The organism is Novosphingobium sp. UBA6272, from assembly GCF_002440635.1.
Lineage (GTDB): Bacteria > Pseudomonadota > Alphaproteobacteria > Sphingomonadales > Sphingomonadaceae > Novosphingobium.
This window is the reverse complement of sequence record NZ_DJUW01000027.1, coordinates 1-57671: the sequence shown is the minus strand read 5'-3', so window position 1 is coordinate 57671 and position 57671 is coordinate 1. Positions and strand designations below refer to the sequence as shown.

Annotated in this window: 48 protein-coding genes and 1 riboswitch (1 of these 49 running past the window's edge); of the genes, 13 read left to right on the top strand and 35 right to left on the bottom strand. The window is 61.2% G+C overall.

What is annotated here, in order from left to right; genetic code table 11:
* From B2V17_RS12920 to B2V17_RS12850, 15 genes are all read right to left on the bottom strand, one after another.
* A protein-coding gene (locus B2V17_RS12920; RefSeq protein ID WP_292998333.1) for a metal-dependent hydrolase crosses the window boundary here: on the bottom strand, positions 1–640 show its 5' portion. The gene continues 236 nt to the left of window position 1, outside the view; 640 of the gene's 876 nt are visible here — the first part of the coding sequence; it begins with the start codon at positions 638–640; its stop codon lies off the left edge, out of view.
* An 85-nt stretch (positions 641–725) separates the two neighbouring features.
* Entirely contained in the window at positions 726–995 is a 270-nt protein-coding gene (locus B2V17_RS12915) for an acyl carrier protein (protein ID WP_292998331.1), read from the bottom strand.
* A 90-nt stretch (positions 996–1085) separates the two neighbouring features.
* Positions 1086–1916, bottom strand: coding sequence for an aldolase (locus B2V17_RS12910; protein WP_292998329.1), 831 nt, complete (start codon positions 1914–1916; stop codon positions 1086–1088).
* Positions 1917–1931: 15 nt separating this feature from the next.
* The gene (locus B2V17_RS12905; RefSeq protein WP_292998327.1) at positions 1932–2621 is read right to left on the bottom strand and encodes a TenA family transcriptional regulator; all 690 of its coding nucleotides are present in this window, start codon (positions 2619–2621) and stop codon (positions 1932–1934) included.
* A 25-nt stretch (positions 2622–2646) separates the two neighbouring features.
* Positions 2647–3324 carry a class I SAM-dependent methyltransferase gene (locus B2V17_RS12900; RefSeq protein WP_292998325.1) on the bottom strand — a complete coding sequence of 226 codons (678 nt, stop codon included), beginning with the start codon at positions 3322–3324 and terminating at the stop codon, positions 2647–2649.
* A complete protein-coding gene (locus tag B2V17_RS12895) occupies positions 3317–4924 on the bottom strand; it encodes an acyl-CoA dehydrogenase family protein (protein ID WP_292998323.1) in 1608 nt (535 codons plus the stop codon). Before B2V17_RS12895 ends, B2V17_RS12900 begins: the two co-directional genes overlap by 8 nt.
* Positions 4917–6458 (bottom strand): flavin-containing monooxygenase, encoded by a 1542-nt coding sequence (locus B2V17_RS12890; RefSeq protein WP_292998321.1) that lies wholly within the window; start codon positions 6456–6458, stop codon positions 4917–4919. Before B2V17_RS12890 ends, B2V17_RS12895 begins: the two co-directional genes overlap by 8 nt.
* Positions 6459–6466: 8 nt before the next feature.
* Entirely contained in the window at positions 6467–7714 is a 1248-nt protein-coding gene (locus B2V17_RS12885; RefSeq protein WP_292998319.1) for an acyl-CoA dehydrogenase family protein, read from the bottom strand.
* 26 nt (positions 7715–7740) lie between these two features.
* Entirely contained in the window at positions 7741–9831 is a 2091-nt protein-coding gene (locus B2V17_RS12880; protein WP_292998317.1) for an alpha/beta fold hydrolase, read from the bottom strand.
* Positions 9832–9876: 45 nt separating this feature from the next.
* The gene (locus B2V17_RS12875; RefSeq protein WP_292998315.1) at positions 9877–11733 is read right to left on the bottom strand and encodes a fatty acyl-AMP ligase; all 1857 of its coding nucleotides are present in this window, start codon (positions 11731–11733) and stop codon (positions 9877–9879) included.
* On the bottom strand, positions 11730–12182 hold the full coding sequence (locus B2V17_RS12870) for a GNAT family N-acetyltransferase (protein WP_292998313.1): 453 nt from the start codon (positions 12180–12182) through the stop codon (positions 11730–11732). Before B2V17_RS12870 ends, B2V17_RS12875 begins: the two co-directional genes overlap by 4 nt.
* Entirely contained in the window at positions 12182–12412 is a 231-nt protein-coding gene (locus B2V17_RS12865; RefSeq protein ID WP_292998311.1) for a phosphopantetheine-binding protein, read from the bottom strand. Before B2V17_RS12865 ends, B2V17_RS12870 begins: the two co-directional genes overlap by 1 nt.
* Complete coding sequence (locus B2V17_RS12860) at positions 12413–13342, bottom strand: amidohydrolase family protein (RefSeq protein WP_292998309.1); 930 nt, start codon at positions 13340–13342, stop codon at positions 12413–12415.
* Complete coding sequence (locus B2V17_RS12855) at positions 13329–14735, bottom strand: class I adenylate-forming enzyme family protein (protein ID WP_292998307.1); 1407 nt, start codon at positions 14733–14735, stop codon at positions 13329–13331. The genes B2V17_RS12860 and B2V17_RS12855 overlap by 14 nt, the downstream gene beginning before the upstream one ends.
* Entirely contained in the window at positions 14728–16524 is a 1797-nt protein-coding gene (locus B2V17_RS12850; protein ID WP_292998305.1) for a hypothetical protein, read from the bottom strand. The genes B2V17_RS12855 and B2V17_RS12850 overlap by 8 nt, the downstream gene beginning before the upstream one ends.
* 313 nt (positions 16525–16837) lie before the next feature.
* On the opposite strand from B2V17_RS12850, the gene B2V17_RS12845 reads away from it, so the two are divergent.
* The 4 genes from B2V17_RS12845 (at position 16838) to B2V17_RS12830 (ending at position 22860) form a co-directional block, all read left to right on the top strand.
* Positions 16838–17257 carry a hypothetical protein gene (locus B2V17_RS12845; protein ID WP_292998303.1) on the top strand — a complete coding sequence of 140 codons (420 nt, stop codon included), beginning with the start codon at positions 16838–16840 and terminating at the stop codon, positions 17255–17257.
* A gap of 121 nt (positions 17258–17378) precedes the next feature.
* On the top strand, positions 17379–18410 hold the full coding sequence (locus B2V17_RS12840) for an efflux RND transporter periplasmic adaptor subunit (protein WP_292998301.1): 1032 nt from the start codon (positions 17379–17381) through the stop codon (positions 18408–18410).
* Positions 18407–21472 carry an efflux RND transporter permease subunit gene (locus B2V17_RS12835; protein WP_292998299.1) on the top strand — a complete coding sequence of 1022 codons (3066 nt, stop codon included), beginning with the start codon at positions 18407–18409 and terminating at the stop codon, positions 21470–21472. The genes B2V17_RS12840 and B2V17_RS12835 overlap by 4 nt, the downstream gene beginning before the upstream one ends.
* Entirely contained in the window at positions 21469–22860 is a 1392-nt protein-coding gene (locus tag B2V17_RS12830) for an efflux transporter outer membrane subunit (protein ID WP_292998297.1), read from the top strand. The genes B2V17_RS12835 and B2V17_RS12830 overlap by 4 nt, the downstream gene beginning before the upstream one ends.
* A gap of 46 nt (positions 22861–22906) precedes the next feature.
* On the opposite strand, the gene B2V17_RS12825 is transcribed toward B2V17_RS12830, so the two are convergent.
* The 3 genes from B2V17_RS12825 to B2V17_RS12815 are packed head-to-tail and all read right to left on the bottom strand — an operon-like array spanning position 22907 to position 26042.
* Positions 22907–24517, bottom strand: coding sequence for an MDR family MFS transporter (locus B2V17_RS12825; protein ID WP_292998295.1), 1611 nt, complete (start codon positions 24515–24517; stop codon positions 22907–22909).
* A 9-nt stretch (positions 24518–24526) separates the two neighbouring features.
* Complete coding sequence (locus tag B2V17_RS12820) at positions 24527–25606, bottom strand: HlyD family secretion protein (protein ID WP_292998293.1); 1080 nt, start codon at positions 25604–25606, stop codon at positions 24527–24529.
* Positions 25599–26042 carry a MarR family winged helix-turn-helix transcriptional regulator gene (locus B2V17_RS12815; RefSeq protein WP_292998291.1) on the bottom strand — a complete coding sequence of 148 codons (444 nt, stop codon included), beginning with the start codon at positions 26040–26042 and terminating at the stop codon, positions 25599–25601. Before B2V17_RS12815 ends, B2V17_RS12820 begins: the two co-directional genes overlap by 8 nt.
* Positions 26043–26174: 132 nt before the next feature.
* On the opposite strand from B2V17_RS12815, the gene B2V17_RS12810 reads away from it, so the two are divergent.
* The 4 genes from B2V17_RS12810 (at position 26175) to B2V17_RS12795 (ending at position 30674) form a co-directional block, all read left to right on the top strand.
* Positions 26175–27152, top strand: coding sequence for an NAD(P)H-dependent flavin oxidoreductase (locus tag B2V17_RS12810; RefSeq protein WP_292998289.1), 978 nt, complete (start codon positions 26175–26177; stop codon positions 27150–27152).
* A gap of 14 nt (positions 27153–27166) precedes the next feature.
* On the top strand, positions 27167–28420 hold the full coding sequence (locus B2V17_RS12805; protein WP_292998287.1) for an acetyl-CoA C-acetyltransferase: 1254 nt from the start codon (positions 27167–27169) through the stop codon (positions 28418–28420).
* An 83-nt stretch (positions 28421–28503) separates the two neighbouring features.
* Positions 28504–29889 (top strand): FAD-binding oxidoreductase, encoded by a 1386-nt coding sequence (locus B2V17_RS12800; protein WP_292998285.1) that lies wholly within the window; start codon positions 28504–28506, stop codon positions 29887–29889.
* Positions 29886–30674, top strand: coding sequence for an enoyl-CoA hydratase/isomerase family protein (locus B2V17_RS12795; RefSeq protein ID WP_292998283.1), 789 nt, complete (start codon positions 29886–29888; stop codon positions 30672–30674). The genes B2V17_RS12800 and B2V17_RS12795 overlap by 4 nt, the downstream gene beginning before the upstream one ends.
* A 3-nt stretch (positions 30675–30677) precedes the next feature.
* Here B2V17_RS12795 and B2V17_RS12790 read toward each other — a convergent pair whose 3' ends face one another.
* Together B2V17_RS12790 and B2V17_RS12785 are read right to left on the bottom strand one after the other, a co-directional pair.
* Positions 30678–31838, bottom strand: a complete 1161-nt coding sequence (locus B2V17_RS12790) for an L-lactate dehydrogenase (protein WP_292998281.1) — start codon at positions 31836–31838, stop codon at positions 30678–30680.
* A 142-nt stretch (positions 31839–31980) separates the two neighbouring features.
* Positions 31981–33528 (bottom strand): acetolactate synthase large subunit, encoded by a 1548-nt coding sequence (locus tag B2V17_RS12785; protein WP_292998279.1) that lies wholly within the window; start codon positions 33526–33528, stop codon positions 31981–31983.
* Between the two features lie 117 nt (positions 33529–33645).
* Here B2V17_RS12785 and B2V17_RS12780 point away from each other — a divergent pair, with 117 nt between their 5' ends.
* Positions 33646–34869, top strand: a complete 1224-nt coding sequence (locus tag B2V17_RS12780) for an NAD(P)/FAD-dependent oxidoreductase (RefSeq protein WP_292998277.1) — start codon at positions 33646–33648, stop codon at positions 34867–34869.
* Here the strand turns inward: B2V17_RS12780 and B2V17_RS12775 are convergent.
* From B2V17_RS12775 to B2V17_RS12720, 12 genes are all read right to left on the bottom strand, one after another.
* Positions 34866–35489: a trimeric intracellular cation channel family protein gene (locus B2V17_RS12775; protein ID WP_292998275.1), complete on the bottom strand. Its 624-nt coding sequence runs from the start codon at positions 35487–35489 to the stop codon at positions 34866–34868. The two genes, B2V17_RS12780 and B2V17_RS12775, sit on opposite strands and share 4 nt — an antisense overlap.
* Positions 35486–36160: a PepSY domain-containing protein gene (locus B2V17_RS12770; protein WP_292998273.1), complete on the bottom strand. Its 675-nt coding sequence runs from the start codon at positions 36158–36160 to the stop codon at positions 35486–35488. The genes B2V17_RS12775 and B2V17_RS12770 overlap by 4 nt, the downstream gene beginning before the upstream one ends.
* 12 nt (positions 36161–36172) lie before the next feature.
* Positions 36173–36376: a hypothetical protein gene (locus B2V17_RS12765; RefSeq protein ID WP_292998271.1), complete on the bottom strand. Its 204-nt coding sequence runs from the start codon at positions 36374–36376 to the stop codon at positions 36173–36175.
* A gap of 56 nt (positions 36377–36432) precedes the next feature.
* On the bottom strand, positions 36433–37278 hold the full coding sequence (locus B2V17_RS12760; RefSeq protein WP_292998269.1) for a hypothetical protein: 846 nt from the start codon (positions 37276–37278) through the stop codon (positions 36433–36435).
* A 1-nt stretch (position 37279) separates the two neighbouring features.
* Positions 37280–38680, bottom strand: coding sequence for a dihydrolipoyl dehydrogenase (gene lpdA / locus B2V17_RS12755; protein WP_292998267.1), 1401 nt, complete (start codon positions 38678–38680; stop codon positions 37280–37282).
* 120 nt (positions 38681–38800) lie between these two features.
* On the bottom strand, positions 38801–40039 hold the full coding sequence (gene odhB, locus B2V17_RS12750; protein ID WP_292998265.1) for a 2-oxoglutarate dehydrogenase complex dihydrolipoyllysine-residue succinyltransferase: 1239 nt from the start codon (positions 40037–40039) through the stop codon (positions 38801–38803).
* Between the two features lie 11 nt (positions 40040–40050).
* Entirely contained in the window at positions 40051–42864 is a 2814-nt protein-coding gene (locus tag B2V17_RS12745; RefSeq protein ID WP_292998263.1) for a 2-oxoglutarate dehydrogenase E1 component, read from the bottom strand.
* A 114-nt stretch (positions 42865–42978) separates the two neighbouring features.
* Positions 42979–43869, bottom strand: a complete 891-nt coding sequence (gene sucD / locus B2V17_RS12740) for a succinate--CoA ligase subunit alpha (RefSeq protein ID WP_292998261.1) — start codon at positions 43867–43869, stop codon at positions 42979–42981.
* 66 nt (positions 43870–43935) lie between these two features.
* Positions 43936–44454 carry a hypothetical protein gene (locus tag B2V17_RS12735; RefSeq protein WP_292998259.1) on the bottom strand — a complete coding sequence of 173 codons (519 nt, stop codon included), beginning with the start codon at positions 44452–44454 and terminating at the stop codon, positions 43936–43938.
* A complete protein-coding gene (mdh, locus tag B2V17_RS12730) occupies positions 44447–45409 on the bottom strand; it encodes a malate dehydrogenase (RefSeq protein WP_292998257.1) in 963 nt (320 codons plus the stop codon). Before mdh ends, B2V17_RS12735 begins: the two co-directional genes overlap by 8 nt.
* Positions 45410–45703: 294 nt before the next feature.
* Positions 45704–46021, bottom strand: a complete 318-nt coding sequence (locus B2V17_RS12725) for a hypothetical protein (protein WP_292998255.1) — start codon at positions 46019–46021, stop codon at positions 45704–45706.
* Positions 46022–46129: 108 nt separating this feature from the next.
* Positions 46130–47290, bottom strand: a complete 1161-nt coding sequence (locus B2V17_RS12720) for a cell wall hydrolase (protein WP_292998253.1) — start codon at positions 47288–47290, stop codon at positions 46130–46132.
* Positions 47291–47471: 181 nt separating this feature from the next.
* A riboswitch (cobalamin riboswitch) is annotated at positions 47472–47658 on the top strand.
* A gap of 93 nt (positions 47659–47751) precedes the next feature.
* On the opposite strand from B2V17_RS12720, the gene B2V17_RS12715 reads away from it, so the two are divergent.
* From B2V17_RS12715 to B2V17_RS12700, 4 genes are all read left to right on the top strand, one after another.
* The gene (locus tag B2V17_RS12715; protein WP_292998251.1) at positions 47752–49620 is read left to right on the top strand and encodes a TonB-dependent receptor plug domain-containing protein; all 1869 of its coding nucleotides are present in this window, start codon (positions 47752–47754) and stop codon (positions 49618–49620) included.
* A 155-nt stretch (positions 49621–49775) separates the two neighbouring features.
* Entirely contained in the window at positions 49776–50591 is an 816-nt protein-coding gene (locus B2V17_RS12710) for an ABC transporter substrate-binding protein (RefSeq protein WP_292998249.1), read from the top strand.
* A complete protein-coding gene (locus tag B2V17_RS12705) occupies positions 50588–51547 on the top strand; it encodes a FecCD family ABC transporter permease (RefSeq protein WP_292998247.1) in 960 nt (319 codons plus the stop codon). Before B2V17_RS12710 ends, B2V17_RS12705 begins: the two co-directional genes overlap by 4 nt.
* Positions 51544–52278 carry an ABC transporter ATP-binding protein gene (locus tag B2V17_RS12700; protein WP_292998245.1) on the top strand — a complete coding sequence of 245 codons (735 nt, stop codon included), beginning with the start codon at positions 51544–51546 and terminating at the stop codon, positions 52276–52278. Before B2V17_RS12705 ends, B2V17_RS12700 begins: the two co-directional genes overlap by 4 nt.
* Positions 52279–52328: 50 nt before the next feature.
* Here B2V17_RS12700 and B2V17_RS12695 read toward each other — a convergent pair whose 3' ends face one another.
* From B2V17_RS12695 to B2V17_RS12685, 3 genes are all read right to left on the bottom strand, one after another.
* On the bottom strand, positions 52329–54506 hold the full coding sequence (locus B2V17_RS12695; protein WP_292998243.1) for a M3 family metallopeptidase: 2178 nt from the start codon (positions 54504–54506) through the stop codon (positions 52329–52331).
* Between the two features lie 82 nt (positions 54507–54588).
* On the bottom strand, positions 54589–56616 hold the full coding sequence (locus tag B2V17_RS12690) for a M13 family metallopeptidase (protein ID WP_292998241.1): 2028 nt from the start codon (positions 56614–56616) through the stop codon (positions 54589–54591).
* Positions 56617–56745: 129 nt separating this feature from the next.
* On the bottom strand, positions 56746–57671 hold a 926-nt coding region (locus B2V17_RS12685), incomplete at its 5' end, for a hypothetical protein (protein WP_292998239.1).

The window sequence follows — 57671 nt, the reverse complement described above, 5'->3', positions numbered from 1 at the left end:
TTGCGACGATCATGACTTGCGATCGAAACCTCCAGCGTTTCCAAGCGCTCCAATCGCGCGTGACATGCAGCCAAACATCAAACGCGACGGCCTTGTGTTCTATTTCCTCGATGGCATGCCAGCGCCAGATCGACGCGAATCGTGGAGCCATGCCCTCCATGTGAATTGGATTCGTTAGAAGTTCATGCGCGGCAATTGCCGTATAATGTTCAAGCGCCATAGTTGTCCCGAGCCAGACTAGCGTCGGCTCGGCCTTAATCTTGGCGATTCCCTCGGCCATAATTTCATCAATCTTCCGAAGGTCATAGCCGGAATTCTCAACCAGCCTGTTGAATATGGCGTGCTCTCTGCTGTGATTGGATTCCTGCCGCATAAACGAGCGGACCTCACCGGAAAGTTTTGGCGGCAAGTCGTCGCTAAATTCCCTTACTGCGTCGATAAAGGCGGCTTCGCCGCGCGGGAATGAGGCGGAATGAACGGTAAAGAATATTGATCCGAACGGGTCTCCGTTCAGCCACCACCGGCTGGGGGTGGATTCACGAGAGAAACGACGATTGCGGACCGTTAGATGCACTTCGTCTCCGAAATTGGCCCTGGTGCGGCGCTCCATCTTTGTGGGCGAGAGCTCTTGGCTGAACATTACGATCCCCATATTGCTGCAATTGACACTAGCCGGCGTGCTGTCCGAAGTACTAGTCGATTCGAATTGCGATTGATCAAAGCAACTAGGCTTCCTGAATTATCGAGCGGCTCTTTCTGAATAGTTCCTCGGACAATTCTGATATGCTTTGTACTTCCCAGAATATCTCGGGCTTAACAGTAAAATCGCTGAACATGTCGTCTAGACGGCAGGCCAGACTGACAGATTCAACGGAATCGAGACCCAGTGCAGCGAACGATGCCTTCGGGTCGATATCGTGAATATCAAGATCAGTTTCCTGACTGAGCATTTCGATCAAGGTTTGCTCTAGAGACTGAACGGAATCAAATTGCATAAATAAATCCAATCTTTTTTATGCGACTAAATGGTGTGCGATATGGAAAATGTTAATCTTATATTTTGAAGACATTGGGAAACTATCGATTCAATACGAATTTTCAGATCCGTGCTGATTATTTCCAACGAACCTGCTTCTTCGCTCAAAATAGTCAAAGGTTGCCGATATCCGCCTTGGATCAAGCGTCCAGTCACGTGCTTCCCGGGCCAAAGCCGGATCGAGTGCACGAATCTCGCCCCCTCCAGAGGTGGCGAGCAGCTGCATCCGCGCGGCTCGCTCGCATTGGACGGCCATCACGCATGCTTGCTCGACTGAGGCTGCGGCGACGATCAGTCCGTGATGAGCCATGATGAGGACGCGCTTGGAACCGAGCGCATCGACAATCGTGCGACCTTCTTCGTTACCGACCGGTACGCCTGGCCAATGATCGAGCGTGGCGATCTCATCATACAGCATGCAGGCATCCATTTGTGCCACCTGCAACTCCTGTCCCGTTAGCGACAGCGCACACACATGCATCGGATGGGTGTGCACGATACAGTTGACGTCATCCCGCGCCCGGTAGACCCAGCTGTGAAATCTGTTCGCCGGATTGGGGACGCCTTCGCCTTCCAGCACTGCAAGGTGTTCATCCACTAGCAGGACATTGGCCGGAGAGATTTCGTCGAGGCCTCTTCCAAGAGGCTGGGTCAAGTAGGTCCCCGCTCGTTCGCCGCGGGTTGTTATCTGCCCGGCAAGCCCTGAATCGTGTCCAAAGTGAAACAGGATTCGGCAAGCCGCAGCCACTCTCTCTCGGGCAGACATGCGCGCAGGCTCGAACGCAGCATTGAAGGTTGCTTGCGCGCCTGCCTTCAAATCATCCTTCCCAGCCTGGAAACTGTCGACTTGTCCGATAGAAGTAATTGCCGTTTCTCGCATGAGATCCTCGATGCTCTAGCCGACGTTCGCAAGCTGCTGCCCTGCATGGGTCAGGATGCCATCAAAGAAGCTGTATCGGGCCTCCACAATCCTGCGTCCGGCAGTTGTCAGGATCGGAATTCGGTGCGGACTTTTTGTCACTATCTCGATCATGATCTGTTCCATGGTTTCGGCGTGTCCATCGTCACAATCGACGTGAATCTGGAAGAAGACGCAGTCCTCATCGCGATATCCAAGGGCTTTCAAACCCAACAGGATATCCCCGTAGACCGCCGGAACGAGAGCTTCTGCACCAAGGCACAAGGCTCCAAGGCCGCTCGCGCAATCATCGTCACGGCATAGTTCGTACATCTCAGCGATCAGAGCGCGTGTTTCCGGCCGGGCAATGTCATCGGCGGGCTGCGCAATTCCAAAACTCCGCAACATATCGCGATAAATCTCACTGTGCGGGATCGTTTCCGCGCCATCCAGGCCAAGTTCTTCAAACAGATTGGCGGCCAGAGCCAAGACCTGGTCGTTTCCTTGAAGGCGGCTCATCAGCGCGCAGAGGAAGCGAGTGAAATGGTGGCTGTATAGCGCTTGTTGTTCAAGGAAAGTGCGCATGGCTTGCGCGGTTACCGTGCCATCGCGGCAGCAACGCAGAAAGGGATGCGAGCGGATCCTTGCGGTCAGCTCGTCGCGCAATTGATCAATAGTGTCGGTCATTCGTTCAACTCCGATTTCTGCGCGTTCATCGGCGGGCTTCGAACAAGGCGCAGCACCCGACGGTTTCGATCCGGACGTCCGTGAAGTGTTGGCTAAGAGATCTGCGCAACGCGTGCTCGCTGTCCGCGTGGTTGGAAAATATATCAAATTTCGAATAGCCCCACATAAGTGCCCGGGCGATTGCAGTGCGCTTTATGCCAGCGCCAAGTAAGGTGCTTCCGAATAATACGCCACCGGGACTGAGTAGTGACTTCAGATTTCCGAATGATTTGCCTTTGCTGCTGAATTCTCCTGGAACACAATGGAGAACATAGTTTATGCCAATTGAATCGAATCTGCTGGTGTAGTTTTCGGGAAATGGCTTTAGTATGTCGTGGTGATACAATTCCGGATCATATCTCTTCAGGCGTCGTGATGAATAATCCAGGCAATTGCGACTGAAATCCATGATGCCAATTCGACGCTCAGCTGGATCAAGTGATGCCTTATCAAGTAGAAATCCGGTCCCTACACCTACTTCTAAATGATTTTGGCTTGTCAAATCGCGATATTGATCAATGAGCCGTTCGGTCGGGCACTTCCAGGCATATTTGTTGCAAAAGCCGTGTACCCAAAGATCGTAACCATTGAGGAACGAAGTATCATAGACTTGCACTGATCTTTTCACCTTAAGATCCAGATCGATCTTTGTGGTTTCAGCCATTGACCCTGCCTCCTCTTTTCTTATTTTCGCATTCGGCGCCTGCGGCGCTAAGAAATGGATCGATGCAGCCGTCCTCGCCGATTTCCAAGGGATCGGCATCGCCGATGTCTTGTCGATAACCGGCAATCGTGGCTCGCAGATCAGCAGCCGCCGGTTGAGGATCAGCCGCTTCGGCGCTAATTTCGGCAAGCGCACATGCGTAGCGCCGCTGGATCCATTTTCTGGCCGGGCTGCCTGGCGGCTGGGCACAATCAAGCAGTGCCCAGGTAAGCAAGCGGCCGGAATAGTCCCGCATGAGCAGCCGCCGGTCGATTGATGAACCGGGTTGGCTTGATCCGGCCATGACCGCTTTCAGTTCGGCGCAATCGCTTAACGCTCTTTCGACCTGACCAGAGCCCGGGAAAGCGGCTGCGGCGAAGGCTACGAGATCGACAGGTGAGTGATCGGCGGTTGAACCCAGATGAGCCAGAAGTGTCTCGGTCGGCCCTTCGAAGATCCGCAAAATCCGGGCATCCCGCCAGATCCTGGGGGCAACATTCGGTTCGATATAGCCGCGCCCACCCAGAAGCTGAATCAAGTCGTCGGCGGCTTCGCCAAGTAGCTCGCTCGCGGCAATCTTGCAGGCGGCCAGGATGGCAGGCGGCACCGGAAGCTCGCGGTCGACTGCATCCAGGACGGAGAAAACCAGGTGCTCCACGGCCTCGGCGCGGAATGTAAAATCGGCCAGTTTGCGCTTGGTTACAGGGTTGTGCGCAAGCAGGCCGGTCGCGATCTGCCTTCGGTTCGCGTACTTGTCTGCCAGGACAGCGCAGCGCTTGATCGCACCGATCGTCGCGGCGGCTATGACCAACCTGCCGCGCATCATCGTGTCCTGCGCAACCTCCAGGCCGCCTCCCAATTCGCCCAGGATGCAGCCTGGCGACACCCGGACGCCATCAAGGACAACCCGGGATTGTGCCGTCGCGCGCATACCCAGGGTCTTCGCTTCGGGCCCGATGCGGAGACCCGGCGTGCCGCGATCGACTGCGAAGCAGGTTATGCCAACGAAGGCGCCGCTTTCGTCAATGGTGCGGGCGAAGACGTAGATAATTCCGCACCAGGAAGCATTGCCGATCCAGTGCTTGGTTCCGTCAATCACATAGTCGCCGTCGCTCCACCGCGCGGTGGTCAACATCGCTTGAGGCGCCGATCCTGCTGCAGGCTCGGTCAGCGCAAATGCGCCCAGCAAGCGGCCGGCGGCCAGGTCCTGCAAATAGCGATCGCGAAGTGCCCCTTGGCCGAACTGCTCAAGCGGCCTGATGCCCAGAACATTTGAAAGTCCGACAAACAGGCAAAGGGTTGGATCGATCGCACCAAGCTGCGAGATGACTTCGCCAAATTCACGGTTTGATAGCCCCAGTCCGCCATCGCTCGGTGAAACCGATAGTCCGAAGAGGCCTTTGTTGCCGAAATCGAGCACTACGTGCGGCGGCAGACACTTGCGCTCGTCGGCGAGTGCAAAGTCAATTCGTGCCCCGCAGTAGTCTTGCAGCCAACGCTTGAGCTCTTGCACCCGAGGGGTGTGGCTCACGAACGGGATCGAAACCTGGTCGTCAAGCATCCTGCAGCACCTTGTCGCCAACCTGCTTTTGCGCAGTTGGCGAGCCCGAACTTGCTTGGCCAAGGGATGAGAAATCGAAATCCCGCGGCGAGAAAGTCAGGCGGGTGATCAATTCCATGACGATGGTTGGAAAGGGCAGGAAGGGCAGATTGGCAGCTGTCTTGGATGGAAGCTGACCTGCGGATTCTTGGCCGGTGTTTGACAGGAGATAGCGGTATGAGGGGCAATCGGGTTGAAGGACGATGTGCTTGCGATTGAGCTTTTGGACCATGGCAGTCATCTTGGCGGCCTTGGCCGAATTGATCCGCGCACAAGTCAGCCCGTTCCGCCGCATGTGCCGCACGAGCTTCAGGAAGGTCTTGGTATTGAATTCTGCAAGCCGTGGCGGAATGATCCAAAGCGGCGAACCGAAGATGGCCAGGAGGGAATTCGGCAGGCCGTCAATCACTCCGTAGAGGCCGCGGATGTTGTGTGGATCGAGGCTGAAGGTTTCGCCGTCAACACTGATGTCGAAGGCTATTTCGGCCATGTGATAGCCAGTTGCCAGAACGACGATATCGGCCTGAACCGTCTTGCCGTTAACGATCAGGCTGTCTGGGGTGTAACGTTCGATGCCGGAACTGCCAGCAATCGAGACGAAATCGACATCTGGTCGCTTCAGACTGTTGCGAAAACCAAGGTAGTCATACCCGCGGCGGGTACACTGAACCGGCTGCGTCAAAGGCGGGATTGCCGCAGCTGGCATTCCGTCGCGCTTCAGCACATATTCGCGAAATCGATAGGGCCAGCGATACAGGGCTTCGAGATGCGGGTGGCTGTCGAAAATCGAAATGATCTCATTCTTGCATCGCAGGACTGCGCCCTGCAGGCGGTAGCCCAGCAAGGACTTTGGGCCCGGAGTCATTCGCGTCTTCTTGATATAGGGGGTGGTGCGGCTGATCAGTGTGATCCGCGATGCGGCGTCCGCGATCGAAGGGACGAGTTGCACGCTCGTGGCTCCGCAGCCGACAATCGCAACACGCTTGTTCCGAAAATAACCCGGATCATTCGGCAGTTCACTGGCGTGGACAATTGTGCCCTGGAATTGCTCTTGTCCTTCGAAAACGGGGCGCTTCGCCTTTGTCACGTCGGCGCCTGAAAAATTCGCCCAAATGACAAATCGCGCGCGCAGGACTCCCCTGTTGGTGGCGATGTGCCAGAGGTGATCCTTCGTTTCAAAAGATGCGCCCACAACGCTGTGGTTGAGGCGTATGTTTTTCAACCCCACATGCTTTCTGGCAAATAATTTACAGTATTCAAAGAGTTCCGCCCGGGTCGCGAAGCGTTTCTTTGAGTACAGCGGTTCAAGCAAGGGGACATAGGTCGATGCTTCGGTATCGGCGCCGCATCCTGGGTAGTCATGATCGCGCCAGGTTCCTCCAACCTCGCCGGCGCGCTCCAACACTGCAAAGCGCAACCCATCTCGGCGCAAATGCGCCGCAGATGCGAGGCCCACAATGCCCCCACCGATCACGATTACGTCAAGCGCTTCCATTTGCAGGATCAATCGAAAGGCTGATTGGATTCGCGCGGCAAGCCCAGCAATCGCCGGCTTATGGTAGATTTTGAGCGGTCCGCTGAAACCGAGATGTGTTGCTGACCGGTCAGTGCATCACGCAGAAGCTTTTCGATGGGAAGCTTGCGGGAAATCGCTGCGGCGCCACATGACGCGAAGATCTTCTGAATTGCAGCTACACTCATCTCGGTCGTCTGGTAGGCAGCCATCTGCAGATGCGCTTCTTCCTCAAGCGTGAAGTCACGGTTCGCGAGACAAATTTCCCAGGCCTCGTCCGCGGTAAAAAGTAGGTGTGCTTTTGCAGTTCGGACCATAGTTGCGGCTTCGGCGATCGCGGCCCGAGTGGCCGGAATGGTTGCCTGGCTTTGCAACTTATTGGTCAGCATGATCTTGCTGGTCGTGTGGGTAACGAAGGAGTCCAGCGCACGCTCGGCAATACCAATCACAACCGCTGCGGTATGGAAGCCGGTCCAGGGGACATAGGGCAGGCGGTAAATCGGCTCGTCGAACTCGGCCGGCTTGCGGTTGACGTGTGCAATTATATCGATCGCGAACGCTTCGGGGACGAATACCTCGGTCAGCTTCACATTGTTGGAGCCGGTGCCGCGTAGACCGATTACGTCCCAGTTTTCGACAATCTGGCAGTCTTCCTCCGGGACTAGCATCGCGCGGATTGCTGGCACTTCTCCTTTGGCGATGTCAGCGGGATTGGTCGGATCCGGGACCAGGGCCAATGCGACTTTGTAGCCTGAACGATAAACGTTGCTGTTGAACGAGCTTTCGCCGGAGACGATGTATCCGCCATCGACCGCTCTTGCGAAGAATGCTGGAATGAAGCTCCCCGCGACGTGCCTGGAGCGATCGGCGAAGGCCGCGCGCATGGCTTCGGTTCCGAAATCGCGACCGACTTGCCAATTGAATCCGGTCGAGACCATGAAGCACCAGCCGGCCGAAGCATCGGCCTTGGCCAGTTCAATGATCGCCTCGCATTGAATTCGCGGGGAAGGGCAGGACCCGCCATAGGCTGGAGGCGTGTTGATAGAATATAGCCCGCTTTCCTGGAACGCGCTGACAACATCGTCGTGCAGCCGGCCGTTCTCCTCGGCAAATGCTTCGTGTTGCCGCGCCAACGGGGCGATCTTCCTGGCCATTGCCAGGCAATCGATATCGTTGGATTCAAGGGTGTATTCTTCCGAGATCGCTTGAGTTGCCATTATCCTGCCTTTCAATTCCATTTGCCTGACGGGGCGGTTGGTTGTGACTATGCTGCCGCTTCGACCCGCTCGCTTTCGGGGAGCGCATTGACCCCATGCTCGATGAATGCATCGAGCATTCGCTTCACGCTGTGGCTATTTTCCTTGTGAATATAGTGAGATCCGCCAATGATCTGGAACCCGACCGAATTGGCGAAGTTGCGCCCAACCTTTTGTGCTAGGCGAGGATCCGCGATATTGTCACGCTCACCGCTGAGTATCATGATCGGAACTTCGAGCGTCGAATAAAGCTTGCTGATGTCGTGTTGCCAGAATTCGAGCAATTGACGCGAGTAGTTCAGAATGCTGCTCTCAGCCACGAAAGGTGCAACCAACAACGGCCGAACATTGCGATTGACCATGTTGAGGATATCGGTGACGTTCCGGCTCAGATCACCGCCACGTTCTTCATTACTGGTGTCTGCGCCGCCAAAGAAGCTGCCCATGAACTCCTGAACAAGTTTGGCATTTTTCGGCGCACGATCGACTGCCCGGCAAATTGGCTCCATGCTTATTTCATATTGGGTGTCGAGATCTTCGCCTTTGGTGCCTTTGAAAGATGGAGTCAGGCAGACCACTCTTGCAACGCGGTCTTTGGCGCGCGAAGCAACTTCAAGCGCGATTTTGCCCCCGGTGCACCAACCCATCAGATTGCAATCATATAGGTCTTCTGCACCCAGGATTCGCAAAGCATCCTGCACATGGTCTTCGGTTGAAAAGCACCCCTGCATGCCACCAGCAACAACCGAAGTACCTCTGATCTCCCAAAGATAGATGCGATATTCGTCACGCATCAGATTGAATAATTCTGTCCAGAAATGAAGACTTTGCCCATAGGCATTGATAATCAATACTGGAACCTTGCCGCTCCCGCCGACCAGATAGGAAAGGGATCCCGTAGCGGTGGAAATGGACCGTGCTTCAAAATCTTCGACCGGAGATTCGAACAGGGTCGCACGACTATCCTCATTGTTGAACCGCGCGTAGTAGACCTCAATCAAACTTCGGGCGTCGGCTCGTGTAATTTTCTTGGCGTTGTCGCTTCCCAGGAATTTATCTACGTTTGACGTATCGAACTCGTAGAGGTTGCTGAAATATTTCTCGTATTCGCCCATTTGTTTACGAACCAGATGATCCAATGGTTCGAATTCATCGGTTGATTTTACGCAATGAACCCTAATTCCCAGCACCTGCTCCATTTCTTCGAGCAGTTCGGAGTGGGCCAGTTGGCTCTTGTTGACCACGTGGAAAATGTGACCGAGCGAATCCGGGCGATCGGCCAGCTGCGAAATCTGCGCGACGACATCGTCGACGTAGATTAGGTTCATGGCCGAGTTTTCATCAGTGTTGGCAAGTTTGATCGGGTGATGAGAGAGAAAGCCTGGAATCTTGCTTTCTATTTCGTTCTTTAGCTTGGCGCAGATCGTCACGAGGCCGTAGAATCCCGTGTCGGTCTTGCCGTCGTGCGTCTGGGAATGCCCGACTACAATCGAAGGCCTGAAAATGCGCCAGCCGATCCCGGCGGCTTCACAACTATCCCGCACCGCCAGTTCGGCCTCCCGCTTGGCAAGCTCGTAAGATGTATCGGCACCGTCCATCGTTTCGTGGAAGGATTCGTTGTTGAAGCCGACGTGGTTGCCAGCAACGATCGCGGTTGAGAGGTAGTTGAAAGTTGTGACGCCGAGCCGCTTTGACAGGGCCAGGACCTCTTCTGTGCCGCCAACGATGCTTTTGGTGACATATTGCCGAAGCTTGATGCTGAACCGCAGCATCGCAGCGAAGTGCCACATTTCAGTAGCTTCGATGGAATCAATCTCAGCCTCGGACAGTCCGCAATTTGGCTTCTCGATGTCTGCGGCCAGAACGCGGCATTTTTGCGCAAAGCGCGCTTCGATTACGGTGAAGTGTTCAGAGAGACCTTCGTCCTTGACGGCCCTTGCGAGCGCTGCGGCCATCCGCTCCTGCGCGGATGCGCGTAGCGTGTCCCGAACCAGACAGGTAATCGTCCCGACCTCGTTCGCCCTATTGTACAACAGGTCGATCAGGAAATGGCTGGCGATAAATCCAGCGGCTCCCGTAATGATTATGTTTCTGGACACTGTGTTCTCCGGAGGAATATAATTATGCTGCATCTTTACTAATAGTCATGCTTCGGAAAATCGTGATGATGAATATATATAGTATAATTCAAGGATATTTTGGTTGAATCTTGTTCTCGCAAGGGAGCGTTGAATCTTTCCGCTGGATGTTCGCGGAATTGATCCTTTTGCAGCAAAGGCAATTCTTCCAACTGAGAAGCCTTCAGTTCGTGCCAGTTCATTTGCGAGTCTTGCCGCGAGTACCTCCATGCGCTCGTGCTCCATTCCTGCCCGGGTCTCGCAGACTATTGTCACCGCCTCACGGTCGGCCATGTCATTGACGGCAAAGGCAACGGACCGCCTTATTTCGGCAATTCCGAGGTTCTCGATCGCGGCTTCGATGTCCGAGGCATGGTGGTTGGCACCATTTAGAATGATGACATCCTTGAGGCGGCCCGTAATGTAGAGGTGCTCATCGGCGATGAAGCCGAGATCGCCGGTGCGCAGGAAGGGACCTTCACCATCCGCCAGCTGCGCCTTGAACTGCAAATCGCTCTCGGACGGTTTGTTGAGATAGCCGCTCGCTACGCTTGCACTGCGCAACCAGACTTCACCGATCACCTTTTCGTCAAGTTCCTCGGCTGTGTCGGAGTCGACGATGGCCAGACGGTGCATGGCATGCAGCTTGCCGCTTGCCACCAGGCGCCGTGTCCAACCCTCGGTTTGGCCGGGTAGGTCCGCGTTGCTTGCGGCTTGCATTGGGACCAGCCGGTTTGATTGCAAGGCCTCGCGGTCAACGTCCAGAAAGCGCGGACCGGTTCCAACCGGAGACCCCGTTGCCATCAGCGTCGCCTCGGCGAGTCCATAGGCTGGCGCCAGTGCACAAGGATCCAATCCGCAATCGGCATAGGCGGCAATAAACCGCTCGAGCGTAGCAGCCCGGATCGGCTCTGCGCCGCACAGGGCAACCTTCAAGGTCGAAAGATCGAGTGTTTCCTTGTTGGCACGGCGAGCGATCCGGGCACTGAGCTCGTAGGCAAAATTTGGACCAGCGGTGTGGGTGGCACGGTATTCGGAAATCCGGCTCATCCACAGATGCGGCTTTTGGGCGAATGTTTGGTGGGAGAACAGGACGTTCGGTCTGCCGATGTAAATCGGGTAATTCAGGCAGGCGATCAGTCCCATGTCGTGAAAGACGGGAAGCCATCCCAGCCCCAGGTAGCGGCTCCCCTTGGCCCCCTGCATGTGATGCTCGATCACTGTCAGGTTGTGCATCAAATTGGCATGCTTGACGCGGACTCCCTTCGGATTGCTGGTCGAGCCCGATGTATACTGGATAAAGCAATCATCTTCCGGGCGGCCATGGCCGGGGGCGATTGCGGTGCTGTGCCCAGGTCCCGTCAAGCGATCGGTCGCAACAATCGGCCCAGCGGACAGCCCGGCGACTTCAAGAGCTGTTCGCACCGCTTCTACCGTCGATGAATGGGTCAGTATTATCGATGCACCGCAATCTGCAGCGATTGCGGCCAACTTTTCCGCTTCGCGCGGCGTTGTTGGGCTGAAGGCATTTACGCACGTGGCTCCAGCATAGAGTACGCCGAAGTATGCATCCGCAAAGTCGGCACAGGGCGGATAGGCAAGGATTACGCGCAATTGCCGATCGGGGCCGCGATGTTGGACCTCATCCGCCAGATAGCCGGCGATGGTCCTCGCGCGTCGGTCGAGCTCGCGGTAGGTGCGGACCACGTCTTCATCATCGGTGGATGAGAGGTAGACAAACGCAACGTCGTTTGCCTGGTCTTCGGCACGCCGACGAAGAATGTCGGCAATGCTGGTTGCGTCCGGATACATTGGTTGGGGGGCGTGCAGGTTGCTTGAGCGCTCAAGCAACCCAACGGTATCCGTTAGCTCGCAAATGGTCATGCCAGCTGGCTCCGGAAATGGTAGAATACGATGTCCATCCGCTCGCGCAGGTAAAACCGGTGGGCTTCGTGGCGCTGGACGCCGGAATCAAGGTGAAGTTCGCCGCAGCCTTCAGCCTTTCCGATCGCCGCAATGTGGCGGAGCAGGGCCGACCCGCAGCCGAGAGAGCGACTTTCCTCGGCCGTAACAAGGTCGTCGATATAGAGATGTTTGCCCCAGGCCAGCGAATGGCCGATCTTAAACACACCGGCGCAAACGACGGCACCTTCGTGATATCCTGCGATCACGCGGGCCCCCGAAGGGATGAGCTGGTCCTGAGCAAGGCGCACGAATTCGTCCAAGGAATATTGGGGGCGCAGCGCTGCCATGACAGGATAGACCGCCCGCAGCTCCAGCTCAGTAGTTGCTGGCCGAAATTCGAGGCCGGGCGTGAGGTTCGTGCCTTCCATCAGGCGTACCTCACGAGTCTGGTCAAATCAGCAACCGTGGTCGCTGACCCGATGTTCTTGACGTCTACCGATATCTGGTCGCTGCTGCTTTCAAGATCGATGATGAGCATCATGTACCGCAGTGAATCAAGGCCCAGTTCGTCGATACGGCTATCCAATCCGATCTCCCGTGTCGGGTCATCGATCTGGCTCTTGATGGCTGAAATGACGAGTTCGTGCGTGTTATCCATTCATGCCGCTCCAATGCTGCTGGGAGAAATTGACCTGAAGGTCTCTCCGAAGATGTTCGCCAACTCCCGCTGGGTGAGAATGCCGTCGGTGCAGAGCTGCTTGAAGCGGTCCACCCACTTCTTTTGTGCGCCGAGAAGGCGGTGGATCGGCCAATCGGTGCCGAACAGGATCTTGTTGAGGATGCCGTTTTCCTTATGGAACCGCATCAAGTCGTCGAAGCGTCCGCGGCTGGCTGCCGCTTGGAACCCGGACATATCGAGAAAGACGTTAGGCCGGTATTCGGCCAGCACCGCGGCATCGCGAAAATGGGTCGAACCGGCGTGGCCCAGCACGAACTTGACTTGGGGGAAGCGCCTTGCCGCCTCGTCAATTCCTTCTGGTCGGGCAAAGTTAAATGACAAGGATGGGGTCGTGGGTCCGATGTGCGAAAGCACCGGAAGCTGGTATTGCGCGCATACCTCGTAGTAAGGATCGAGCCGCTCGTCGCTTGGGCTGAATCCACACGGCGGATAAAGCTTCAGGCCAGAAAAGCCGTATTGCTCTATGCCCAGTTCGAGCAATTCAACGCCGGCCCTGCCGCGACGGGGATCGACCCCAGCGAAGCAGATGAACCGGCCTGGATGGCGCTCAAGGATTTCCCGGTGCCGGCGATAGATTTCGACCATGTCGTCGAACGGCTCGCCGTAGACGTATTTGAAATCGATGATCAGCAGGACAGCACGGGCGATCCCTGCCTCGTCCATCTGCGCGACATATTCATCGCACAGCGGATCTTCGTTGATCTTGCGAAAGACCTGCCGCAGCGCGGCCCCGTGGCGGTCATCCTTCGAGCCTGATGTCGCCAGGATATTGTCGACCCAGCCATCGAAAAACTCGTCAGGGATATAGCGCGACGAGGCGACATGAGAGTGGCAGTCAATAACTTCCACGTTGAAGTCCCTCTGCCAAAATCTGTCGTTTGAGCTTTCCGGTCGGCGATCTCGGAATCTGCGCGATCGGGATAAACCGGTCGGGCATGTGGTCGATGCCAAGCCGTCCCGAAATCAATTCGCTGACGCTGCGATCGTCGTACTTTTCGGCCTCATAAAAGAAGACGAATCTCTCACGATTTTCGCCGCCCTGCGCCACTGCCGCCACGGTCCCGGCGTCGAACAACGCCTCGAGATCCTCCAGATAAACCTTCTTTCCACCACGGATGATCAGGTTCTTCGATCGACCGGTAATGAACAGCTGGCCGTCGCAGTCGAGATATCCAATATCGCCAGTTCTGAGCCACCCGCCATCCGCGTAGCTTTCCTTCAACGATGCTTGGTTGTTGAAGTAGCCGTTCCGGATGACCGACGTGCCTTTGACCTGGATGTTTCCGATCTTGCCTGAGGTGACCGGATCATCGCGGTCATCGACAATCCTGAGCTCAACCCGCGGAACGCCCGCCGAGCCAGGCCGCACGCGAGCCGGATCGCTGATCGAGAGGAAACAAACACCTTCTGTCATTCCGTAGCACGGGACGATTGGGTGATCGAACAGGCGAGCATAACGCTCGACAAGTTCAGCCCGCAGCGGGGCTGCTCCAGATGTTACGAAACGCAAGGTCAGCCCTGTCATGCGATCGGCAAAGGCCGTCATGACCTCATGAATGACCGGCACCCCACTAAACGTCTGAACCTGGTGAGTTGCCAGCGCTTCCAGAATAAAGTCGAGCTGCGCAATCTCGAAATCCGGCAGGATCACGCAGGAACCTTGGACTGCAAAGGCGGTCATGATATCGCCGATCAGCGTAAACGTATGATAGGCCGGCAGCATGCTAGCGGTGCGAAAGCCTGGCTCGAACGGCAATGCATCGAGTGCCAGCCGAACGTTATGACGAACCATGTCGGACGAGAACTCGACACCTTTGGGCGTCCCGGTCGAACCGGAAGTGAAAAACAGCCAGTGACTTTGCATGGCCGGGAACGAAATCACCCGATCAGGTTCGTTTGCGGCAAGCAGCAGTTCCTGGACCGTGATTACCGTTTGGCTGTCTGACCCGGTGTCAATTTCGTGGTCGGCGATGATCGTGCGGGCCCCACTGGCAGACACAAATGCCGACTGCGCTGCAGCGGGCGAAAAGGGATCGAGTGGAACCAACCGCACTGCCAGTTGACTGGCTGCGAGGAGGACCGTGACCAGGTCGAACTTGTCGGCGATCACAATCGCGACGCTTTCACCGCGCCGATCTGAAAGCCTGCTTTCCAGAGCGGAAGCTACTGACGCGATCAAAGCCAATGTGCGCAATTGGCCGGTGCGGGCATCGACCAGCCGAAATCCAGCGAGATCATGCATTTTTGTAGTATTTTTTCGTGAAGGATTGCACGATCGCCGGGTTCGCGCTTGGTTGCGGACTATCCAGAACCGCCTGGAGCACGGCGCGCAGATAGGCAGTATGGCGCCGGGCGCAGATCAGGTCCTCCAATTCAAACGGATCGCCGTCGCTCCGCATCAGCCGAATGTCGAAAAGTCCATGCTGCTTTTTGCCATTGACCATCAGCCCGCCGGGTGAACGGATGCAATGACGGACTTTCGCGAGAATGTGTCCTTGGTGACGACTGTCGGACCAAACGGTCAAATCCGACATTCTCGGCGGGACATAGAAATGCCGGTCATTTGGAACCGCATCGATCGGAACATGGCCTGGGGTGTAGTGCCAGCTGTTGAAGGTCATTCTCTGCGCTATTGCAGTGAAGACCTTGCTCAGCTGATCAGCGGAACGCAGCTGCACCTCGGTCTGCTGATCGGCAAAAACCGCGCAATAGTAATCGGCCGGGGCTAAGTCACAAAGCTCGACATAAGAGTGGTTGGCGAACAGTGCCGACCACCGGTGAAGGTCGCGAACGCCGCGGGTCATACCGATATGGGCACGGGTCTCGGCGATGGCCGAACGAACGATCAATTCAAACAGCTGCTCAAGGGGTGTCAGCGCTTGCCTGGCTTGACTATTCCGGTTCAACGCTGCAGCTGCAGCGGCCCCAAAGAAGTTATCGATTGATGCGTGATCGTGGCGATGAAGTCCAAACCGGGCTTCAATCGCCGCAGCCATTTGCTCAGGCATGGCACCAATCGAAAGGTCAATGCCAGCTCGGTCGAAAAAGTGCTCGTGCTTGTTGAATGTCAGGCCATTCACCGTACGGTAAACGAACTTTTGAGAACGTACGCGGTTGCGCAGGTCGACGATGCTGTCTGCCAACTCCACAAGGCCAAGCGCCTTGACCCCCAAGCCGGTCTCATCGCACAATTGTTCGTATTTAGAGCGGAGATGCGCTTCAACACGGACAAGGTTCAGCTGCTGACCATTAAATTCTTCAATCCTACACTTCGCTCTGGTCAGAATATAGATGCAGGATACAAGCATTTTCTCATCATATGACCAATCCTCAAAGTCACGCTCTCTCAGATCTGTCAGCGTAAATCCCGACCGCTTCACAGCTGGACGAGCCAAAAGATTGTTAAATTGATCGAAGTTTGTGAATGTTTGTTGTCCAACATGCAATACAACTGGATCTATATGATCAATGTGGTACTGTGCTTTATCCAAGATATCTAAAATATGTTCCGAACCTCTGGATTCGAAAATATTCTCAAATATTGAATTGGTGTTGTTTGTCGCTGAATTAAAATTCAATATATCATAGGTATCGATCCGAATTTTCGCTACTTGTTGAAAATACGGAATTGTTTCGTTAGGAAACTGTATTGCAATTTTTGAAATTTCACTAACGACTAGCGATGGATAAATGGAATTTACTTCATTATCTGTTTCGGAATCGAGAAATATTTCGCAATATCCAAACTGCTCGATAAAATGCGAATCTCGCTTCGTCAGACAAGAAATGGCATCTTCACTGTCTATGCGTCCGTCAAGAGTTGCCAATACCAAAACTGCCTCAGACAGATTTTGCTTATTCTGAGCCACTGAAATTAAGTTATGCAGGATGGCAGAGTAAGATGTATTATCAAAAGCGTTGGCATTGTGATCACTGCGAACTTCAAGATTCGAGTGCCGATTGCTACTAAGTGACTCCGGAATTGTAATAATATTCACCAGCACGAACTCCGGGTGCAATTGATCGAACACTAGTCGAATCGAGTGCGCAAGGTTACGCAAACGTCATCTGTGAGAGCTCAATCAATTGTAAAACTCTTATAATCAGAATCTATCTGTTGGGCGATGATTTCGCGGAATGGCGAAAACGAATCGAAGAATAACTCAAGGGTATGTGCAAAAATATGACAGCACAACCCCCAATAGATTTTAGTTCATTCCAAAGCCATCAATGCACTGCAGTTATGTTCGGCAAATCAATCTTTTATCAAAACCGATTCACCAGGTTGTTCGAGCTTGACAGTTTTGTGCGGTAAAAATAGCTTGAAGGCCTGAGGAGACCGCAATGGCATATTATTCGTTGATGCTTGGAAAGTTTGGTCTCGCTCTGTTTGTTTGGGGCTTACTGATTGGAGCTTTGATTCCGAAGTTTCGAAATCCAAGAATGTCTCTATCGGCTCACTTGACGGCCGTGCAGTCCGGCACTTTCTTGTTGGCGATGGGTGCATTTTGGCAGGAATTCGCAATTCCTGAATCGATTCAGGCAGTGATTGGATGGTCACTTGTCCTGTCGAGCAGCTTCTTGATCATTGGATTGCTGTTGTCAGCTGCGACAGGTGCGTCGAGAGTTTTGCCCATTGCCGGAGCTGGGCACAAAGGTAGCCCCGGGCATGAGAAACTTGTGGCTATTATTGTCCTCGCATCGAGTGTTTGGATGCTCGCAGGAGCTGGTGCTTGCTTGTGGTTCTTTTTGATCGCCAATTGAGCATGAAAATTGTGTCGCGCGGCTCGATTAGGGAGATCGCTTTGCGAGTGCTTAGAACCGGGCAGGGTGAGTGAGCCGTTTGCCGAACCAATTGGGCGGGATGTTTGGCCGTTTGGCGGCCTTGTTCGTCATCGCGGCCGCTCTTGCTGGGGCAACTTCCGCTTGCACTCGCGCGCAGGAACCACAAGCCGCAGACCCGTTGCAGGTGACCGCTTTCCGCATCGGTGCAGATCAGGTTGATCGTGCCGATCGCAGCTTTCCGGTTGTAATCCAACGCGAACGCGAAGCGGCATTGGGCTCTCGGCTTAGCGGGATACTTTCTGCTGTTCGGGTGAAGGTCGGTGACCGCCTGCGCAAGGGCAGCGTGGTTGCTGCGATAAGAGCGGAAAATGTCCACGCGGAACGGACAAGGATTCTGGCGGCGCGAAACGAACTGCGCTCAAGAGTTGCCCGCCAGCAGTCCCTCTTCGCAATTGGCGCGATTTCCAAAGCAGAACTTGAAGCCAGTCAGGCTGAGTTGCGGGCGGTCGAGGCATCGTTGTCCGCTGCAGACTTCGACATTCGGTCAGCCGTTGTCGAAATGCCCTTTGATGGAGTGGTCTTGGCGGTGCAAGGCGAGGTGGGAGAAGTCTCCTTGCCAGGCAAATCAATCGCGAGAGTAGCCGACGTAACGAGTCCTCTCATCGCCAGGGCGAAGATACCGGAAGGGATTGCTCAGCATTTGCGGCGCGGGCAGGTGATGCAGGTTAGCGTTCCTGGACGTGACGGACCGTTGGATGCGCGGCTCTTGAGAGTGGGCCTTCAAAGCGATCCCCGAACCGGAACGGTCGATGTGGATTTCGCATTGCCGGCGTATCTGAATTCATTGCCCAGCGGTGCGATTGGCTCGGTCCGGGTGCCGGACGTTAGCCAGAACTTTGCGGGCGGGGGGCAGCGCGTGCCAATCGAGGCCCTTCTCGAAATCGAAGGTGAAGCGGCCTACATCTACGTTGTCGATTCCAAGACACAGCAGGCTCTCCGAACCAAAGCCCGGCTGCTCGGGGTCGATACCGATTGGGTACGGATCTGCTGCTTGCCTGTTGGATCCGTCATAATTGTGGATGGCGCGGGCTTTGTGAAGGATCACGAGGTTGTGGCTCCGCGCTTGCTATGACCGAACGCGCGATTCGATTTGTTCTGAAGCAATGGCGGTTCGTCGGGCTACTGGCCGCGCTCCTTGCGGTCCTAGGCACAAGCGCATTTTTTGGCCTTCCGCGAACGGAAGATCCGCAATCCGACGGCCCGATGTTCTACATTACCGCGGTCATGCCGGGCGCCAGCGCTGCGGAACTTGAAAAACTTGTCGCGGAGCCAATCGAGGACTCGATATTCTCGTTGGAACAGGTTCGAGAAGTCCGCTCCAACAGCCGGCAAGGCGTGGCAACAGTTTACGTTGAGTTCGAATGGGGTAAGGATTCTGACAGGGCTTATGACGCGCTTAGCCGCGAACTAGCGAACCGCCGCCCTACGCTTCCGGCTGAGCTGACCAGAATGGACATAGTCAGGGGACGGCCCACTTCGGCGGCAATTGCCGAGGTGGCATTGGTCAGCGATACCCTCCCGCCGCGCCGGATGCACAAATTGTCCGAACGGTTGAGGGAAAGGCTGAGCAGTGTCACTGGGGTTGAAAGGGCGCAGGTCTGGGGCCTGCCGGCCAGTGAAATGCGGGTACAATTGGATCCCGGCAAGTTGCAGGCGCGCGGCAAGAGTCCAACGGAGATAGCAGCGGCGATCGCCACTCAGGGCCGCGAAGGGCCCGTTGGAACAGTTCGGAGTGATGGCCGTAGACTGAATGTTGACTATGCCGGGGCCTTTCCGGATGCTGACAGTGTCGGCGACGTTGCACTGACGGTCTCGAACGGTGCAGTTCTGCAGGTAAGAGACGTCGCGGAAGTCGCTTGGGGTACCGCGCGACCTAGCCACCTTATCCGCTACAACGGTCATCAAGCGGTTGTCATCTCGGTCAATCAGAATATCAACGTTGACTTGTTCGACGTGACGGAAAAAATACGCCAAGTTCTTGACGATTTTGAGAAGACTCTGCCCGGCGGCGTGCGGCTAGAACGCCCCTATTTTCAAACTGAAAATGCGGAAAATCGTCTTAATCATCTTTATCGTGATTTTTTGATTGCATTTTTTGTTGTAAGTATTTCGCTTCTGCCATTAGGTCGGAATGCCGCATTGGTTGTAATGACCGCAATTCCCTTGTCATTGTTGTGTGGAATACTCACGCTGCAATTGTTTGGATTGTCGCTGAACCAGCTATCGATTGCAGGATTGATCCTGGCCCTTGGCCTGCTTGTCGATGACGCGATTGTGATCACTGAGAACATCGTGCGATGGATGGGGTTGGAGCCGGATGCTGACAATGCGATTGTCCAGGGAACCTCGCAAATCGCACTCGCCGTAATTGGCTGCACAGCCTGCCTGCTTTTCGCCTTTTTGCCACTGCTGGCTCTGCCCGAAGCCGGCGGCGATTTTGTTCGCTCGCTGCCCGTTGCGGTCGTGGGAACAATCGTCGGCTCATTGGTGGTCGCTTTGTTTGTAATTCCACTTGTCGCAAAACTGCTGCTCCGAAAGAGTCATGAGGTCTCCGAAAACCAAATACGCGAGCGGATCAAAGCTGCGATTTCGAAGTGGTACGCCCCCGTACTGAAGCGCTGTTTGGACAGGCCGAAGACGGCTGTTGTGATTTTGCTTGGCGCGACTGCGCTCTCCATTCCCTTGCTGGGCGTAATAGGTTCGAGTCTTTTCCCAGCCGCACAAACCCGGCAGTTTCTTGTTCGCGTCGAAGCGCCCGAAAGCGCAACCCTGGGGATTACAGATGGCTTTACGCGAAAGGTTGAGGCGGCGCTGCAGGCTGAACCAGCGGTGCAATGGGTCATCGCGAATGTCGGCCGCGGCAATCCGGCGCTCTATTACAATCAGCCGCAAAAGCCGGAGGATGAGGCTTTTGCCGAGCTGGTAGTCGGCCTCAAAGATTGGAAGGCGGAAACCCGCAGCAAATTGATCGACCGATTGCGGGACAAATTTGCCAACGATGGCACAGCAAGGCTTAGCACGGTCGAATTCGTTCAAGGCGCCGTTATCGAGGCGCCCATCGTCATCAGGGTATCTGGGCCAGATCTCAAGATATTACGCGAGCTTGCTGGCCAAGTGGAAACTACCATGGCGGGCACAAAGGGCCTGCGCGACATAAAGAATCCTTTGCGTGCATCGCAAATCGATATGACGCTTGACACCAACGAGGCCGCCGCCGCGGCATATGGCATTGGCCCGGCAGAGCTTCGAGATGCGATGCGAATTGCCTTGAGCGGGACTGCGGTTTCGCAGCTGCGTGACGTCGATGGAGACACGTATCCAATCACCCTTCATGCTTCCGAAGGGAAGGATCAACAACCAGGGCAGTTCGCGCAGATCTACGTCATGGGCCGGGGAGGGCAAGCGGTATCGCTTGACAGTCTTGTGACCAAACGACTGATTTCGGGTCCCAAGCAGATTGACCGCATCGACCGGATGCGCGTTGCGACCTTGACCGCCAATGTCGACAAGGACGTGCTGATATCACGCGCCACAACGGATGTGGTTGAACGAATCCGGGAGGCGGTCAAGCTGCCGGCTGGCTACACATTGTCGCTGGGCGGTGAAGCGGAATCCCAGGATCGCAATTTTTCCGGTCTGGTTCCGGCCGCCCTGATCGGACTTTTCGGTATTCTTGCGGTCCTGACCCTGGAGTTTGGGCGACTCCGGATGGTAACCGTTGTAATTGGCATCATACCCTTTGGCTTTTTTGGCGCGATCGTTGCGCTTTGGCTGACGGGAAATTCCCTGTCGTTTACCGCATCAATCGGCTTGATCGCGCTCATTGGAATCGAGATCAAGAATTCGCTCTTGCTGGTTGAATTTGCTGAAAAACTGCGCGCGCAAGGGGTCGGAATTCGGCAGGCAACAGAAGAGGCTGCCGAACTGCGGTTCCTTCCCGTGTTGCTGACGACTGTCTCTGCCGTTGCCGGCCTGCTGCCTTTGGCGTTTTCGGATAGTGGTCTGTACGGGCCGCTCGCAATCACGATAATCGGCGGGCTGATTGCCTCTACGCTTTTGGCCAGGATCGCGACCCCGGTGATGTACGTTCTGTTGGCCCCTGCTTCAGCTAAGACCGCAGGAAGCCAAGCATGAGGTACCTGGCGAATATCCTGCTCTCGATCGGTTTGGTCGGATGTGTGGCGGGCCCCGACTACACGCGGCCCGATCTGCCGGTTGCATCCGATTTCAGAACTAAAGGCGGAACGGAGCCGATTAGCTCGCAATGGTGGCTTGCCTATGGCGATCCCAGACTCAACCAATTGCAGCTCGAAGCGCTTTCAAAGAATCTGTCGATCGAAGCTGCCTTGGCGCGGGTCGACCAGGCCCGGGCGGCGCTGCGCGAGCAGGGCGCATCGACTCGCCCAAGTCTCGATGCGGAGGGATCAATCGGGCGTGCCATGCAATCCAAGAACTCTGGTGTTGGCATACTCTCACGAATAATCCCGGACTACCCGAGGACGATCACCGACGTTTCGGTGGGATTTGGATCGACCTGGGACCTCGACTTGGCCGGAGGCCATAAACGTCGGGGGGAAATCGCCAGGGCAGAACTTGCCCAATCCGAATGGGGTGTCGCGGCGGCCCGGGTTGCGGTGTCTGCTGATCTAGCCGATGCCTATTGGGGACTGCGCGGAGCGCAAATCCGACAAGCACTCTATGCCCGGCTGGTTGCGCTGGTCCAACGCCAGCACAAGATCGTGGTCGGTCGTCGGCAACTCGGGGCGGCCTCTGAGCAGGAAGTTGTCAGTTCAGAGGCCGATCTGATTCAGCTTCGCGCTGGTCAACCCCTGATAGACGCGGACGTGGGGCGCTATGAGAATACCATTGCAGCACTTCTGGGAAAATCTGCCAGTCAATTGATGCCTTGGCCGCCTGAAAGCTTTGCATTGGCCGAAGTGCCCAATCCCGAAACCGGGTTGCCAGCTGACCTTGTTTCGCGGCGGCCGGATGTGATCATTGCAGAGCAGCGTCTGATTGCCGCGAACGCTGGGGTTGGTCTTGCAGTGTCGGAGTATTATCCAAAACTCTCGCTTAGTGGCCTGTTCGGGATTCGCGGAGCGCGTCTTGGCGATGTGGGCAGTGCGGATTCCATCACGGCGTTTGGTGGGGTGGGCTTGCGTTGGCGGTTGTTTGACTTCGGCCGCATCGACGCCGAGGTCGCCCGGGCCAAAGGCCGGACCCGTGAAGCCTTGGCCGAATATCGCCAAGCCGCTTTGGTCGCCAGCACCGACGTTGAGCAGTGCTTCGTCACACTAAATGGCGCACGCCAGGCCATGGCCTTCATGGATGACGCAATGAAGCGTGCATCAAGGGATGTGGACATCGAAGAAAGAGCGGTTTCGCTTGGCGGCCGCAGCCTGCAATCGCTCTTGACCCATCAAAGGCAGCGCGCGGAACTCGAAATCCAACTTCTCAACGCACGCGAAACGGGGTTGCGGGCGAGCGTTGCCTGTTACCGAGCCCTTGGGGTGGTGCCGTGACAGCGATAGCGGCCCGCTGCAAGCCTGTCAGTCAAGCTGGCGGCATTTACGGTTCGCTTGCCTTGCCTGAATTATTCGGGCCTGCCGGACCGAGTTGGGGGCGACGCATTACGAAGGTCAGCGGGATGACCGCCAGGGTCATCCACATCATCAGGTAGAAATCATTGATATAGGCGATCATGGCCGCTTGCCGGTTTACCTCGCCATCCAGCGCCAGCAGCGCTGCTTCGCCCAGCCGCTGGAACCGGTCGATGGTCGAAAAGTCGACCACTGCGCTGACCGAATTGGTAACGTGGCCGGCCAGATCGGCGTGCGATGTCTGCAGGTTGCGGGCGAACATCGTTATCACGATCGAAATGCCGACTGACGAGCCGATCGAGCGGGCGAGGTTCAAGAGACTTGAGGCTTCGGTACGCAAGTGCGCCGGCAAGGTGGCAAAGGAGCTGGCGTTCAGAGGAATGAAGACCAGCCCCATGCCAAGCCCCTGGACAAAACCCCACAGCACAATCTGGTTGAAATCGGTTTCGAGCGACCACTGCGTCATGGCCCACAGCGAATAGGCCGCGATTGAAAACCCCGCTGCGATCAGTACCCGCGGATCGAACCCGCGCCGGACCAGCATACCCGAAATCTGCATGGTCAAAAGCGTACCGATCCCACGCGGCATCAGCGCTTCACCGGTATCGATCACGCCATAGCCGAACAGACGCTGCAGCATTGGCGGCAGCAAGGCGATGGTGGCGAACATCACCACCCCCATGGCCAGACTGAACAGGATCCCGAAAATGAAGTTGGGGTTGGCAAACATCTCGCGATCGAACAGGGCTTCCCTGGTGGTCAGGAAGTGGATGATCGCCATCCATGCGGTTGATAGGAACAGGAAGGCATAGACCCAGGTTTCGGCGGAATCGAACCAGTCGACATGGTTGCCGCGATCGAGCAACAACTGAATCGAAACCAGCATGGTGCCGACCAGCGCAAAGCCCATCAGATCGAAGCGCCGTCTGACGATCTCGCGCGAGGGCAGCGCGGCAATCAGGATGGCCAACGAAATCCCGCCGAGCGGCACATTGACATAGAATACCCAGCGCCAGTTCCAGTTTTCGGTCAACCAGCCGCCCAGCAAGGGGCCCAGGATCGGCCCGATCATGATCCCGATGCCCCAGATAGCCATCATCTGCGGCTGGCGGCTGGGCCGGTTGGTATCGATCATCGCGGCTTGGGCCAGCGGGGCGATGAAGGCCCCGGTCGCACCCTGCATGGCTCGGAAGATCACCATCTCGGTCACATTCTGGGCCATTCCGCAGAGCATCGATGAGACTATGAAACCCGCGACCGAACTGATGAACAGGCGGCGGGATCCGACCCGGTCGGCCAGCCAGCCAGTGATCGGCATGAACACCGCAACCGCCACAATATAGCTGGTCAGGACCCAGCTGATTTCGTCCGGGGTCGATCCCAGGCTCGATTGCATATGCGGGATCGCGACGTTGGCAATTGTCGTATCCAGTACCTGGATCAGCGACGCGGTCATGATCCCCAAGGTCAGAAACAGCGGGTTTGCGACCGGCAGATGGGGAACATCCTCCTCCGGCGCGAAGCTTGCAGCGACCGGACGGGTCCTGGCTTTGCGAGGTGGACTGGCGGCGCTGGCCATCGACCGATTCTAGCGCTTGCGGCCGTCGATAAAGACCGTGACCTTGGTCGAAAGCCCGGAAATCAGCGCGCGCGGGCTGGCTTCATCAAGCACGATCCGTACCGGAACGCGCTGCGTTACCTTGACCCAGTTGCCGGTGGCATTCTGGGCCGGCAAGACCGAAAACTCGCTGCCGGTACCCGCCCCGATCGAGGCGACATGGCCTTTCAGGACTAGCCCTGGATAGGCATCGAAGCGCACTTTGGCCTCTTGGCCCACCCGCATTTCGGCCAGATCGGTCTCTTTGAAGTTCGCTTCGACATAGGCGCTCCCATCGGCAACCAGGGTCAGCACCGGGACTCCGTTGATGATGTCCTGGCCCGGATGCAGCCGGTTCGCCTGGCTGATGACCCCGGACACCGGGGCGCGGACCTCGGTTCGCCTCAGGCTGAGTTCCGCAACGCGCCGTTGGGCTGTGGCGGCGGCGACTTGCGGGTAGATGCCGGGCAGCTGGCGACCGGAGGAGAGCTTGGCGGCGGCCTCGTCGCGTTTGGCACGGGCCAGCTTGAGCTGCTCTTCGGCAACGGCCACGCCGTGCTGTGCCGCTTCGTAATCGGCCTTGGTGGTGAAGCCCTTCTTCCATAGTGCTTCCTGCCGGGCGAGGGTGGAACGGGCGAAGGCGATGTTCTGCTCCGCCGCCGAGATATCGGCTCCCGAAAGCGCGCTGGAATTGGCTGCGGCAATTTGACTGGCCTGGGCCGAGGCGATCGCCGCATCGGCCTGCGAAAGCTGCAGCTGGAACGGCTCCGGATCGATCCGGAACAGCAGATCGCCTGCCTTTACGTGCTGGTTTTCCTTGACCAGTACCTCGGTGATTTGTCCGCCGACCTGCGCGCTGACCGAAACCTTGTCGAGGTGGACATAGGCGTTGTCGGTCGAAACCTGGCCCTGCAGGCTGCGCCAATAGATTACTCCGCCGATCAGCAGCGCGAGCGGCAGCGACAGCATCAGCAGCAGGCGGCCCCATTTGCGTTGCGGCTTGGGCGGGGCAGGGGATTCTGCTTCCAGTTCAGCGGTGGCGGTGGCCAGTTTTGGATCTGCTTCAGCCATGGACTGTCTCCGCTACCGGCCGGCTTGATGAAAAGTTCACGCGAATTGTCTCCAGCATGGTGCCAAGCGCATCGCGCTGGGCGGCGGACAGGCCCGCCAGCATTTCTTCTTCCAGCCCGGCGAGGCAGGCCCGCACCTGGTCGATCACCTGATGGCTGCGCTGGGTCAGGAACAGGCGCCAGGCCCGGCGGTCAGCCGGATCACGGCGGCGCTCAATCAGACCGGCATCTTCCATCCGGTCGATCATTCGGGTCAACGAGATCGGCTCCACTTCCAGCCGTTCGGCATAATAGCCCTGATTTTCGCCCTCGGTGACGTGCAGGATCAGCAGCAGCCGGGCCTGCGGGCTGGTCATCCCCAGCTCGCGCACCCGGGCATCGAAGGCCCGCCGCAGCAACCGCGCGCTATCGGACAGCAGGTAGGGCAGACTCAGCATGCCACAGTTATAATAGACGTGCTTATGATAAGCAAGTCTTGCGAATCGGCGCGGACTTTGCTCAAGGGCGATTGCCAAATTTAACTGATCGGTTAAATCGACTCGCAAGTCGAGCCAAGGAGAGGAAGCCAGATGGCGATCAAGACCCGGATTACCGAACTGCTCGGGATCGAGCATCCGATCGTCCAGGGCGGGATGCAGTGGGTCGGCGTGGCGGAGATGGCAAGCGCCGTTTCCAACGCCGGTGGCCTTGGCATCCTGACCGGCCTGACCCAACCCAGCGCCGAGGCCCTCGCGGCCGAAATCGAGCGCTGCCGGGGCATGACCGACAAGCCGTTCGGCGTGAACATGACCGTGTTCCCGACGATCAACCCGCCCGATTACAAGGCCTATACCCAGGCGATCATCGATAGCGGGGTGAAGATCGTCGAGACTGCCGGGACCCCGGCGGTGCGCGAATTGTGGGAGATGATGAAGCCGCACGGCATCACCATTCTTCACAAGTGCACCGCGGTGCGCCACGCGCTCTCGGCCGAGCGGGCCGGGGTCGACGTGATCTCGATCGACGGGTTCGAATGCGCCGGTCACCCCGGTGAGGACGACATTCCCGGCCTGATCCTGATTCCGGCCGCGGCCGACAAGGTCAAGATCCCGATGCTCGCCAGCGGCGGTTTCGGCGATGGACGGGGTCTGGCCGCCGCGCTGGCGCTGGGGGCAGACGGGATCAACATGGGCACGCGTTTCACGGCGACGGTCGAAGCACCGATTCACCAGGCCTTCAAGGATGCGATGGTCGCCAATGACGAGCGCGGGACCGACCTGATCTTCCGCACCTTCCGCAATACCGCGCGGGTCGCGAAGAACGAGATTTCGCAAGCCGTTGTCGCGGCCGAGCGTGAGGGCAAGGAATTCGCCGCCGTGGCCGATCTGGTCAAGGGCGTGCGCGGCCGGGAAGGGCTGCAGACCGGCGATACCAATCACGGGATCTGGTCAGCGGGCATGATCCAGGGCCTGATCCATGATATCCCGACCTGCGAAGTGCTGATCAGCCGGATCGTGGCCGACGCAGAAAGCATCATCCGCCAGCGCCTTGCCGGCATGCTGGCTTAAGAGGAGTACCTGAAATGGCCGAAGCCTATATCATCGACGCCGTCCGCACCCCGCGCGGAGTGGGCAAGCCGGGCAAGGGCGCGCTTTCGCACCTGCATCCGCAGCACCTCGCCGCCACCGTGCTCAAGGCGATCAAGGAGCGCAACCACCTCGACACCGGGACCGTCGACGACATCGTCTGGTCGACTTCCACGCAGAAGGGCAAGCAGGGCGGCGACCTGGGCCGGATGGCGGCGCTGGCTGCGGGCTATGACACCAAGGCCAGCGGCACCACGCTCGACCGGTTCTGCGGTGGCGGGATCAGCTCGGTCAACTTCGCCGCGGCCTCGGTCATGTCGGGCATGGAAGACTGCGTGATCGCCGGCGGCACCGAAATGATGAGCTACACCTCGGCGATGGGGGCGGAAGAAGCCAACGCCGGGATCAAGCCGCTGGGCATGGGTTCGGGCAACCGCGCGCTCGACGAACTGCACCCGCAGAGCCACCAGGGCGTTTGCGGCGATGCGATCGCGTCGATCGAAGGGATCAGCCGCGAAGCGCTCGACGCGCTGGCGCTGGTCAGCCAGCAGCGCGCCGATGTGGCGATCAAGGAAGGCCGCTTCGCCAAGTCGGTCGTGCCGGTGCTCAACGAGGACGGCACGGTCGCGCTGGACCGTGAGGAGTTCCCGCGCCCCGAAACCACCGCCGAAGGGCTCGCTTCGCTGAAGCCGGCCTTTGCGCAGCTGATGGACTTTGACCTTGGCGGAACCAGCTTCCGCAAGCAGATCAACCGCCGTTACCCCGATGTCGAGATCGTTCCGGTTCACCACGCCGGCAACAGCTCGGGCGTGGTCGATGGCGCTGCGGCGCTGCTGATCACCAGCAAGGACTACGCCGACAAGCACGGGCTCAAGCCGCGCGCGCGGGTGGTGGCCTATTGCAACCAGGGCGATGATCCCACGCTGATGCTCAACGCCCCGGTTCCGGCAGCTAAGAAGGTGCTGGCCAAGGCGGGTCTGTCCAAGGACGATATCGACGTCTGGGAAATCAACGAAGCCTTTGCCGTGGTCGCCGAAAAGTTCATCCGCGACCTCGATCTCGACCGCTCCAAGGTTAATCCCAATGGCGGCGCGATGGCGCTCGGCCACCCGATCGGCGCCACCGGCTCGATCCTGATCGGCACCGCCCTGGACGAACTGGAGCGTTCGGGCGGCCGTTATGGCCTGGTCACCATGTGCGCTGCTGGCGGCATGGCCCCGGCGATCATCATCGAGCGCATTGACGGCTGATTCTGCAACTCTTCCGCCGATTTTGCGCTGTTCGCCCCGGCCGTAGCTGATACGGTCGGGGCGACGTTTTTGAGGGGATGGCCATGACTGACCTGCTGACCCGGATCGCCGCTATCGTCGGCCCGCAAGGTATGCTTACCGGTGAGGACGTAGCGGGCCGCGCCGCCGATTTCATGGGTTTCACCCGGGTGCAAGCCAAGGCAATCGTTCGCCCGGCCAGCACGGCTGAGCTCAGCGAAGTGATGAAGCTGTGCCATGCCGCCCGGCAGCCGGTGGTTCCGGCCGGCGGCTATACCGGATTGGTCCAGGGCGCGGTCTGCCAGCCGGACGACATCCAGATTTCGCTCGAACGGATGCGTGCAATAGAGGAAATCGATCCGGTTGGGAGGACCATGACAGTGGGTGCGGGCCTGCCGGTCCAGGCCGCGCAGGAAGCGGCGCTGGAGCATGGATTGCAGTTTCCGGTCGACTGGGGGGCGCGCGGCTCAGCGACGATCGGCGGCGGCATCTCGACCAACGCGGGCGGCAATTCGGTCGTTCGCTTTGGCATGATGCGAGATTCGGTTTTGGGGCTGGAGGCGGTGCTGGCCGATGGCACCGTGATCAGCGCTATGAACCGCCTGATCAAAAACAATGCCGCCTATGACCTGAAGCATCTGTTCATTGGCAGCGAAGGCACGCTGGGGATTGTCACTCGGGCAGTTCTCAAGCTGCAGAGCGCTGCGCTCTCCACGCAGACTGCACTGGTTGCGCTGGAAGATTTCGCGGCAGTGCAGGCGCTGTTTGTTGCGGCCGGCAAACGGCTTGGCGCGGGTCTCACCGCGTTCGAGGTGATGTGGGCCAACTTTTACGAACCGATCGCAATCGGTACCGGCCGCCACACCCCACCGCTGCCTGGCGGGCATGGATTCTATGTTATCGTCGAGATGAGCGGCACCGATGCGGAGCGCGATCCCGCCCAGTTCGAAGAGGTGCTGGCCGGCCTGCTCGAAAACGGGATAGCGGCCGATGCGGTGATCGCCGCCAGCCAGACCCAGGCCGCGCAGATCTGGGCGATCCGCGACGATATCGAGGCGCTGTTCCACTATGCCGCGCCCAGCGTGACTTTCGATGTCAGCCTGCCGATCCGCGACATGGGCCAGTATGTCGAGGCGCTGGAAGCCAAGGCCCGGGCCGAACTGGGCGAGACTACCAAGCTGGTGGTTTTCGGCCACATGGGCGACGGCAATCTGCACATTTTGCTGGGCGCGCAGCCGTTCGACGCAGGTATGAAGCACAGGATCGAGAAGCTGGTGTTCACCCCGCTTCAGCCACTGGGCGGCTCGATCAGCGCCGAACACGGGATCGGGCTGGAGAAGCGGCAGTGGCTGCATCTCAGCCGCACAGCCGAGGAACTGGCTTTGATGCGGACCCTGAAAACGGCGATGGATCCAGAATGCATACTCAATCCGGGGAAAGTTTTGCCATGACCGACATGACCTACGAAGTGGCGGACTATGTCGCCACAATCACGCTCAACCGGCCCGAGCGGATGAACACGATTTCCTCGGCCATGCTTGACGAGCTGACCCGGACCCTGGTCAAGGCCAACGAGGACCGCAACGTGCGGGTGGTGGTGCTGACCGGCACCGGCCGGGCATTTTGCGCCGGGCTTGACCTCAACGAAGCCTCGGCCGGGCAGGGCATCGGCGGCAAGGACCGCCGCCCGCCCGAAACGATCGACCTGCGCAACACGCCGCCGACGGTGCTGTTCGCGATGGACAAGCCGGTGATCTGCGCGCTGAATGGTTCCGCGGCTGGCTATGGCATGGATCTCGCGCTCGGCTGCGATATCCGGATCATGGCTGACAATGCCAAGCTCGCCGCCGCCTTCGTCAAGCGCGGTGTCGTGCCCGAATCCGGCGGAACCTGGTTCCTGCCGCGGATGCTCGGCTGGGCCAAGGCGGCCGAGATCATCTTCACTGGCCGCACGCTCAGCGCGGCCGAATGCCTGGCAGAAGGGCTGGCCAACAAGGTGGTTCCCGCCGATGACGTGGCCTCGGCCGCGCGCGCGATGGCGCTGGAAATTGCGGCCAACGCCCCGCTCGCGGTGCGCGCCAGCAAGCGGATGATGCGGATGGGCCTGGACGAAAGCTTCGAAACCCACGTCCAGCACGTCTACCTGCACCTGCTCCCGCTGTTCGCCAGTGAGGACTTCGGCGAAGGGGTGAAGTCGTTCCTCGAAAAGCGCCCGGCGGCGTTCAAGGGGCGGTAAGCGCTAGAGCAGGACGGCGGAGGTAACCTCCCGCGCATTGATCGCGCCGGAAAGGCCCAGCGCGGTGCGCATGTCCTGCTTGACCAGCCCAAGGTAGCGGCTCAGCGCCGCTTCGCCCCCGGCGGCCAGCGCCATCACCCATGGGCGCCCGACCAGCGCGGCCCTGGCACCCAGCGCCAGCGCGCGGACCAGGTCCTGGCCACTGCGGATCCCGCCGTCGACCAGCAGGGTGGTCTCGCTGCCCACGGCATCGGCGATGCGCGGGAGCATGGAGGCAGTCGAGGCGGCACCATCAAGCTGGCGCCCGCCGTGGTTGGAGACGATCATCCCGTCGGCGCCGACCGCGACAGCCTGCCGGGCGTCATCGATATCGAGAATGCCCTTCAGCACCAGATTGCCTTTCCACACCGTGCGCAGCCACTCGATGTCCTTCCAGGTCACCGAAGCGTCGAACTGTGTCCCGGTCCAATGCAGGTAGTCGCGCGGGTTCTTCGATTGCTTCACGTACATCGCGATATTGCCGAAGCCGTGCGGCCCGCCGCGCAGGCCAACGTCCCAGGCCCATCCCGGATGCAGCGCGTAGTCGAGCGCACCCGAACGGAACTTGCCCCACGGCCCGAGCCCCCCGGCCATGCCGTTGCGGATATCGCGATAGCGCGTGCCGAGCACCGCCAGGTCGATGGTAAAAGCCAGGGTCCGGACTCCGGAATCCCAGGCACGGCCGAGGATTTCCTGCACGATCCCGCGATCCTTCAGCATGTAGAGCTGGAACCAGGCCGGCCGGTCGCTGACCGCGCCAACTTCTTCCAGCGTGCAGATGCCCACGGTCGACAGGCAGAACGGGATCCCGGCCTTGTCGGCCGCGCGCTTGGCCTGAACCTCGCCGCGCCGCGCGCTCATCCCGCCCATGCCGATCGGTGCGAGCACCAGCGGCATGGCCAGCTTCTCCCCGAACAGCTCGACCGAGCAATCCATCGCAGAGGCGTCGCGCAGCACCTTCTGGGTCAGCTGCACCGCCTCCCAGTCGGCGGTGTTGCGGCGCAGGGTCACTTCGGCGCCGGCGCCGCCATCGTAATAGTCGAACAGGAAGCGCGGCAGCCGCCGTTCCGCCTCGCGCCGGAAATCGACGAAGCTGGCGGAGAGGAGGTTGAGGGAATCAGGCATCGTGCAATTATTCCATTATCGCTCATCCTGAGGAGCGGCTGAGCGTAGGCGAAGACGCGTCTCGAAGGACCTGCGCGTTGGTGGTTCGAGACGGGCCTTCGCCAAGCTCAGTCCCTCCTCACCATGGGCGACATTTTGATTGTCACAGCAACGCTTCGATCAATCGCGGTCCCTTCTGCGCCAGCGCATCGGCCAGGGCAGCGCGGAAGCCCTCGGCGGTATCGACCCGCACCGCCGGCACGCCCATGCCTTGGGAAATCTGCGACCAGTTGATCGCCGGGTTCCTGAGGTCGAGCATCGACAGCGCCTTGGGTCCCGCGTTCTGCACGCCGACCCGCATCAGTTCGATGTTGAGGATCGCATAGGAGCCGTTGTTGAGGATGATGGTCGTCACGTCGAGATTTTCGCGCGCCATCGTCCACAGCGCCTGAACGGTGTACATCGCCCCGCCATCGCCATGCAGCGCGATCACCTTGCGGTCCGGGCAGGCCACCGCGCAGCCGACCGCGAGCGGCAAGCCCTGGCCGATGGCTCCGCCGGTCAGTTGCAGCCAGTCGTGCTTCTTGGCGGAGGCACAGGCCAGCATCGAGGCGCCGCCTTGGGTCGCGCCTTCGTCGGAGACGATCGCGTTTTCGGGCAGCAGTTCGGCCAGAATTGCGCCCAGATTGGCGCTGTTGAGCGCGCCTTCCTGCGCCGGAAAGCTGGCCGCCTGCTGGACCAGTGCCGGCTCGGCGGGAGCATCCAGTGCAGAGGCGACGCCCGACAGCGCGTGCAGCGCATCCTCGCGCAGGCTGGCGAGGCGCACCAGCGTGGCGCCTTCGGGCGAGAGCCAACTCGGCTTGCCGGGATAGGCGAAGAACGAGACCGGCGGTTCGGTACCGCAGAACACCACAGTCTTGAACTCGGCCATGAAGGCCTGTGCCTGCTCGCCGAAATAGGGCAGCTTCTCAACCGCGACCCGGCCGATCCCGCGCTGGTGGCGGGTTGCAAAGGTTTCGGCGACCAGCCGGCAGCCGGTTGCCGCTGCGATCCGCCCTGCTTCGACCAGTGCTTCCTCGCGCAGCGCCCGCCCGCCCAGGAACAGGCACTTGGGTCCGTCACAGTCCTTCAGCGCCGCTGCCGCAGCGGCAATCACAGTGTCGGGCGTCTTGGGCACTTCCGGCACGGATAGCGGGGCGACGCTTTGCGAACCCTCGGTCCAGGCATGGTTGGCGGGGACGATCACGGTGGCAATCTTGCCGGGATAGCCCTGGGCCACGGCAAAAGCTTCGGCCCCGGCCTGGGCCAGGTCGCGTTCGGAGGTGGAGGTGCGGACCCAGTCCGACATCGGCCGCGCGACGCCTTCGGTGTCCGAGGTCAGCGGGGCGTTGAAATGCTTGTGATAGGTGGCGTGCTCCCCCACCATGTTGATAATCGGGCTGCCGGCCTTCTTGGCATTGTGGAGATTGGCAAGGCCATTGCCCAGACCCGGGCCGAGGTGCAGCAGCGTTACCGCCGGCTTGTCCGCCATGCGGCCATAGCCATCGGCCGCCCCGGTCACCACGCCTTCGAACAGGCCCAGGATCGCGCGCATTCCGTGCTGGCGATCGACCGCCGCCACCAGCTGCATTTCCGACGTGCCGGGATTGGCGAAACAGACCTCCACACCGCAGGCATGCAGGGTTTCGATAAAGGCTTCCGCACCGTTCATTTCAGTCAGTCCTCCCTTGCAACCAGTCGTAGCGGGGCTGCCCACCGGCGCAACAGGATTGTGCGATTGCCCGCCTCCGCTATGGCGAATGCACAGCGACGGAGGACGAATCGCGCCATGAATTACGACGTGCTGATTGTCGGGGCCGGGCAGGGCGGCGCCTATGCCGCGATCCAGCTGCGCCAGCTGGGTTTCGAAGGCTCGATCGCGCTGGTCGGGCGCGAGGCTGAGCCGCCCTATGAGCGGCCGCCGCTGTCCAAGGAATACATGCTGGGTGACAAGACCTGGGAACGGCTGCTGATCCGCCCGGCCGATTTCTGGGCCGGCAAGGATATCGCGCTGAAACTCGGCGTAGAGGTCGTCTCGCTCGATCCGGCGGCCAAACGGGTCAAGCTGCAAAGCGGGGACGAGATCGGCTATGGCAGCCTGATCTGGGCCACTGGCGGCGATCCGCGCCGACTGAGCTGCCCGGGCGCAGAACTGAACGGTGTTTACGGGGTGCGGACCCGTGCCGACGCCGATGCAATCCTGGCCGAGCTCGACCACGTCAGCCGCGCGGTGATCGTCGGCGGCGGCTACATCGGGCTCGAAGCAGCGGCTGTGCTGCGCAAGCTGGGCAAGGAAGTGACCCTGCTCGAAGTGCTGCCGCGCGTGCTGGCGCGGGTGGCGGGCGAGGAACTTTCCGCCTTCTACCAGGCCGAGCACCGCGTCCACGGGGTCGACCTGCGCACCGAAACCGGGATCGAGGCGATCGAGGGAGAAGGCCATGTCACCGGTGTGCGCCTGTCCAACGGATCGCTGGTCGAATGCCAGCTGGTGATCGTCGGGATCGGGATCGTGCCTGCGGTCGGCCCGCTGATCGCGGCCGGGGCAGCGGGCGGCAACGGCGTCGATGTCGATGAGTTCTGCCGCACCAGCCTGCCCGATGTCTATGCGATCGGAGACTGCGCCGCCCATGCCAACCGCTTTGCCGATGGCGCGGTGATCCGGCTGGAAAGCGTCCAGAACGCCAATGATCAGGCCAGCTGCGCGGCCAAGGCGATCGTCGGAGATCCGCAGCCCTATGGGGCAACGCCGTGGTTCTGGTCGAACCAGTATGACCTCAAGCTGCAAACTGTCGGCCTCTCGGGCGGACACGATCAGGCAGTGCTGCGCGGCGATCCGGCCAGCCGCAGTTTTTCGGTGCTGTACCTGCGGCAGGGCAAGCTGATCGCCTGCGATGCGGTCAATGCGATCAAGGACTATGTCCAGGCGCGCAAGCTGGTTGAAGAAGGAGCGGTGATCGCGCCGGAGGACCTGGCAGATATCAGCCGCCCGCTCAAGGAATTGGATCGGCTCTAGTCGCCGTCGCGGCGATAGCTGGGCAGCGCCAGTCCGCGGCTGATCGCCAGGCCGCGCAGCGCGAAACCGGCCAGCGCCGCCAGGGTCCAGACGAGGGCGCGTGGTAGCTCCAGAACAGCGCCTAGCGCGCAGAGCCCGGACGCCAGCGCTGCGGCGGTGACGTAGATCTCGGGCCGCATGATGATCGATGGCCGACCGGCCAGCACGTCGCGGATCACTCCGCCGATGCAGCCGGTAATCACCCCCATCAGCACCGAGGGAACCGGCGGAATGCCAAAGGCCAGCGCCTTGGCCGTGCCGAGCACCGAATAGGCCGCGAGGCCGACCGCATCGGCCCAGTCGAGCAGTTTCCCTTCCCACCACTTGCGCGGGGTGAACCAGGCGATCAGCGCCACGCTGAGGCAGACCGGCGCGACCCACGGATCGCGGACCCAGAACACCGGCACCCCGATCAAGAGATCGCGCACCGATCCGCCGCCAACCCCGGTGACCAGCGCGAAAAAGGCCATCGTCACGAAGGTCTGCCGCAGCCGCGCGGCCAGCAGCGCCCCGGTCAGCGCGAAGACCGCCGTACCGGCCAGGTCGAGCACGGCCGGGATTTGCGGCAAAGCGGTGCTCATCGCGCAGTCCGCCGGCGCCGGAACAGCAGGGTCGTGCCAAGCACGCTGCTGACCAGCGCAATCACCGAGAACAGCCACAGCAGCGGATGGCTTGCGTTCTCACGGCCAAGCGGGTCCATGATGTGCAGCCCCCACATGAAGTCGTAGGCGCGCCACCACTTGCTGCGCAGCGCCAGCACTTCGCCGGTATCGGCATCGATGTATACATGGGTGCCATCGGCAAAGGCTGCCTGCCACGAGGGCCGCTCGCGCCGCAGATCGAGCGGCGCGGCGTCGGCGCCGAAGCGCTGCAGCGAAACCAGCGCCGCATCCCCGGCAAAAGTTGCGCGGGCAAGCTCGCGGGCTTCGGCTTCGCCAACCGGCGGGATCGGCATTCCGTCCGCGGCATAGCGGGCCTGGTTACCGGCGTTGTCAGTCACCACCCAGACCGCCGCACCCTTCTGCTCGGTCAGCGTCAGGCGCTTGACCGGGCCAGGCAGGCGCGGTGCGGTAAGGTTCGCGGTGGGGATCAGGGCAGCGGGCCGACGCAACTGCTCGCCGCGCACATCCTCGATCGGGCGCAGCGTCATGAACAGGCCGCTCAGCGTCCAGAGGATCAGCGGGATCGCCGCCAGCCAGCCCAGCCAGATGTGCCAGCGGGCAAAGCGTTGCATCGGGGTGCGGCGGGCCATGCGACGCGCGCCTTATTCGTCGTCGATGTGCTCGCGAAGCTTTTCGATCAGCACCTGGATCCGGGTCGCCGCCTCGGAGAAGGTGACGATGTCTTCGCGGTTGTTGTTCATCCGCGCTTCCTTGGCCGCCTCGGCATAGCCTTCCAGATCGACTTCGAGCGCATCGACCAGCATCTCGAGTTCGTCTGGGGAGAAGCTAAGGGTAATGTCGGCCATGGAACTTGCTTTCTTTCGGTTAGTTTGCGCGCCGGATGGTTGGCGTGGTGCTTGTCCTAGCGCGAAAACCGCAGCACCGCGAGGGCCAGGCCATAGCCCAGAATTGCCGAAGCGCCATAGCCAACAAGTGGCTGGGGATAGGCAGCCAGCAGCGATGGCAGCGTGAAGCCGATCATTGCCCCGGTCAGGCCCCTGGCCGCCAGATGCCGCTCGGCGCTGGCCCGTGTCAGCAGCCAGGGCGGAAGCACCAGCGCCAGCACCAGCGCCAAGGCCATCACCAGGCCCAACACTGGATGAATCGTGAAGCCATCAGACAAGGCAGTTTCGACGAAGGCCACCGGCCCCAGAGGATCGGGCTTAAATGCGGTCAGCACCATCGCCGTCATGGTGATCAGCCGCGCGGCATGCTCGATCGGGGCGAGGACCCTTCCGGTAGTGGCGAATAGAACGCCGCAGGCGACGGCCATGGTGGTGGCGAAATCAGGTTGCAGCCAGGCCAGCACGCTGCATAGCCCGGTGGCGGCGAGCGAGGGCAGATCGCGGCGATGGGCCAGCACCGTGATCAGAGCCGGGACCAGCAACATTCCCGGATGGAGACTCAGGCCGCCCAGCTCTATCCACCGCTGCACGCCCAGCATGGCAGGGCCAATCAGCAGGCTGGCTGCGATCGAGATCGGTGCTGCCAGCAGCACGAGGTTGCCCAGTATTTCGCTGCCGCGTTCCCCGGGGATCAGCAGCACCAACGCCGTCAGCATCAGTGCCCCGGCATTGACCGGCGCATAACTGGCCGGGGCCTGGCCAAGGCTGAAGGCAATCAGCCCCGAACCGACCGCCAGAGCCAGAACCGCAAGCGCGCCAAGTCGCTCGCTCTGCGAAGCTCCGGCTGCGGCCGGACTGACCATGTCAGATATGGATCGGCTTGCCGGTCACGGCCATCGCCGCTTCCTTGACTGCTTCGCTGTGGGTCGGGTGGGCGTGGCAGGTATAGGCGATGTCTTCCGATGTGGCGCCGAATTCCATCGCCAGCGCGGCCTCGGCGATCATCGTGCCGGCGACCGAGGCGATTGCCCAAACGCCCAGCACCTTGTCGGTCTTGGCATCGGAGATCACCTTCACGAAGCCTTCGGGCTCATGGTTGGTCTTGGCCCGGCTGTTGGCCATCATCGGGAACTTGCCGACCTTGATCTCGCCCTGCTCCTTGGCCTGCTCTTCGGTCAGCCCGACCCCGGCGAATTCGGGCATGGTATAGACCACACCCGGGATCACCGCGTGATTGACGATGCCGACGCCGGTGGCGATATATTCGGCTACGGCGATGCCCTCGTCCTCGGCCTTGTGCGCCAGCATCGGGCCGGGGATGACGTCCCCGATCGCGCGGACGCCATCGACCTTGGTCTTGAAATCGTGCCCGGTTTCGATCTGGCCGCGCGCGTTGAGCTCAAGCCCGATCTTGTCGAGCCCAAGCCCTTGGGTGTTGGGCCGGCGGCCGATTGCGACCAGCACGCAATCCGCCTCGATCGTCTCGGCCGTGCCGCCCTTGGCCGGTTCGAGGGTGAGGGTGGCCTTCTTGCCCTTGACGCTCGCCCCGGTCACCTTGGTGCCGAGCTTCAGCTCCATGCCCTGCTTCTTGAAGATCTTCGCGGCTTCCTTGCGCACGTCGCCGTCCATGCCGGGGAGCAGCTGATCCAGGAACTCGACCACGGTCACCTTGGCGCCGAGCCGGCCCCAAACCGAGCCCATTTCCAGCCCGATCACCCCGCCGCCGATTACCACCAGATGCTGCGGCACTTTGCCCAGCGCCAGCGCGCCGGTTGAATCGACGATGATCCCCTTGTCGTTGTCAACCTCGACCCCCGGCAGCGGCGTGACGCTCGATCCGGTGGCGATCACAACTTCCTTGGCGGTATAGTCCTTGCCGGCGACGGTCACGGTATGGGCGTCCTTGAAGGTGCCGTAACCCTTGAGCCAATCGACCTTGTTCTTCTTGAACAGGAACTCGATCCCGCCGGTCAGGCCCTTGACCGCCTCGGCCTTGTCAGCCTGCAGCGCAGCCAGATCGAGCTCGACCTTGCCCAGCTTCACGCCATAGCGCGCCAGCGATCCACTGGCCGCCTCGGCATACTTTTCCGACCCGTGGAGCAGCGCCTTCGAGGGGATGCAGCCGACGTTGAGGCAAGTCCCGCCCAGCGTCTCGCGGCTTTCCACACAGGCCGTCTTCAGCCCCAGCTGCGCCGCGCGGATCGCGCCGACATAGCCGCCGGGACCGGCCCCGATGAAGATCACGTCATAGTCGTATTCAGCCATGGTGGCCTCCGTTCCGCAGGGGGCTTCGACAAGCTCAGCCCGAGCGGGAATTGGTTATCTGGTTCAAACACAACATCCGTTCATCCTGAGCCTGTCGAAGGATGCCGCGCGTCATTTGCATCACAAATCGATCAGCAGCCGGGTCGGATCCTCGATCGCTTCCTTGATGATCTTCAGCGCAGTCACCGCCTCGCGACCGTCGATCAGGCGGTGGTCGTAGCTTAGCGCGAGGTACATCATCGGGCGGATCACGATCTGGCCGTCGCGGACCACCGGACGGTCTTCGATCCGGTGGAGGCCCAGCACCGCCGACTGCGGCGGGTTGATGATCGGGGTCGACATCAGCGATCCGAATACCCCGCCGTTGGAGATGGTGAAGGTACCGCCGGTCATGTCGGCCATGGTCAGCGAACCTTCCTTGGCCTTCTTGCCATAGTCGGCGATCGCCTTCTCGATTGCGGCAAAGCTCATGTCCTGCACATCGCGGACCACCGGCACGACCAGGCCATTGGGGGCCGAAACCGCCACCGACATGTCGACGTAGGGGTGATAGACGATTTCATCGCCCTCGATTCTAGCGTTGACGCTGGGAATGTCCTTCAGCGCCAGGCAGGCGGCCTTGGCGAAGAAGCCCATGAAGCCCAGGCGCACGCCGTGCTTCTTTTCGAAGGCGTCCTTGTAGGTCGCGCGCGCGGCCATCACCGCGCTCATGTCGCAATCGTTGAAAGTGGTGAGCAGCGCCGCAGTATCCTGCGCTTCCTTGAGCCGCTTGGCGACGGTCTGGCGCAGGCGGGTCATCTTGATCCGCTCTTCGCCGCGGCTTCCGGCAGCGGCAGCAGCCGGCGCGGCCACCGCGGCAACTGCCGGGGGCGGCGTGGCGCTCTTTGCGGCAGCTGCGGCGACGACGTCTTCCTTGGTGATCCGCCCGTCCTTGCCGGTGCCCTTGATCGCGGCCGGATCGATCCCGTGTTCCAGCACCGCACGGCGCACCGCGGGGGAGAGCGCGGCGGCGGCATCGCTGGCCGCGGCGGGAGCAGTGTCCTGCGGCGGGGCCGAGTTCGAGGCGGGGGCGACCGGGGCTTCGGTTCGAGCCGCGACCGGTTCGGCCCCGGCAGCGGGCGTGCCGTCCTCGATCGTCGCGATTACCGCTCCGACTGCAACGTTGTCGCCTTCCTTGGCGAGCAGCTGGCCCATCACCCCGGCGACCGTGGCGGTAACTTCGACCGCGACCTTGTCGGTTTCCAGGCTGGCGATCGGCTCATCGAGCGCGACAGCTTCGCCAGGCTTCTTCAGCCATTCGCCGATGGTTGCTTCGGATACGGATTCGCCAAGGGTCGGAACTTTAACTTCAGTGGACATCTTGTTCTTCCTCAAGCCTTTTTACGGCGACGGATTTCACTGCGGATCGAGGTGCCGAGCGCGTGGGAGATCAATGCGCCCTGTTCGCTTTCGTGGCGCTTGGCGAGACCGGTGGCCGGCGAGGCGCTGGCGATCCGGCCGGCGTAGCGTGGGCGGGTGACCTTGCGCTTGGCGGCGATCAGCGCTTCCTCGATGAACGGTTCGACGAAGAACCAGGCACCGTTGTTCTTCGGTTCTTCCTGGCACCAGACGACCTCTTCGAGGCCCGGCATCTTAGAGAAGCGCAGCGCCAGCGGCTCGCCCGGGAAGGGGTAGAGCTGCTCAAGCCGGATGATCTGCGTATCATCGATCCCGGCGGCGTCGCGCGCTTCCATCAGGTCGTAGGCGACCTTGCCCGAGCACAGGATCACCTTGCGGGTATCCTTGTCGGCCGAGCCATTTCGGTCGGACAGGATCCGCTTGAAGTGGGCCTCGCCCAGGAACTCGCTGGCCTCGCTCTTGGCCATCGGGTGGCGCAGCAAGGACTTGGGCGTCATGATGATCAGGGGTTTGCGGAAACCGCGGTGCATCTGCCGGCGCAGCACGTGGAAATAGTTGGCAGGGCTGGTGATGTTGCAGACCTGGATATTGTCCTGCGCACAAAGCTGCAGATAGCGTTCAAGCCGGGCCGAGCTGTGTTCGGGACCCTGGCCCTCGTAGCCATGCGGCAGCAGCAGAACCAGGCCATTGGCGCGCAGCCACTTCGATTCCGAGCTGGCGATGTACTGGTCGATCACGATCTGCGCGCCGTTGGCGAAATCGCCGAACTGGGCTTCCCACAGCACCAGGCTCTTCGGATCGGCGCTGGCATAGCCGTATTCGAAACCGAGCACGCCATATTCCGACAGCGGACTGTCGTGCACTTCGAACTTGCCGTGCGGCACGGTGCTGAGCGGCACGTATTTGCGCTCGTCGGTCTGGTCGACCCAGACCGAGTGCCGCTGGCTGAAGGTGCCGCGGCCCGAATCCTGGCCGGAGAGCCGCACGTTGAACCCTTCGGAAGCGAGGCTGCCGAAAGCCAGTGCTTCGCCGGTCGCCCAGTCAAAGCCCGAGCCGCTGGTGAACATTTCGCGCTTGGCATCGATCACCCGGGCCAGGGTCTTGTGGATCGTCAGGTCAGCGGGAACCGTGGTCAGCGTCCGGCCCAGGCTGTCGAACAGCTTGGGCTCGATCCCGGTCGGCACGTTGCGCCGCGCGTTCTCGGGGTCAGCCGGGGCGTGCAGCCCGGTCCAGCGCCCGGCGAACCAGTCGGCATGATTGCTCTTGTAACTCTTGGCCGCCTCGAACTCGCTTTCAAGCGTGGCGGTGAAGCGCATTTCGACTTCGGCGCCGTAATCCTTGTCGATCACGCCCTGGCTGACCAGCCGGTCGGCGTAGAGCTTGCTGACGGGAGGGTGCTGGCGGATGATCTTGTACATCAGCGGCTGGGTAAAGCCGGGCTCGTCGCCTTCGTTGTGGCCGAAGCGGCGATAGCACCACATGTCGACCACGATATCGCGGCCGAAGGTCTGGCGGTAATCGACCGCCAGCTTGCAGGCGAAAGTCACCGCTTCGGGGTCATCGCCATTGACGTGGAGGATCGGTGCCTGGACGCCCTTGGCGACGTCCGAGGGATAGGGCGAGCCGCGCGAGAATTGCGGGCTGGTGGTAAAGCCGATCTGGTTGTTGATGATGAAATGGATGCAGCCGCCGGTGTTGTAACCCTTCACGCCCGAAAAGCCGAAGCATTCCCAGACGATCCCTTGCCCCGCAAAGGCCGCATCGCCGTGGATCAGGATCGGCATGACCTGCTTGTGCTTGCCCGGGCCGATATCGTCGCGGAACATCTGGTTGGCGCGGGCCTTGCCCAGCACGATCGGATCGACCGTTTCGAGGTGGCTGGGGTTGGGGACCAGGCTCATGTGCACCTTGATCCCGTCGAATTCGCGGTCGGTGCTGGTGCCGAGGTGGTATTTCACGTCGCCCGATCCGCCGACGTCTTCGGGGTTGGCGGTGCCGCCCGAAAACTCGTGGAAGATCACGCGGTAAGGCTTGGCCAGCACGTTGGCCAGCACGTTGAGGCGGCCGCGGTGCGCCATGCCGTAAACGATCTCGCGCACGCCGCGCTGGCCGCCGTACTTGATCACTGCTTCCAGTGCCGGGATCATCGATTCCCCGCCATCGAGCCCGAAGCGCTTGGTGCCGACATATTTGCGGCCCAGGAACTTCTCGTACTGCTCGCCGCGCACCACCGCGCCCAGGATCGCCTTCTTGCCTTCGGGGGTAAAGTCGATCGACTTGTCGCCGCCTTCAATCCGGTCCTGGATGAAGCGGCGTTCCTCGACATCGGCGATGTGCATGTATTCGTAGCCGACCTTGCCGCAGTAATTGCGCTTCAGCACATCAACCAGTTCGCGCACCGTGGCCCATTCCAGGCCGAGCGTGCCGCCAAGGTAAACCTTGCGGTCCAGCGCAGCGCCGGAAAACCCATGGTAGGCGGGATCAAGATCGGCCGGCAGGTTCTGGTGGCTGAGCCCCAGCGGATCGAGATCCGCCCCCAGATGCCCGCGCACGCGGTAGGTGCGCACCAGCATCATCGCCCGGATTGAATCCGCCGCAGCTTCCTCCACCGCGCGCGCATCCATCGCCGCGCCGGCCTTGGCTGCCGCCGCCTTGACCGCGACCTGCATCTGCGTCGGATCGAGCGCTGCGGTCAGGTCGTCCTGCGCAGAGCGCCAGTCGGGACGGGCCCAGCTGGGACCCGGCTGGGGATCGTCGGGGAGGAAATCGTGGCTCTCGTTGCCCATCTCAGGCAGCCCTTTCCGTTTTGGTCTTCCGAGGCCGGAGCGCTCCCGGGGAGGAGAACGCGCATGCCCGCATCATGGTTGCCCCCGGCCTGAACCGGGGGCAGGGGTTTCTACTCAGGCGCGTTCCTTAAGCGCTTCGGCCAGCGTTTCGCCCAGCAGGCTGGGTGAAGCGGAGACGCGGATCCCGGCGGCTTCCATCGCCGCGATCTTGCTTTCGGCATCGCCCTTGCCGCCCGATACTATCGCCCCGGCGTGGCCCATGCGGCGGCCCGGAGGGGCCGTGCGCCCGGCGATGAAGCCAGCCATCGGCTTCTTGCGGCCGCGCTTGGCCTCGTCGATCAGGAACTGCGCGGCCTGCTCTTCGGCATCGCCGCCGATTTCGCCGATCATGATGATCGACTTGGTCTCGTCATCGGCCAGGAACAGCTCGAGCACGTCGATGAAGTTGGTGCCGTTGACCGGATCGCCGCCGATCCCGACCGCGGTGGTCTGGCCCAGGCCGATCTGGGTGGTCTGGAACACGGCTTCATAGGTGAGGGTGCCCGAGCGCGAGACCACGCCGACCGAGCCCTTCTTGAAGATCGAACCCGGCATGATCCCGATCTTGCATTCGTTCGGGGTCAGCACGCCGGGGCAGTTGGGGCCGATCAGGCGGCTCTTGCTGCCGGTCAGCGCGCGCTTGACCTTGACCATGTCGAGCACCGGAATACCTTCGGTGATGCAGACGATCAGCTCGATCTCGGCATCGATCGCCTCAAGGATCGCATCGGCCGCGCCCGGGGGCGGAACGTAGATGCACGAAGCGGTCGCGCCGGTGACGGCCTTGGCCTCGGCGACGCTATCGAACTGCGGCAGCCCGATATGCTCGGTCCCGCCCTTGCCGGGGGTCACGCCCGCCACCATCTGCGTGCCGTAATCGAGCGCCGCCTGGGTGTGGAAGGTGCCGGTGGCACCGGTCATCCCCTGGGTGATGACCTTGGTGTTCTTGTTTACGAGGATGCTCATTTTGAAATCCTTTGACGACCCGTGTCACCAGACACCAGCGAGTTCAGGCCAAGACATTGTTGCTGTTCAATAAACTTCCAGATTGATCAGGATGCCACCGACGCCAGAGTTTGGCGTCATGCGAATGTCATCCTTCGAGCCTGATATCGACCACTCGAAGTAGGTTTGTTTCTTCTCTTTGCTCGATTTGGCAGTCAGGCCTTCAGTCGCATCGAGTGCAGCCTTGACCGATCCGGAAAGCAATCCCGCTGTATCGGCGGGCGAAGTTGGTTGCACGACGAAACAGCCGTAGCGACCGCGCTTACCGGGTCGGATTAGGTATTCTCGCCCCGCTGCATCTTCGAAGGTGCGCATCGGTGCAGCACGGGTTCCATAGCCAGGCAGGTTCGGACCTTCCTTGATCCCACGTTGTGCCAGGATCGCGGCCACGGCCGCGTCCATCCCCTTGCCGCGGGTGGCCAAGCAGACGTCGCGAAACACCCCCACGGCCTTCCACCCCGCGTCGGGCAGCGGCACCTCTTCGCCTGCAAGTGGCGCGCTCAGCATCAGGCCAAGCGTCCCAAGTGAGGCGAGCGCCTTAACCAAGGGTAGGCTCAATCGCCTTGCAGGCCACCAGCAGTTCCTTGACCGCATCGACGCTGACCTGGAAGTTGGACTTGGCCTCATCGTCGAGGGCGATCTCGATGACTTCCTCGGCACCGTCCTTGCCGATCACCACCGGCACGCCGACATAGAGCCCGTCGAGCCCGTACTGGCCCTTGACGTGGACCGCGCAAGGCAGGATCCGCTTCTGGTCGCCGAGGTAAGCTTCGGCCATGGCAATCGCGCTGGTGGCGGGGGCGTAATAGGCCGAGCCGGTCTTGAGCAGGCCGACGATCTCGCCGCCGCCGGCGCGGGTGCGGGCAACGATTTCGTCGAGGCGGGCCTTCGAGCTCTTGCCCATCTTGACCAGGTCAGTGACGGGAATGCCGCTGATGGTCGAATATTCGAGCACCGGCACCATGGTATCGCCGTGGCCGCCGAGCACGAAGGCGTTGACGTCCTTGACCGAGACGCCGAATTCCCAGGCGAGGAAAGTGGCGAAGCGGGCGCTATCCAGCACACCGGCCATGCCGACCACCTTGTTGTGCGGCAGGCCGCTGAATTCACGCAGCGCCCAGACCATCGCGTCGAGCGGGTTGGTGATGCAGATCACGAAAGCATCAGGAGCGTGGTTCTTGATCCCTTCGCCCACCGCCTTCATCACACCCAAGTTGATGCCCAGCAGGTCATCGCGGCTCATCCCCGGCTTGCGCGGCACCCCGGCGGTGACGATCACCACGTCGGCTCCGGCGATGTCGGCATAATCGTTGGTGCCCTTGATCTGGCAGTCAAAGCCTTCAACCGGGCCGCACTGCGCCAGATCGAGCGCCTTGCCCTGGGGAATGCCTTCGGCAATGTCGAACAGGACGATGTCGCCCAGTTCCTTCTTGGCGGCGAGGTGTGCGAGCGTGCCACCGATCATGCCGGCGCCGATCAAGGCAATCTTCTTGCGAGCCATGTTGCGAAATCGTCCTTCCTGCGAATGCGGGATCGCGGCTGCAATTCGGACGACCTTTCCCATCCCGCTGGTTGCAGGTGTCCGGCTAATATCATCGCCCTAGTCCGGTGATTTCGCGATTGCAAGGTAGTAAAAGGTCGTAGGACCAACTATTTCGTGATAATAGTTCGCAATTGCAATAAGCAGTGTGACTTGCGCGCCGACGCGACAAGGGAAGGGCGCAACGCTGGCGTTGCGTACCTATCCTGTCGGTCAGGCCTGGAGCCAGACTTCCTTAGTTGGGTCGATCTTACGTCAGTGTTTGGCGCGCTTGGCCAGATTGCTTGCCAGCGCGGTCGCCATGCGCCGGTCGAGCGTACGGCAGATTGCCAGCCAGTGGAGATAGCCCGCACGATCTCCCGCGAAATGCGCGGTGCGGGCCTGGTCGCGGGCATCGGCCGCAGCGGCGAGGCCAAGCTTGGCAAAGTGCTGCAGGGCGGCGCGCAGCACGTTGCTGCGGCTCTCGCTATCGCCATTGTCATTGGCGGCGCGGGCGGTGATCCGGCCCTGCTGGGCGCGGACGAGATAGGAAGGCAGCGCCACCGGACGGGCAGCGGCAAAGCGGAGGGTCATGCGTTATGTTCTCAACCGGACTATTGGAATCGCGGTCTAGCAGCGCCGCGCTAAGCCTTGGTGTCGCGGAATGGTTGACGCGGTTTTACCAAGAGGGGCGGCGATCCCCTATTTCCCCGGCTGGCCGATCCACTGGCCGGAGTTCTGATATTCCGGCTTGACCGTCGAACCCGGCAATTTTTCGCCGGCGTACTGCTTGTCCCCGCCGCGCTGCTCGACGTCGGGGGCATAGCGCGGCGCGGCGGCCGGGCGGCCGACCGGCTGGCCGACATCGCCGGGCTGGTTAAGGCCGGGCGCGGCCTGGGCTGCGCTCTGATAGCCGCTGTCATAAGCCTTCTGCAGCGCCAGCGGATCAAGCACTGGATCGGGGGTCTTGTCAGCCGCCGGGTTGCGGGCGTGAGGCACGGCCATCGGCTCACCCCCGGCAAAGGCGAAGCGGAAGGTGCCGCTTTGGCCGGCCTTGCCCTTGAAGCTGTAGAAGCGGTGCGCGCCGATCGTGGTGATGAAGTTCAGGCTGGGCGCCCAATAGGGGTGGATCTGGATCGTGTGGTAATGGGTCGCGAGGCCGACGCTGGGTTCGACATAGCCCGCGAGTGCCGCCGCTGCGGTGCGCCGCGCGCGTTCCCAGAAAAAAGTGCTGGGCCGGCGACCCAATGCGCCGTCGCAGGTAAAGCTGAACTGGCAGCCGGTGCTGCGCTCGCTGCCCTGATAAACCACCCCGCAGACCGTGTTGGGATAGGCCGGATGCGCGACGCGGTTAAGCACCACCTGCGCGACCGCGCGCTGGCCCTGATCGGGCTCGCTGGCGGCTTCATAATAGATCGCGGCCGTCAGGCAATCGAGCGCGCGGCTGCGGTCGACGCCCGACAGGTCCATCCGCATCGCCCGGGCGACCGGCCCGCCGGCAAAGTCGGTCAGGCTGGCGAAGGTTCCGTCGCTGGCGAACTGGCCTTCGGCGATCATGTCGGGTGCGGTATCTTCAGCGGCGAGATAGTAGAACGCCGAACCGGGGAAACTCGCACCCTGCTGCTCGAACGGCATCGGCTCCATCGCGAAGTCAGAGCTGCCGGCGCTGCCGATGTTGAAATCGCGCCAGCTGTCGGGCGCGGCAAGGGCAGGGACTGCGACCGCCGCCAGCAGCACCAGCGCCCGCCGGCCGATATGCTTGCGCCGCCCCCGCGCGCCCAGCTTGCGCAGCCCGCGCCGCTTCAGCCGCGCGGCAAAGTCACGCGGGCGCGGTTCATAGGGAAGGGCGAAAGCGTGGTTCACTCGGGTCCTTTTGCAGCAGACTTACGCGCCGAGGCGCGTAGCCGGAGCGGCGAATTCCCGCCACGGCGCGTTTCGCGGCGTGCCGAAGCGGAACAGTCCCGCGCATAGCCGTGAAGCCTTCAAAAAATGCTAAGCGACCATGAAAAAGCTGGAACTTGCGCATTAGCGGCGGCGGGACTATCGCGCGGCCCACGTCACGGGTTGCCTGTGCAAGCAGGCCTAAGAGGGAAGCAGGTTCAAACCCTGCGCTGCCCCCGCAACTGTGACCGGGGAGTGATGGGCCCATTATGCCACTGGTTTCGGCCGGGAAGGCGGGTTCAAAGCGACGATCCGGGAGCCAGTAGACCTGCCCATGACGGTCGTTCCGCAGCCGGGCGGGGTGTACCGGAATGCAGCGCAAGGCCCGCAATGGTGCGGGCGCTTTCGCCATGAACGGCTTGTTCATGACGGGAGTATTGCGTGTGAAATATCTGTTATTGCTGGGTTGTTCGCTGGTTGTTGCTTCGCCTGCGGTGGCGCAGGACACCGTAGGCGGCGAGGATGAAGCGCGAATCTGCGCCGGCACTTGCATGACGACAGTGCCCTTGGATACGACGATTACCGTACTTGCCTCGGGCCAGAGCGAACGCGTTGACCTGAGCGGCCAGTCGATCAGCGTGATCGGGCTGGACGAAATCAAGCAGGTCCAGGGCCCGGACCTTTCGCGCGTGCTCGAACGCCTGCCCGGCGTCAGCCTGGCGCGCAGCGGGCCGCTGGGCAGCCAGACCAGCCTGTTCGTGCGCGGTGCGCCGTCCGAACAGGTTGTGGTGATGATCGATGGCGTGCGGATGCAGGATCAGGCCGCGCCATCGGGCGGGTTCGATTTCGGCACGCTGCTGACCGGCGGGATCGGCAAGATCGAACTGCTGCGTGGCTCCAACTCGGTGGCCTGGGGCAGTGACGCGATGGGCGGGGTGCTGGCGGTCACCAGCCGCGAATTCGACGGGCTCGACGCCGGACTCGAATATGGCGCCAACGATTCGGTTAGCGCCAATGCAACGCTGGGCAAGACCGGATCGGGCTATGGCCTGACCGCTTCGGGCGGCTACGTCTCGACCGACGGGATTTCGGCTTTCGCCCCGGGTACCGAGCGCGACGGATTCCGCCAGTGGCAAGGCGCGCTGCGCGGGCGGGCCGATCTGGCCGATGGACTGAAGTTCACCGCCACGGCCCGCTATGCCGATAGCCGGGTCGATTTCGACGGCTTCCCGCCGCCGACCTATGCCTTTGCCGATACGCTGGAATACCAGACCACCCGCCAGGCCAGCGGGCGCACCGGGCTTGAGTATGACAGTGATGGCTTCAGCCTGCGCGGCGGCGTCGCCCTGTCCGATACCCGCCGCTCCTATTTCGACCGCAGCTTTGGCCCGGCCTCCTCGTTCGACACCGTCGGGCGCAGCTGGCGCGTCGACGTTGCCGGCAAGATCGACGCCGGCGACCGGCTCGCCCTGCTGTTCGGCGGTGACAGCGAATGGACCCGGTTCTCGACCACGTTCGACAGCGAGAAGACCGCGCGGCTGTCCAGCGGCTTCGCCATGATCCAGTTCCAGCCCGGCCCGCTCAGCCTCGCCGCCGGGGTTCGGCTGACCGATCATGACCGCTACGGCAGCAACTGGACCTTCGGGGCCAACGGCACGGTTCGGCTGGGCGATGCCTGGCGGATCAAGGCCAGCTTTGGCGAAGGCTTCAAGGCACCGACGCTCAGCCAGCTTTATGGCTACGGCGGGAATGCGGGTCTCAAGCCTGAAACCTCGACCGCCTTCGATTTCGGCATCGAACATGGTAGCCGCAGTCGCGGGCTGTACTTCGCCGCTACCGCCTATCGACGCGACAGCTCGAACCTGATCGATTACGTTTCGCCGACCGGCTATTTCAACATCGGCCGGACCCGCGCGCAGGGCTTTGAACTCGAAGGCGGCGCGCAGGTTGACGAAAACCTGCGGGTCGGCGCGGTCTATAGCTACCTCGACGCCGTCAACCGCAACACCGGCACAGAACTGGCCCGCCGGCCCAGGCACGCGCTGACCTCCTCGATCGACTGGCGCACCCCGCTGGCTGGCCTCAAGCTGGGGGCCGATCTGCGGCTGGTGGGCGACAGCTTCGACGATGCCGGCAACCTCACCCGGCTCGATGGCTATGCCCTCGTCACGCTACGCGCCTCGGTGCCGTTGGGTGACAAGCTGGAGCTCTACGGCCGGGTCGAGAACCTGACCGATGAGAGCTACCAGACGGTCGCGGGATACGGCACCTATGGCCGCTCGGCCTATGCCGGGGTCCGCGTGAAGTGGTAAGAACGGCCAAAATCCTCCCTGTCGCGAAGCGATGGGGAGGTGGCAGTCCCAAAGGGACTGACGGTGGGGCCATTCCGCCAGTGCCGAAGGCCCCACCGTCAGCGCTGCGCCCTGCCACCTCCCCATTCGCGGCGCGAACAGGGAGGATCGTTTGGATGCTTCTCCCAATTTTACTCGCCGCATGCTCCCCCGCCGCGCCGCCGCAGGTCAAGGCACCGCAAAATCACCCCACCATCGTCAGCCTCAACCCCTGCACAGATGCGATTCTGGCGGAGGTCGCCGATCCACAGCAGCTGCTGGCGATCTCCAGCTATAGCCAGGACCCCGCCTCCAGCTCGATGGACCTGGCCCGCGCCCGGGCGATGACCGGGGTCAGCGGGACGGTCGAGGAAGTGCTGGCGCTGCGTCCGCAGGTGGTGGTTGGCTCAAGCTTTACCGCGCCGGGCACGCGGATGGCGCTGGAGCGGCTGGGCTACCGGTTCGAGGCGTTTGGCCTGGCCGGGACGATTGCCGAAAACAAGGCGCAGATCCGCAGCCTCGCGAGGATCGCCGGGCATCCGGAGCGCGGCGAGGCGCTGGTTAGGCAGATCGACGCCGCGCTCGCCGCCGCGGCGCCGCCGCCGGGGCCGCCGGTGCCGACCGTTGTGTGGCAATCGGGCGGGATCGTGCCGGGCGAGGGGACGCTTATCACCGAACTGCTGGCGCGCACCGGCTTTGTCAATTTCGCCGCCCAGAAGGGCCTGCATCAGGCCGAAATGCTGCCGCTGGAAGTGATGCTGGCCGATCCGCCGCGGCTGATTCTGGCGGCTGGAAATACCTATTCCGAAGAAGACCGCCTGCTCTCGCATCCGGCGCTGGCCGGACTGACGCGGACCCGGCGTGAGCGGCTCGATCCGGTGCTGCTGTGGTGCGGCGGGCCGACGATCATCAAGGCCGCCGAGCGGCTGGCGCAAGTGCGGCGTTCGCTGTGAGCCGGCCCAACCTGCTGCTGCTGATCGGCATCGTGCTGGTCGCGCCGCTGTCGCTGCTGGCAGGCCGGGTCTGGCTCGATCCGTTCGCGGATCTGTCTCCCAACGCCCTGATAATCCTGACCGAACTGCGCCTGCCGCGCGCCGTGCTGGCGCTGGTTTTGGGCGCGGGGCTGGGCGCGGCGGGGGCGGCGATGCAGGGCTATCTCCGCAATCCGCTGGCCGATCCCGGACTGTTCGGGATCGCCCCCGGCGCAGCGCTGGGCGCGGTGCTGAGCTTCTGGACCGGCCTTGCCGGAACCCCCTGGATCCTGCCGCTGTTCGCGCTGCTGGGTGCTGCCGGAGCAATGGCCTTGCTCGGCATGATCGCCGGACGGACCGGGTCGGCGCTGCTGTTCACCCTGGCCGGGATGATCATCGCCAGCCTGGCCGGGGCACTGATGAGCCTGGCGATCAGCCTTTCGCCAACGCCCTTCGCAATGAGCGAGATCGTCACCTGGCTGATGGGCGCGCTGACCGACCGGTCGTGGCACGAGGTGTGGTTCGCCGCACCACTGACCGTGGCCGGGATCGCGCTGTTGCTGCGGGCCGGCAAGGCGCTCGACGCACTGACGCTGGGCGAGGCAGCGGCGCGCTCGCTGGGGGTTGAACCGCGGCGGCTTCAGCTGCTGATGATCGGCGGGGTCGGGCTGACGGTCGGTGCGGGGGTCGCCGCGGCCGGAATCATCGGCTTTGTCGGGCTGATCGTGCCGCACCTGATGCGCCGTTACACCGATCGCCGCCCGTCCCAACTGATCGTGCCGAGCGCCTTGGCCGGGGCCTTGCTGTTGCTGGTCGCCGATTGCCTGTGCCGGGTGCTGCCGCTGCAGAGCGAGCTGCGACTGGGGATCGCCTTGTCGCTGTTGGGGGCGCCATTCTTCCTGGCGTTGCTGCTGCGGATGCGGAGGGAGCTGGCATGACGATCGCCGCCCAATCGCTTTCCCTCGGCACCCGGCTTGGCGGCGTAACCCTGCAATTGCGGCAGGGTGAGGTGACCGCGATCTGCGGCCCCAACGGCGCGGGCAAGAGCAGCCTGCTGACCGCGCTCGCCGGGATTCTGCCGCTGGACGGCGGGTCTGTCCGGCTCGACGCCGATCTGCTGGCCGATCTCGACCCGGCCGACCGCGCCCGGCGGATCGGTTTCCTGCCGCAGCAGGCCGAGCTGGCCTGGGACCTGTCGGTTGAGGTGCTGGCCGGGCTGGGCCGTCTGCCGTGGAACCTGGGCGCCGAGGCCGACCGTGCGGCGATCGACCGGGCTCTGGCCGACATGCAGCTCAGCGACTTCCGCCAGCGCCCGCTATCGCGCCTGTCCGGCGGAGAGCGGGCCCGCGCGATGCTGGCGCGGGTGCTGGCGGGCGAGCCATGCTGGCTGCTCGCCGACGAGCCGCTCGCCAACCTCGATCTGGCGCACCAGCTGACGCTGCTGCGGCATTTCCGCAAGCTGGCCGGGGAGGGACTGGGCGTGGCGTTGGTGCTGCACGATCTGGCCCAGGCGATGAACCATGCGGGGCGCGTGGTAGTGCTGAACGGTGGCCAGGTGGTCGCCGATGGTCCGCCCGAACAGGCGCTGTCGGCCGAGGTTATCGAACGGGTCTGGGGCGTAACTGCGCGCTGGCTGGGCGATCCGGGCGCACGGGCTCTGGTGGTTTAGTTCCTCTCCATTTTTGGCGAATGCCGCAAATGGAGAGGATCTAATTTGCCTTACTTCAGTCCGCGCGCCTTCAGCATCGGTTCGACGCTGGGATCGCGCCCGGCGAAGTTGCGGTACATCACCGAATAGTCCTGCGAATGGCCCTTCGACAGGATGGTGTCGCGGATGTGCTGCCCGTTCTTGCGGGTCATGCCGCCATTCTCCTTGAACCAGGCATAGGCGTCGTGATCGAGCATCTCGGTCCAGCTGTAGGCGTAATAGCCTGCGGCATAGCCGCCGCCCCAGATGTGGCGGAAATAGCTGGTGCGATAGCGGCTCGGCACCAGGCTGGTCTGCAGCCCCTTGGCGTCGAGCGAGGCCATGGTGCTCTGCTCAAAGGCGTTGACGTCGCTGGGGGTCATGCCCGGACCCATCGAGTGCCATTTCAGGTCGAGCAGCGCCGCGGTCATCACTTCACCCAGTGCATAGCCCTGGTTGAAGGTATTGGCCTTTTCGATCTTGGCGATCAGTTCGGCCGGCATCGGCGCGCCGGTCTTGTAGTGCTTGGCGAAGTTGGCCAGCACCTTGGGCTCGGTCATGAAGTTTTCCATGAACTGGCTGGGGAACTCCACGAAGTCGCGCGCGGTGTTGGTGCCAGAGATCGAGGGATAGCGCTGGTTTGACAGCATGCCGTGAAGGGCATGGCCAAATTCATGGAACATGGTGTTGGCATCGTCCCAGGTGATCAGCGCCGGCTGGCCGGCTGCCGGCTTGGTGAAGTTCTCAACATTGAACACCACCGGCTTGGTTCCGGTCAGCCCGTTCTGGTCGACGAAGTTCGACATCCACGCGCCGCCGGACTTGTTGTCGCGCTTCCACGGGTCGAAATAGAACAGTGCCAGCTCGCTGCCGTCCTGGTCATAGACGGTGTAGACGGTGACATCCGGATGATAGACCGGGATGTCGGTGCGCTTCTTGAAGGTCAGGCCATAGAGCTGGTTGGCGGCATAGAACACGCCGTTTTCCAGCACGTTGGTGATTTCCAGGTACGGCTTCACCTCGTTCTGGTCGAGCGCGTAGCGCTGCTTGCGCAGCTGCTCGGCGTAATAGTCCCAGTCTCCCGGGGTGACGGTGAACTTGCCGCCCTGCTTCTTGATCAGCGCGTTGAGATCGGCTGCGTCCTTCTTCTGGGCGGCGCCCAGCGCGGGCAGGAAGCCTTCGAGCAGGCCGATCGCGCGCTCCGGGGTCTTGGCCATCTGGTCGGACAGGGCATAGGCCGCGAAGCTGTCAAAACCGAGCAGCTTGGCCTTTTCCGCGCGCAGTGCCGCGATCTTGGTGATCAGGCCGCGGGTATCGTTGGCATCGCCGCGCTCGCTGCGGTTCCAGCTTTTCTCGAACAGAGCCTGACGGGTCGCGCGGTTGGTCAGCGATGCGGCGAGCGGCTGCTGGGTGGTGTTCTGCATCGACAGAACGAAGCTGCCCTTGGCCAGTCCGCGATCGGCCGCGGTCTTTTCGGCGGCGGCTATGTCGGCATCGGACAGGCCGGCCAGCGCCTTGCGGTCGGTCACCATCAGCGCGCCATCCTTGGTGCCCTTGGTCAGCTTCTGGCCGAAATCGGTCTGCAGGGTCGAAAGCTGGCCATTGATGTCGGTCAGCCGGGCCTTGTCGGCATCCGACAGGTTGGCACCATTGCGGACCATGTTTTCATAAGCCAGCGTCAGCACCTGCATCTGGTCCGGCGCCAGACCCAGTGTGTCACGGGCATCGTAAAGCGTCTTGATCCGGGCGAACAGTTTGGGGTTGAGCGTAATCGCATCGCGCGCCGCGGCCAGCTTGGGCGACATGCGGCTGTCGATCGCATCGAGGTTGTCGTTGGTGTTGGCCGAAGTCAGCGCGCCGAACACGTAATAGACCCGGGTCAGCATCTGGCCCGAATTTTCCATCGCCACCATCGTGTTATCAAATGTGGGTGCGGCAGGGTTATTGGCGATCGCGTCGATCTCGGCCAGCCAGATGGTGATTCCCTGCTCGATCGCGGGTTCGTAGTCGCTTTCCTTGATCTTCGAGAAATCGGGGGCCTGGAACGGCAGTGTCGAAGGCTCGGCGAAGATCCCGGTGCCCTTGGGAATGGCCGGAGCGTAGGGGGCCGGGGTAGCCGTGGCGACCGGGGCCGGAGCGGGTTCGGCGCTGGAAGCGGCACAGCCGGCCAGGACCAAAGCGGACATCGAAACTAGAGAAAGCTTGCGCATGGATCGGATCCTCATGGCAGATAAGGCAATGGGGGCAGCCTAAGCGCCGCCCCCGTGACTGGCAACTGAACGATACCGCCTCCTACCAGAGGCGGGCACGCTTATCGGGGGCGATGTAAAGCTTGTCGCCCGGCTGAACGTTGAACGCGGCGTACCAGGTATCGACGTTGCGCAGCGGTGCGAAGGCGCGATACTGGGCCGGGCTGTGCGGATCGGTCGCGACCTGATTGCGCAGCGAGGTTTCACGGGCCTTGGCCCGCCAGACCTGCGCCCAGGCCAGCAGCACGCGCTGTTCGCCGCTCATCCCGTCAAGCACCGGCGCATCCTTGCCGCCAAGTGCGGTGCGGTAGGCGTCGAGCGCGATCGAGATCCCGCCCAGATCGGCGATGTTTTCGCCCATGGTCAGGTCGGGGTTGATGAAGGCACCCGGCACCACTTCGAACGCGGCATATTGCGCGCCGAAGATCTTGGCCTGCTCTTCAAAGCGCTTGGCGTCTTCCGCGGTCCACCAGTCACGCACCGCGCCGGTGGCATCGATCTTGCGGCCCTGATCGTCGAACCCGTGGATGATCTCGTGCCCGATCACGCCGCCGATCGCGCCATAGTTGACCGCATCGTCGGCGTTGGGATCGAAGAACGGTGCCTGCAGGATGCCGGCCGGGAAGACGATCTTGTTTTCCAGCCCGCCATTATAGGCGTTCACGGTCTGCGGGTTCATGCCCCACTTCTTGCGATCGACCTTCTTGCCAAGGTCCGCCATGTTGTAGGCGGCGTTGAACTGTCCAGCGCGCTGGACGTTGCCGTACAGGTCACCCGCCACGATGTTGAGGCCGGCATAGGAACGCCACTTGTCGGGATAGCCGACCATCACTTCCATCTTGCTGAGCTTTTCGAGCGCGGCGGCCTTGGTCGTGTCGCTCATCCAGCTGTTGCTCTTGATCCGGCTGGCCATGGCGACCTTCAGATTGGCGACCAGCACTTCCATCTTGGCCTTCGACGAAGGCGGGAAGAACTTGGCGACATATTCCTGGCCGACCAGCTCGCCGAGCTGACCACCGACCAGGTCGACGCCGCGCTTCCAGCGTTCGCGGTTGACCGCAACGCCCGACAGGGTCTTGGTATATTCAAAGCGGTTATCGACCATCGCTTTGTTCAGATAGGGCGCGGCCTGATCTGCGACATGGAAGGTCTGCCACAGCTTCAGCGTGGAAAGCGGGGTCTGGGCATAGATCTGCGCGATTGCCTTGACCGCCGTGTTCTCACCCACGATCAGCCGCTTTTGCGCGGGCACCTTGGCCCCGGCAAAGTACTGCGCCCAGTCCAGACCCGGGGCATAGCTGGCCAGTTCGGCCGAGCTCATCGGATTGTTGACCTTTTCGATCTGGCGGCGATCGGCAATCTTCCAGCTCTTGTAGGCGATCTCGGCTTCGAAGCCCATGATGATGTCGGCGGCCTTTTCCGGATCGGCATTGCCCAGCATCTTCATCGTGCGGACGATATAGGCCTTGTAGGCCTCGCGCTGCTTCTTGAACTGGTCGGCGAAATAGTACTCGCGCTCGGGCAGGCCGATTCCGCCCTGACCCAGATAGAGCACGTTGATTTCCGGATTGGCGGTATCCGCGCCAACCCCCATGTCGATCACCGAGCTGCCGAAGCGGCCATTTGTGGCGCCCATGTAACGAGCGAACTGGGCCTTGGTCTGGATCGCGTTGACTGCGGCGACATCGCGCTTGAGCGGAGCGAGGCCGACCGCCTCGAGGCGCTTTTCATCCATGAAGCTGGCATAGAAGGCGCCAACCTTGCTGGTCGCCGGAGCGGCAGTGATCAGGCTCTTGACCTGATCCTGGGTCGTTTCGCGCAGGTCATAGAACGTGCCCAGGCTGGGACGATCGGCCGGGATCTCGGCCTTGTCGTACCAGGCGCCCGAAACGAAGCGGAAGAAATCGTCGCCGGGTTTGACCGACTTGTCCTGGCCGGTGGCATCAAAACCCCAGGCCCCGATCCGGGCCTTGGCGACAACCTCTGCAACCTGGGCGCCAAGCTGGGCAGTGGCGAACGGTACGGCCAGCGCGGCAAGCGCGGCACCGGCGATCAGCAGGCGTGACTTCATGATGGCAAACTCCCAAATCGCTTGGGCTACCGGCACTACCGGACCCGAAAATGACTGCCCCCGCCCTCGCGCGCGGGGGCAGGGGAGTCAATGTCGTTCGCCGAGGGAGATGGGGCGTTGGTGGATGCCTCAATTGAAGAATATCGAGAAGGGCACCCCCACAAACAGACCTATGGCGAAGTCGTCTTTTGATGTGTCATAGGCCATGCGAACTCCGCCATTGAGGCGTTTGCCATCCTTCGCGGGTGCAAGGTAGACTGGCAATTCCAGATAGAATGCATCGCTCTTCACTTCATAGCTTACGGTTGGAGCGATACCGATTTTGGCACTGTCAGCTGACCGTCCAAGGGCAAACAGCACTCTCGCTTCTCCACCGACCGTGTATCGATCCGATTGGACAGGTGCGCCAAGAGCCCCGGTAAAGCACTGAATCTGAGACCCAACTCCGTTGGGTGCGCAGAGCTCAACATCTTCGCCGGGGGTGAACGTCCTTGCATACGAGAACCATCCGGTGAGTGATGCGTTGCCTGAAGGGAAGATCCATCCACCAAACCCTTGCACCTTGTACTTGGTCTTACTGACTTCGGATTTGGTCAATGGGGTCTGCGTAAGATAGCCGTAGTTGGACCGTGCGAGAGTGCCGTTTAGGCCAAGGTACCAAACACCTTTGATGCCTTCATCGTCAGCAAACTCCCCAAGCTGACCACCCATATTTTGGTATGCGATCACTCCGGGATTTTCGTCGCCCTTGGTGTTCTCACACTTCTGGGACAGCAGTTTGGCCAAGGGCTTGATATCTTTGTCTTTGGTGTCCTCAGACTTGGCGATCTCGGACAATGCCCAACCTGGCCCCCAAGTTGGATTTGCGGTCATGAGCCCATCGACTCTGGTCCGGAGCGCTGTCGCTGTTGTTCGAGCTGCGGCTTGATCCTGCTGCGAGCTTACCCATACGCTCGAGCCTGCGTCCAAACAGAAGCTGACCAGGGCGTTTTCGCGGGCAATCAGGCTCCGAGGATCGGTTGAAAGTCGATATCTTGGCCTGCTGCCGGTTTGGC

Excerpts from the sequence above, each read along its gene's own strand:
- B2V17_RS12915 (WP_292998331.1), bottom strand. The coding sequence starts at position 995 with ATGCAATTTGATTCCGTTCAGTCTCTAGAGCAAACCTTGATCGAAATG.
- B2V17_RS12910 (WP_292998329.1), bottom strand. The coding sequence starts at position 1,916 with ATGCGAGAAACGGCAATTACTTCTATCGGACAAGTCGACAGTTTCCAG.
- B2V17_RS12905 (WP_292998327.1), bottom strand. The coding sequence starts at position 2,621 with ATGACCGACACTATTGATCAATTGCGCGACGAGCTGACCGCAAGGATC.
- B2V17_RS12900 (WP_292998325.1), bottom strand. The coding sequence starts at position 3,324 with ATGGCTGAAACCACAAAGATCGATCTGGATCTTAAGGTGAAAAGATCA.
- B2V17_RS12895 (WP_292998323.1), bottom strand. The coding sequence starts at position 4,924 with ATGCTTGACGACCAGGTTTCGATCCCGTTCGTGAGCCACACCCCTCGG.
- B2V17_RS12890 (WP_292998321.1), bottom strand. The coding sequence starts at position 6,458 with ATGGAAGCGCTTGACGTAATCGTGATCGGTGGGGGCATTGTGGGCCTC.
- B2V17_RS12885 (WP_292998319.1), bottom strand. The coding sequence starts at position 7,714 with ATGGAATTGAAAGGCAGGATAATGGCAACTCAAGCGATCTCGGAAGAA.
- B2V17_RS12875 (WP_292998315.1), bottom strand. The coding sequence starts at position 11,733 with ATGACCATTTGCGAGCTAACGGATACCGTTGGGTTGCTTGAGCGCTCA.
- B2V17_RS12870 (WP_292998313.1), bottom strand. The coding sequence starts at position 12,182 with ATGGAAGGCACGAACCTCACGCCCGGCCTCGAATTTCGGCCAGCAACT.
- B2V17_RS12865 (WP_292998311.1), bottom strand. The coding sequence starts at position 12,412 with ATGGATAACACGCACGAACTCGTCATTTCAGCCATCAAGAGCCAGATC.
- B2V17_RS12855 (WP_292998307.1), bottom strand. The coding sequence starts at position 14,735 with ATGCATGATCTCGCTGGATTTCGGCTGGTCGATGCCCGCACCGGCCAA.
- B2V17_RS12845 (WP_292998303.1), top strand. The coding sequence starts at position 16,838 with ATGGCATATTATTCGTTGATGCTTGGAAAGTTTGGTCTCGCTCTGTTT.
- B2V17_RS12835 (WP_292998299.1), top strand. The coding sequence starts at position 18,407 with ATGACCGAACGCGCGATTCGATTTGTTCTGAAGCAATGGCGGTTCGTC.
- B2V17_RS12830 (WP_292998297.1), top strand. The coding sequence starts at position 21,469 with ATGAGGTACCTGGCGAATATCCTGCTCTCGATCGGTTTGGTCGGATGT.
- B2V17_RS12825 (WP_292998295.1), bottom strand. The coding sequence starts at position 24,517 with ATGGCCAGCGCCGCCAGTCCACCTCGCAAAGCCAGGACCCGTCCGGTC.
- B2V17_RS12820 (WP_292998293.1), bottom strand. The coding sequence starts at position 25,606 with ATGGCTGAAGCAGATCCAAAACTGGCCACCGCCACCGCTGAACTGGAA.
- B2V17_RS12815 (WP_292998291.1), bottom strand. The coding sequence starts at position 26,042 with ATGCTGAGTCTGCCCTACCTGCTGTCCGATAGCGCGCGGTTGCTGCGG.
- B2V17_RS12810 (WP_292998289.1), top strand. The coding sequence starts at position 26,175 with ATGGCGATCAAGACCCGGATTACCGAACTGCTCGGGATCGAGCATCCG.
- B2V17_RS12805 (WP_292998287.1), top strand. The coding sequence starts at position 27,167 with ATGGCCGAAGCCTATATCATCGACGCCGTCCGCACCCCGCGCGGAGTG.
- B2V17_RS12800 (WP_292998285.1), top strand. The coding sequence starts at position 28,504 with ATGACTGACCTGCTGACCCGGATCGCCGCTATCGTCGGCCCGCAAGGT.
- B2V17_RS12795 (WP_292998283.1), top strand. The coding sequence starts at position 29,886 with ATGACCGACATGACCTACGAAGTGGCGGACTATGTCGCCACAATCACG.
- B2V17_RS12790 (WP_292998281.1), bottom strand. The coding sequence starts at position 31,838 with ATGCCTGATTCCCTCAACCTCCTCTCCGCCAGCTTCGTCGATTTCCGG.
- B2V17_RS12785 (WP_292998279.1), bottom strand. The coding sequence starts at position 33,528 with ATGAACGGTGCGGAAGCCTTTATCGAAACCCTGCATGCCTGCGGTGTG.
- B2V17_RS12780 (WP_292998277.1), top strand. The coding sequence starts at position 33,646 with ATGAATTACGACGTGCTGATTGTCGGGGCCGGGCAGGGCGGCGCCTAT.
- B2V17_RS12775 (WP_292998275.1), bottom strand. The coding sequence starts at position 35,489 with ATGAGCACCGCTTTGCCGCAAATCCCGGCCGTGCTCGACCTGGCCGGT.
- B2V17_RS12770 (WP_292998273.1), bottom strand. The coding sequence starts at position 36,160 with ATGGCCCGCCGCACCCCGATGCAACGCTTTGCCCGCTGGCACATCTGG.
- B2V17_RS12765 (WP_292998271.1), bottom strand. The coding sequence starts at position 36,376 with ATGGCCGACATTACCCTTAGCTTCTCCCCAGACGAACTCGAGATGCTG.
- B2V17_RS12760 (WP_292998269.1), bottom strand. The coding sequence starts at position 37,278 with ATGGTCAGTCCGGCCGCAGCCGGAGCTTCGCAGAGCGAGCGACTTGGC.
- lpdA (WP_292998267.1), bottom strand. The coding sequence starts at position 38,680 with ATGGCTGAATACGACTATGACGTGATCTTCATCGGGGCCGGTCCCGGC.
- odhB (WP_292998265.1), bottom strand. The coding sequence starts at position 40,039 with ATGTCCACTGAAGTTAAAGTTCCGACCCTTGGCGAATCCGTATCCGAA.
- B2V17_RS12745 (WP_292998263.1), bottom strand. The coding sequence starts at position 42,864 with ATGGGCAACGAGAGCCACGATTTCCTCCCCGACGATCCCCAGCCGGGT.
- sucD (WP_292998261.1), bottom strand. The coding sequence starts at position 43,869 with ATGAGCATCCTCGTAAACAAGAACACCAAGGTCATCACCCAGGGGATG.
- mdh (WP_292998257.1), bottom strand. The coding sequence starts at position 45,409 with ATGGCTCGCAAGAAGATTGCCTTGATCGGCGCCGGCATGATCGGTGGC.
- B2V17_RS12725 (WP_292998255.1), bottom strand. The coding sequence starts at position 46,021 with ATGACCCTCCGCTTTGCCGCTGCCCGTCCGGTGGCGCTGCCTTCCTAT.
- B2V17_RS12710 (WP_292998249.1), top strand. The coding sequence starts at position 49,776 with ATGCTTCTCCCAATTTTACTCGCCGCATGCTCCCCCGCCGCGCCGCCG.
- B2V17_RS12700 (WP_292998245.1), top strand. The coding sequence starts at position 51,544 with ATGACGATCGCCGCCCAATCGCTTTCCCTCGGCACCCGGCTTGGCGGC.
- B2V17_RS12695 (WP_292998243.1), bottom strand. The coding sequence starts at position 54,506 with ATGCGCAAGCTTTCTCTAGTTTCGATGTCCGCTTTGGTCCTGGCCGGC.
- B2V17_RS12690 (WP_292998241.1), bottom strand. The coding sequence starts at position 56,616 with ATGAAGTCACGCCTGCTGATCGCCGGTGCCGCGCTTGCCGCGCTGGCC.